Below are 57,671 nucleotides of genomic sequence, written 5' to 3'. Positions count from 1 at the left end.
GCGGAAACAGCCTCGGCTCGTACTGCGTCTGGCTCATCGCCAGACGTATATCGCACCAGTTTAACGCTCTCGGCCACGTTCCAATCCGCGATTGCATCCTCCTTAAGGCCCGATAGACGCGGGCGGACGATATCGGGCTCCAACCACGGTTTGGGGTTGGCCACCAACTCGCACTTGTGGATTGTGCAACGGACCGCCGTTATAAGGCTCCATATCAGCGGGGTCCAGTAAATGCCTCCTGACTGTTCGAGCATATACGGTATACAAAGAGGACAATACATGGATGTCTTGTTGATCATGCCCATGCAATTTGCGGCGAGAGCAGGACCGACCTTCAGCATGGTCATCTTTTTGGCGTCCCCCGACTTCATGCCGTAATCGATTCGCATAGCGAATCGCTTAGCAGCAGGCGAATAGCCCGCCAAACGGACCGGATAACGTTCGGGTATCGCAAAGTCGGGATCGTACCGTCCGGGTGTAGACCCGGACTCGGAAATGAATCGAAGCATTTGCCCCGCCGAGATCCCAAAAAGGCGGGACATGCGCATCACGTACGAGCATAGCGACTCGATGCCGTACTCTTCGTGATATAGCGGCGGCACGTACATCAAAGGAGTCATGAGCTCCTTCCTACACGATCACGCGGCCCATTTTTCCGCTTGCCTATCCTCCCAGTACGTTTCACTTTGGTCTTCAAAACTTCTTCTGGCGCACCACCGCCGCGACGCGCTAGCAAGCGAATGTCACTCGACCAGTCACCTTCAGCGAGCGCTTCACATGCCTCTTCCATCTCCTTAACGTATGCCTCATAAACGTTCTTGGAGGGCGCTCCAAAGCGGAGATGCGACGCGTCGAACGCTGGTTGCCCTAGGCGCCTTCGCCCTGAATTAGAATCATCGAGAATCTTTACCAGGATGCCGATATTTCCCAATGACATCTTGTAGAGCACATCGTTCCAGTCGCTCAGGTCATTCTTTCCCATCGGATAGCGGGCGTTTAGTGCCTTAAGGATAAAGTCCCATTGCTTCATATCAGCAAGCGAGCCCTTGTCGTAAACGCGCATGCGAACAGGAGTGACGCGTCGAGCCAACTGTCGGTTGGCCGTCAGCAGCTCGAGGAGGCTATAGTGCCCGATAAGAATGAGCACGACCGAACCGGGCATTGGCTTATCAGGCGAGCATCCAGCTAGCATCTTGATGCTCTCCAGTCTTGCATTCGCAGCTGCACGCTGCTTCGGATTCACGTGCTGGATTTCATCGATTATGACGTATCGTGTTCGCCTAGCTTGCACAAGGTAGCGGAAGCTATCGCGCATGCCGCCTTCGGTTGTTCGAGTTCGAATGGAGAAACTCGATGCCGCCGTGCCAGCTAACTCTGCAGGTGACATACAAATCGGATTGCCGAGTTGACGGTTGATCTCGATCACCATACTTTTTGTCATGGCCACACCCCGACTATCCACATCGATGGCAACATGAACTAGCGGAACAACCCCAGCTGGCCATGACGAGGGAGGTCCGACCAACAGATCCTTGAGATCTTCGGCCAGTCGAGACTTGCCGACACCGGTAGCCCCAGTAATGAGTATGATGTCGCCGCGTCTTGCTCTCGACGCTGCATCATGGGCTTCGTGCAATGCATTTGCATAGTTGCGATGGTTAATTTGCGGACACGCTTCGCAAGGGATTGCAAGCGGAATGTTCGGAGAAGCCTTATGCTTGTGAAGTTCTGGCATGGTTAGCCCTCCTAATCTGCGCAAAAATGTCTTCCTCTGCACTACTGGCGAGCGCCGCCTCTTGTCGCTCACAATCACTCCGTTCCTGCGCGCGAATGTGGTCTGCCTGACCTCGCGCAAGATCGAAATCAACAGCATTTTTCTTGGCCTTTTGCGCGCCGCCGGTATCAAATTGATAATACAGTTCCGCGTTTTTGGCTAACTGGTCAAGGTGCTGAACTCGCGTATGCGCGGCACTGTGAAGTGCGTACCACGAGCCGTGAATGCATGCGTAGATCGTTGTGGGGTCATATGGCTCGTAGCGAATCGGGACCTTTTGTCCGTCCAAGCGCGAGTCGTGAAGGGCGGTGCCGGTATAGTCGCGACGTTCAAAGCGAATGCCCTTGTTGTAGTGGATGACGCGTGGCTCTTCCACGGGAATCGCCGTCGCCGCCAATACTTCACCGGTGAGCTCAATCCTGCGAGCGAGGGTGGCAAACGTCTTGTTACCTGCTTCAAGCAGCTCGCCAGGCGAAGGCAGCTCGGTGCCGGTTGGTCGATCATTCAGGAGGTTAATCCCGTCTTCGGCAAGGCATAAGAACCTAAGTATCTCAAGCTTGGCGTGAGCATCGGAACGGGTCTGTTTGTTGCCGGACCGGCCCAGCCTGTCATTTTTCGTGTTTCCGGGAAGTTGATGAAAGATGCGCTGTTGTGATCGGTGATTAAACGCTTCTACGACACCGCCCCACCGTGACGCACTAGCGCCCCGCAGTTCGTAGTCGACCACGTGGATGGCCGTGACGCCCGTGTAGTACAAACCTATGTTCTCACCACCCTGGTCAACGGCCGTACTCCAAGGCAACCGGCCATGGCGTCGAATGCAGTCTCGTAGCAAGCATGCCAATGCATCACCGCCGCGGCGTCCGAAGCAAATCCAGTATGCAAGAATAAACTGCGTGGCTTCGTCGACCATTGCGTACATGGTAGGCCGGGCTAAAAAGCGATGTAGGCCAAGACTCATCCACAGTTTGTCATCGATAAGTGTGCTGTCGACATGGGTACGTTCCCACGGAAGGCTTGTTCGAACGGAGCGAAGTGAAGAGGTCGGCGCTTAACAAACGCACAGGTGGCTGGCGGCGGTGTCCAGTTTGTTTGGCGCTCGGTGCAATCTCGGCCTTCGCGCGCGTCAGGGGGTCTAGTGCCATGGCTACTTCTCACCACCACGTCCGGTGTAAAGTCACCTCGCGTGCGCCTGGTTGTGGCCGATTCCGGCCGGTGGCCTCACGCTGATCAGGATGCCGGTGCGCTGATCATGATCGATCGGCCCTACTGATCAACTTCATCGATGTGCGTAAGATCGGGCGCTCTGCTAAACCAATTAAGGGCCTAGTTCTTTGATTTTGCTACAAATGTCCGCTTCAACGGACAAATTATGGCGGACCCCTGCGGTCAATCATTGCTGGATCGCCCACCAGTGTTCTGGAAGCCATGGTCTGGCCGGAATGGCCAACTTATGATTCCCAGAAAGCTATAGTCGGACCGGGGCTTCGCTAGACAGCCACTTATGGCTCGAGCGCTCTCAGTTCGGATATTCCCACAGAGTGAGCGGTGGGAGGCCATAAACAGGCCCTAGACCCCAGCCTTCTCGACGAACTGCCGCGGCGTGCAGTTGAACTCGCGCCGGAACACTGCGTACATGTATTGCAGCGAGGTGAAGCCGCTACGCACCGCCACGTCGGCCAGCGGGATGGACGGATCGGCGAGCAGGCCGCGCGCGATCTCCAGCTTGTGCTCGAGGATGGTCTGGTGCACGGTCTTCTTCAGTTCGCGCTTGAAATGTTCTTCCAGCAGCGTGCGCGAGATGCCCACGTAGTCGGCCACCTGCTCGGTCTTGATGCCCAGGCAGGCGTACTGGCGGATGTAGTGCCTGGCACGCATCACGTGCGGGCTCCTGCTCGGCTGGTGCAGACTGCTGGACTGCACGTTGATGCCCACCGGAGGCACCACGATGCGCGTGCCGGCCGCCACGCCACCATGCATCATCTGGTGCAGCAGCTGTGCCGCCGCGCGGCCCATCTCCTCCGCGCCCTGGATCACCGAGGTGAGCGTGATGCGGCTGAACAATTGCGCCATCGGATCGTTGTCGATGCCGACCACGGCGATCTGGTCTGGGACCGGCACGTCCGCCACTACGCAGGCCTGCAGCAGCTGGCGCGCGCGCGCATCGGTGACGGCGATGATGCCGATCGGCTTGGGTAACGAGAGCACCCATGCCACCATGTCCTCCTGCGCGCGGCCCCAGCCGCCCGCGCTGGTGGGCGAGCCGCGGTAAACCAGCCCTTCCAGCTTGTCGGCGTCGATCATCCGGCGAAACGCGTTCTCGCGCTCCTGAGCCCAGCGGTTGCCGGGCATGGGGGGCAGGCCGTAGAAGGCGAAGCGCTCCAGGCCCTGCTCGATGAGGTGGTCGTACGCCAGGCGCACCAGCCGGATGTTGTCGGTCGCCACATAGGGCGTGCGCACGGGGTACTGGCCGGCATCGGCGTAGGAGCCGCCGACCGCTACCACGGGAATCGGCATGTCCGCCAGCGTTTCGGCCACGGCAGGATCATCGAAGTCGGCGATGATGCCGTCGCCGCGCCAGTGATGGATGCCCAGCGTGCGGCAGAGGAAGTCTTCCTCCATGAAGAGGTCCCACTCCACGCGAGTGGACTTCAGGTACTGGCCGATGCCCGCGATGACCTGCCGGTCGTAGACCTTGTTCGCGTTGAAAAGCAGGGCGATGCGGTGGGATGACGACATGGCGTATCGGAAGCCGGCTTGCTGCGGCAGCGCAGAGACTTGCGACACTACTCGTTCCGCCGCTGCCCGACATGACGCAATGCGACAGAGAAAAAGATCCACGGCGCTGGTGGATTTCACAATTGCGGCGCTGGCATGCCGGCTGCAGCATCCCGGCGGTAACGGGAGGCCTGCCATGCGTCACTTCCATCGGACAAGGCGCGCGACGACCGGCGCCAACGACACCGTCGTACGACCGGCGCAGGGCGCTGCCGGCCACGTCCGCGCCACGTGTGCAGCGATCCGGCCCGTGCCGGCCGCGCCGTGCGGGAGCGGTGACGACGCATGAGCCGCCTGGTGGTGGGACTCGATGTGGGAACCCAGGGCGTCAAGCTGATCGCCTACGACGGCGCAGCGCGGCGCACGCTCGCCACGCACGGCCATCCCCTCGAGCTCCAGGCCGGCGACGACGGCCGGCGCGAGCAGCGGGCCGAGGCATGGATCGACGCGATCGTGGCCTGCTTCGCCCAGCTGGACGCGGCCACGCGCGCGCGCGTCGTCGCCATCGGCGTGTCCGGCCAGCAGCACGGCTTCGTGCCGCTCGACGCCGCAGGCCGCGTGCTTGCGCCGGTCAAGCTGTGGTGCGACACCAGCAGCCAGCGCGAATGCGACGAGATCATGGCCGCCGCCGGCGGCGCGCGGCGTTGTGTGGAAATCGCGGGCAACCCGATCCTCGCCGGCTACACGGCATCGAAACTGCCATGGACGCGCAGGCATCGCCCCGAGGTCTACCGGCAGCTCGCCACCATTCTGCTGCCGCACGACTACGTGAACTTCTGGCTCACCGGCGAATACTGGATGGAATGCGGCGACGCCTCGGGCACCGGCTGGCTGGACGTGCGCACGCGCCGCTGGTCGATGGAGATGCTGGCGGCGACGGATCCGGAGCGCGACCTTTCCGCCTGCCTGCCGCCGCTGGTCGTCCCGGAGGCCAGCTTTCCCATCGCGCCCGCGATCGCCGGCCGGCTCGACCTGCCGAGATCGGTGCGCGTGTCGGCCGGGGGCGGCGACAACATGATGGCGGCGATCGGCACCGGCAACATCGCACCCAGGATGCTCGGCATGAGCCTGGGCACCTCGGGCACGCTGTTCACGCATGCCGATCGCCCGGTGGTGGACGATGCGGCGCGGTGGGCGGCCTTCTGCACGTCCGACGGCGGCTGGCTGCCGCTCGTCTGCACCATGAACTGCACCGTCGCCACCGAGAGCGTGGCGCGGACCTTCGGCTTCGACGCCCGCGACGGCGACGCATCGATGGCCGGCACCGCGCCGGGCGCCGGAGGCCTGGTGATGCTCCCGTTCCTCAACGGCGAGCGCACGCCAGACCTGCCGCACGCGCGCGGCAGCCTGCACGGCATGGACCTTGACAACCTGACGCGCGCCAACCTCTATCGCGCAGCGATGGAGGGCGCGACGTACGCGCTGCGCCACGGCTACGAAGCGCTAGGCACGGCCGGGCTGCGCTTCGATGCGATCCGCCTCACCGGCGGCGGCAGCCGTAGCGCGAACTGGCGGCAGATGGTGGCGGACGTGTTCGCGCTGCCGGTAGACGTACCGCTGCAGGCCGAAGGCGCCGCGTTCGGCGCCGCGCTGCAGGCGCTGCGGGCGCACGATCTCGCCGGCGGCGACCGGACGGAACTCGCCAGCGTCGTCCGCGAGCACGTCCAGGTCGACCCGCGGCTGTCGGTGCGCCCCGACCCTGAAAACATCGCGCGCTACCGAGAGCCCTACCACCGCTTCCTGCGCTACCTCGACGCGGCCCGGTCGCTCTACGCGAACCCGCAGGCGGTCGCGGCGACCTGACCCTCTCCGAGGCTGCATCCACCCACTTCCCGAACAGGACGCGACATCCCCATGGGCACCCCTTTCATAGGCAAGCGTGAATACTTCCCTGGCATCGGCCGCATTCCCTTCGAAGGGCCCGCGTCGGACAACCCGCTCGCCTTCAAGCACTACGATGCGAAACGGAAGATCGGCGACAGGACGATGGCCGAGCATCTCCGCTTCGCCGTGTGCTACTGGCACAGCTTCGGCAACGCGGGCCACGATCCGTTCGGGCCGGGCACGCGCGTGTACCCGTGGGACGCCGACGCCGCGCCGCTGGTGCGCGCCGAGGCCAGGATGGATGCCGCGTTCGAGTTCTTCACCAAGCTCGGCGTGCCGTACTACTGCTTCCACGACATCGACATGGCGCCGGACGACGACGACGTGGGCGAGTACGAGGCCAACCTCCGGCACATGGTCGCGCTGGCCAGGGAACGCCAGCAGGCCACCGGCGTCCGGCTGCTGTGGGGCACGGCCAACCTGTTCAGCCACCCGCGCTACATGAACGGCGCGGCGACCAACCCGGATTTCGCGGTGGTGGCGCGCGCGGCGGTGCAGGTCAAGGCGGCGCTGGACGCCACGGTCGAACTGGGCGGCAGCAACTACGTGTTCTGGGGCGGCCGCGAAGGCTACGCCTCGCTGCACAACACGCACATGAAGCGCGAGCTGGACCACTTCGCGCGCTTCCTCGCCATGGCGCGCGATTACGGCCGCAGCATCGGCTTCGAGGGCGTGTTCCTGATCGAGCCCAAGCCGATGGAGCCGATGAAGCACCAGTACGATTTCGACGCGGCCACGGTCGCCGGATTCCTTCACCGGCATGGGCTGGCGCAGGACTTCAAGCTCAACATCGAGGCCAACCACGCCACGCTGTCGGGCCATACCTTCGAGCACGACCTGCAGGTGGCCTCCGACCACGGCCTGCTCGGCAGCATCGATGCCAACCGCGGCAACGCGCAGAACGGCTGGGACACCGACCAGTTCCCCACCGACCTGTACGATGCGGTCGGTGCCATGCTGGTGGTGCTGCGGCAGGGCGGCATGGCGCCGGGCGGGCTGAACTTCGACGCCAAGGTGCGTCGCGAATCGACTGACGGCGAGGACCTCTTCCTCGCCCATATCGGCGGCATGGATGCCTTCGCGCGTGGGCTGGAAGTGGCGCATGCACTGCTCACGCGATCGCCGCTGGAAAAGTGGCGGGCCGAGCGCTACGCCAGCTTCGACGAAGGCGCCGGCCGCGATTTCGAACAGGGCAGGTTCAGCCTGGCGCAGTTGCGTGACTTCGCCGCCGGGCATGGCGAGCCGGCCAAGCGCAGCGGCCGGCAGGAGTGCTACGAAAACCTGCTCAACCAGTACCTGCTGCGCTGATGGACGGCCACAGCCTGCCGACCGGGCAGGAACCGGAACGACCATGGGATACCGACCAATGAAGAGCGTCCTGCTCGACGACGCGGTTGTCGCGAAGCAAGCGGAAAACACCCGGCTCATCGTCCAGATCAGTTGCATCGCCACCCTCGGCGGCTTCCTGTTCGGCTTCGACAGCGGCGTCATCAACGGCACCGTCGACGGGCTGAAACAGACCTTCCACTCCAGCGCGGCGCAGATCGGCTTCGAGGTCGCCTCGATGCTGCTCGGCTGCGCCCTTGGCGCGTTCTTCGCCGGGCGCGTCGCCGACTACGGGGGGCGACGCGCGGTGCTGATCGTCTCGGCGCTGCTGTTCTTGCTGTCGGCGCTCGGCGCAGGCTCGGCATGGAGCGCGACGTTCTTCGTGATCGCACGCATCACCGGCGGCTTCGCCGTCGGCGCGGCCAGCGTGATCGCGCCGGCCTATATCGCCGAGGTCGCGCCGGCACGCTACCGCGGCCGCCTCGCCACGGTGCAGCAGATCGCCATCATCAGCGGCCTGTTCAGCGCCTTCCTCAGCAACTACCTGCTGGCCAGGGCCGCCGGTGCTTCCACCGGCGTGCTGTGGCTGCACCAGGATGCGTGGCGCTGGATGTTCTGGATGCAGGTGCTGCCCTCGTCGCTGTTCCTGGTCTCGTTGCTGTTCATTCCCGAGAGCCCGCGCTTCCTGGTGGTGCGAAAGCGCGAGCGCGAGGCCGCGGCCGTGCTGACGCGGCTGTACGGCGAACCGGAAGCCCGCGCGAAACTCGCCGAGATCGGCGCGTCGCTGGCGCAGGACCGCCATCGCCCCCGTTTCTCGGACCTGCGGGACAAGGCGAGCGGCCGCATCCGCCCCATCGTGTGGACGGGCATTGGCCTGGCCACCTTCCAGCAGCTGGTGGGCATCAACGTGGTGTTCTACTACGGCGCAGTGCTGTGGCAGGCGGTCGGCTTTTCCGAGAGCGACGCGCTGCTGATCAACGTGCTGAGCGGCGCGTTGAGCATCAGCGCCTGCCTGGTTGCGGTTGCCCAGATCGACAGGCTCGGGCGCAAGCCGCTGCTGTGGATCGGCTCGGCCGGCATGACGGTCGCCCTGCTCCTGGTCGCCTGGGCCTTCGCGCGCGCCGGCATCGATGCCGGCGGCAAGCTCAGCCTGCCGCCGGCGATGGGCACGCTGGCGCTGGTCGCCGCCAACATCTACGTGGTCTTCTTCAACATGTCGTGGGGACCGGTGATGTGGGTGATGCTGGGCGAGATGTTCCCCAACCAGATCCGCGGCTCCAGCCTGGCCGTAGCGGGCGCGGCGCAGTGGATCTCGAACTTCGCCATCACCGTGAGCTTCCCGATCCTGCTGACTGGCATTGGGCTCGCCGGCACCTATGGCCTGTACGCCGCCGCGGCCGCCCTGTCGGTGGTGTTCGTGCTGCGCTGCGTCCGCGAGACGCGCGGCAAGGAGCTGGAGGAGATGGAAGGGTGAGGCGCCGCGCCGTATCCCCCGGGCGGACGACGTTTCCGCAACGCCAGCACGAGGACCCGCACGCATGGTGAACCATTCCCGCCGCGACGCTTTCAAGCTGGTGCTGGCCGGTGCCGCCGCCCCGTTTTCCCTGCGGGCGGCCGCGGCGATCCCGTGCGCGCGCCGCGACGAAACGCCCGTCCGCTGGCGAACGGGCATCGAAGGGCAACGCCAGGCCGACCTGGGCGACGGCACCTACCGCAACCCGATCGTCGCCGGCGACCACCCGGACCCGACCATCCTCAAGGATGGCGACGACTACTACATGACGTTCACGTCGTTCCAATCCTCTCCCGGCCTGGAGATCTGGCATTCCACCGACCTGGTGAACTGGGTGCCACTGAAGCCGGCGCTGACCCGGCCGCTGGGCAACGTATTCGCGGTGGACCTGTGCAGGCACGCCGGACGCTACTTCATCTACATCCCGGCCATGGTGGGCGACACCGGTTGGTCGATCCACGTGATCTGGGCCGACCATATCGAAGGTCCGTGGAGCGACCCCATCGACATGAAGATCGGCGGCTGCATCGATCCCGGCCACGTGGTGGGCGAGGACGGCCGGCGCTACCTGTTCGTCAACGGGATCCGCTACATCCGCCTCAGCGACAACGGCCTCGCCGCCGATGGCGCGCTGCAGCAGGCCTACAGTCCCTGGCGCTATCCCGACGACTGGGTAGTGGAGGACTTTGCGCCGGAAGGCCCCAAGCTGCTGCGGCATGGCGCATGGTTCTACCTGATCACCGCGGTCGGCGGCACCGCCGGTCCACCGACCGGGCACATGGTGATCACGGCGCGCTCGAAGTCCGTCCACGGCCCGTGGGAACACTGCCCGCACAACCCGTTGGTGCGCACGACGAGCGCCGCCGAACCGTGGTGGTCGCGCGGCCACGCCTCGCTGGTGGAAGGGCCGGCGGGTGACTGGTGGATGGTGTACCACGGCTACGAGAACGGTTTCCGCACGCTCGGGCGACAGACCCTGCTGGAACCGATCGAATGGACCGCCGACGGCTGGTTCAGGGCGCGCGGCGGTGATCTTTCAAGGCCCTTGCCCAAGCCGAAGGGCGGCCGCCGCGGTCGATCGGGCCAGGCCTTGTCGGACGCCTTCGCCACCGGCGCGCTCGGCGCGCAGTGGTCCTTCCACGATCCGCGGCCGGAAGACACCCGGCGGATCCGCCATGAAGCGGGCGGCCTGCGGATCGCCGCGCGCGGCAGCTCACCTTCAGACAGCCCGCCGCTGACGTGCCTGCCCGGCGACCGTGCCTACATGGCGGAGGTCACCCTCGATCTTGTCGGCGGGGCCGAAGGCGGCCTGCTACTGTTCTACAACCCGAAGGCGTTCGTCGGCATCGGCTTCTCGCCGCACACGATGAAGACATTCGAATATGCGCAGGAACAGCCCTGGATGCGCGCGCCGATGGCCACCACCCGCGTGCGCATGCGGCTGACCAACGACCATCACGTGGTGACCTTCCACTACTCGCACGATGGCGGAAAGACCTGGGTGAAGCACGACCTGCGCATGGAGGTTTCGGGCATCCACCACAACGTGTTCGGTGGTTTTCTCAGCCTGAGGATCGGCATCTACAGCGCCGGCGAAGGCAGCATCGTCGCGCGCGACTTCAGCTATCGCGCGATCGACGCGGGATAAGCGGCGGCCGATGTGGCGACCGCAAATGAAGAAACGTTACCCGGCCCCTTCAATTTCGTAATTGTCTGACCTCAGCCGGTCACATCAGCATCCGCACCAGCGAAGAGGACGTCCGACGTTTGCTCCGGACAGGCGGCGCCATGGCGCTGGCGCCACCCGATGCAGTCAGTGCGGCAGAAGTTAAGAAAGGCCACATCGAAGCCGGCGATCCACCCGGCCGACCACAAACATCTCCGGGGGGAGGGCTTTGACCATGATCGAGACAGTGCACGAGTCATTGGGACACAACACAGGCCGGCCGTTTCCGCTGGCGCGCTTGTCGGCCGCCATGGCGATGGGCCTGGCCTTGCTCCACGCGCCGCCGGCCGCCCACGCGCAGGAATCGGTCCAGAGCCAGGACCAGGGCCAGCCGAAAGCGCCCCCCAGCGACCAGCGCGGGAAGAAATCCGGCCAGGCCGGCGCCGCGCAAGCGAAGAATCTCGAGGCCGTGACGGTGACCGGCATCCGTGCATCCGTCGAGAAGGCGCAGGACATCAAGCGCGATGCCCCCACCTTCGTCGATTCGTTGTCCGCCACGGACATCGGCGCGCTGCCGGATCGCAGCGTCACTGAAACCCTGTCGCGCATTCCCGGCGTCACCATCGACCATTTTCTCTCCCAGGGCGATCCGGAACACTTCTCTGCCGAAGGCAATGGTGTGCAGGTGCGCGGCCTCACGCAGGTGCGTTCCGAATTGAATGGTGGCGACAGTTTCTCCGCCAATGGCGGGCGCGCCCTCAGCTTCCAGGACGTGCCCTCGGAATTGATGTCGGGCGTGGACGTCTACAAGAACCAGACGGCAGAGATGATCGAGGGCGGCCTGGGCGGTACGGTGAACCTGCGCACCTTCATGCCCTTCGACTTCCAGGGCCAGAAGATCGCCGCTTCAGCCAGCGAGAACTACGGCGATTTCGCCAAGAAGTACAAGCCGTCCGGCTCGGTGCTCTACAGCAATCGCTGGCAGACCAGCCTCGGGGAAATGGGTTTCCTCGTCGACGTCGCCGATTCCCAACTGTCCACGCGTACGGATGGCCTGTTCGTGCGTCCGTTCTTCAAGAACGCAGACGGCGTCTGGGTGCCGCGCGGCGCCGACTGGCGCACCTTGCTCTACGATCGCAAGCGCGATGGTGCCTACCTGGCCTTCCAGTGGCGTCCCAGCGACGATCTTGACCTTTACGCCACCGCGTTCCAGAGCAAATACCACGAAGTCTGGAACGAGGATGCGATCTTCGTGAGCAACGACCCAACGCAGGTGACGGTGGACGCCAGCCAGCCGAGCCAGGTCAATGGCGGGGTGTTCCAGTCCGGCCGCCTCACGCAGAGCGGCGGCATGCCGATGGGCACCGACATCCGCGCTTCCGACAGCCACTCCAAGACCACGGACTTCTCCACCGGGATGAAGTGGCGGCTGGGCACGGCCACTGAACTCACCAGCTCGGTGCAGTTCGTCAAGGCCACTACCAACAGTCTGGATTCCACGGTGGCGCTGGGTACCAACGTGCCCTACATCGACGTGGCCCTGAACGGTAGCAACCCGCCGCACATCGGCGTCGATTCAAACTTCACCGGGAATCCCGCCAATTACTACTGGGGATTCACCATGGATCACCAGGATCAAAACTATGCGAAGGAACTGGCCTGGCGTGCCGACATCTCGCACAGCTTCGTCGACGGGTTCGTGCAGGGGGTGAAGGCAGGCGTGCGCCTGACCAACCGCTATGCCAACAACATCGATACCGGCTACAACTGGCTGCCCGTATTCCAGACCTGGATGTCGGGATGGGCGGTGCCCGGCGGTGCCATGCCCGGCCTGGATTTGAACGGCACGGTCAATACCAGCCTGGTGCATCTGGACACGTTCAAGGATTTCTACCGGGGCGACGCCGGCATCCCAGGGGCGTTCTATGCACCGGTCCCGGCGACCGCGCTTGGCTACCCGGGCAGCTACGCGGATATTCACAACGCCGCCATTCCGTACTACATCGCCGGCAGCGGCTATGACGTCCCGTACAAGCCCACCTTGCTCGATGCCTCGCACACCAATCTTCAGCACGAAAAAACCTACGCGGCGTACGCCATGCTCGACTTCGGGGTGGACGATGCCAATCTGAGCGGCAACGTCGGCGTGCGTGCGGTGCGGACCAGGAATGCCGCCCAGGGTTTCCTGACGTATCCCGACCAGGCGTTTGCGCCCTATCTGGGTGCGGGCCAGTCTGCTCCCATCAGCGCCCGCAACGAGTACACCGACATCCTGCCCAGCTTGAACGTGAAGTGGGAGTTCGCTCCGGACGTGATCACGCGTTTTGCCTTTTCCAAGGCGATTGCGCGGCCGGACTTTAGCCAGATGCAGGCCTATCAGATTCTCAATGCCGCCGTGCTGTCAGGCTATACGCCGCCGCCCGGTACCACCACCCTGCCGATCGACAAGCTGACCCTGACGGGCACTGCCACCACCAGCAATCCGTACCTGACGCCGATGAAGGCTAACCAGTTCGATCTGTCGCTGGAGTGGTACTTCGATCAGGACCACGGCGGCATGGCCTGGGTCAGCCTGTTCCACAAGGGGATAAGCGACTATTTCCGCAACGAGTCGCAGTTCGTGACGTATCCAGGTATCGACGGCAACAACTATCAGTATCTGGTCACCCACCCCGTAAACGTTGGCAAGGCGACGATCGATGGCGCGGAACTCGGCTGGAATCAGTTCTTCGATTTCCTGCCGGTCAAGGGCTTCGGCATGTCGGCGAACTACACCTACATCCGGAGCAGGACCCACGTACCGAACGAAACTACTGCGGTGCCGGTGGATACCGATGGCTCCACATTCGGCAGCCTCCCGGCGGATGGCCTGTCGAGGAATTCCCTCAATGTCGCCGGCTTCTACGAGCACGGTCCGTGGCAAGTCCGGCTTGCCTACAACTGGCGCAGCCAGTATCTACTGTCGATCGGCCCGAACGGCTACAACGGTACCGATAACAACATTCCATGGAAGCTGCCGGTATTCGCCGATGCCTACGGACAGCTGGACGGTTCGATCTTCTACTCGTTCAACGAGCACGTGAAGCTCGGCGTGGAGATGAACAACCTCAATAACGCCGAACAGCGCACGATCATGTATCAGAACGCATCGGGCAAGCACATCACTTCCTGGTACGTGAACGATACCCGGTATGCACTGACGCTACGCGCGACGTTCTGATCGTGCAGTGCCTGAGCAGCCGACGGGGGTTCCGGCATGGGGCAACGCATCCAGCGTCAGGTGTCTTGCCTGGCGCTGGAAAAACCTCACTGCGTTCGGGCATGTTCGGAAACATCGCTGTCCTTGCCTGCTCCTTGTTCCTCGCGCCGGGTGTCCACGCCAGCCAAGCCGCCGCGCTTCCTTACCACTTCGCCAACGTGCGCATCGGCGGTGGCGGCTACGTCAGCGGCCTGGTCTTCCATCCGGCTGAGCGCGGGCTGGTCTATGCGCGCACCGACGTCGGCGGCGCCTACCGCTGGGACCAAGCGAGCGCGCAATGGGTGCCGTTGACCGACTGGATCGAGGCTAAGGACAACAACCTGCTCGGCATCGACAGCCTCGCGCTCGATCCTGCCGATCCCGGCTGGGTGTACCTTGCCGCGGGCACCTACACCGCCCCGCAGGCGGGCAATGCCGCGGTCCTGCGTTCGCACGACCGCGGCCGGCATTTCGAGCGCGCCGACCTGCCGTTCAAGCTGGGCGGCAACGAGCTGGGGCGCGGCAACGGCGAGCGGCTGGCGGTGGACCCGAACGACGGCCGCGTGCTCCTGCTCGGTTCGCGCGATGCCGGCCTGTGGCGCAGCGAGGATCACGGCGCGCACTGGTCGAGGCTCACCGGGTTTACCGACGTGGCAACCTCGCCCGCGTCGCGCGCGAGCAGCCACGGCCGCACGCAGCCGGTCGGCATCGTGTTCGTGGTGTTCGATCCGGCCAGCGGCAAGCGCGGCGAACCGACGCCGGTGATGTATGCGGGCGTGTCGACGCGCGCGACCAGCCTGTACCGCTCCAGCGACGGCGGCCGCAGCTGGCGCGCGGTGCCGGGGCAACCCGCCGGCCTGCGGCCCAGCCACATGCACCGCGCCGGCGACGGCAGCTACGTGCTGAGCTACGGCGACGAGCCGGGCCCGGACACGATGAGCGACGGCGCCCTGTGGCGCTGGCAACCGGCGAGCGGCCGCTGGACCGACATCACGCCGCTGCCGCGCAAGCGCACGCCGGCGGGCTTCGGCTGGGGCGACGTTGCGGTCGACCCCGCCGATCCGGACGTGCTGATCGCCAGCACCCATCATCGCTACACGCCGCACGACCTGCTGTTCCGCAGCACCGACGGCGGCAGGCACTGGGCCGAGATCTTTGCGCGTTCGTCGTTCGATCGCAGCGATGCGGCCTGGACCGTCGACCACACGCCGCACTGGATGACCACGGTGGCGATCGATCCGTTCGACCCGGACCACGTGATGTTCGTCACCGGCTACGGCGTGTGGTCGTCGCGCGACATGCGCGGGTTCGACCGGGGCGGCACGGTGCACTGGTGGTTTCAGGACCGCGGGCTGGAGGAAACCGTGCCGCTGGGCCTGATCAGCCCACCGCAGGGCGCGCACCTGTTGAGCGCACTGGGCGACCTCGACGGCTACCGCCATGACGACCTCGCCGTGGCGCCACTGCAGTTCCAGGCGCCGCCGCGCTACGCGAACGGCGAGAGCATCGACTACGCCGGGCAGCGGCCGGCGCTGATCGTGCGCAGCGGCTACCTGCGCGAGCCGTTCGAGGCGGCGATCCGTGCAGCGTGGTCCGGCGACGGCGGACGGCACTGGCAGGCCTTTGCCGGCGAGCCGCCGGAAGGCGAAGGCGCGGGAAGCATCGCTGTCGCCGCCGATGGCAGCGGCGTACTGTGGGCGCCCAGGCATGCCAACCATGTCTATCTCACGCGCGACCTTGGCCGGCACTGGCAGACGGCGCAGGGCCTCGGCGCGCGCCTGGAGGTGCTCGCCGATCGCGTCGACGCCGGACGCTTCTATGCGTTCGACCGCCGCGCCGGCACGCTCTTCGCCAGCCGCGATGGCGGCGCGAGCTTCGTGCCGATCGGCGGCGCCCTGGGCGATGCCGCGCGTGGACGCGACCAGGTGCAACTGCAGGCGGCGCCGGATGCCGCCGGCACGCTGTACCTGGGCGCGCGCGACCTGCCGCTGCTGCGCGGCGACGACCGGGGCCGCGTGCAGCAGCGCATGCCCGCGCTGACCGGCGTCGATGCGTTCGGTTTCGGCAAGCCGGCGGCCGGCCGCCACGCGCCCGTGCTGTTCGTCGCCGGGCGCCGCGGCGCGCTGCAGGGGATCTTCCGTTCCCTCGACGGCGGGCAGCACTGGCAGCGCATCGACGACGATGCGCACCGCTACGGCCGGGTTGGCCACCTGGTCGGCGATCCGCGGGTTTTCGGGCGTCTGTATTTCGCCCCCAGCGGGCGCGGCATCGTCTACGGCGAACCGATGGAGGCCGCGCCATGAAACATCCGCTCCTCATTGGCGCGCTGGCGCTGTGCCTTCTGCTGCCGGCGCCGCCGGGCGTGCTGCATGCGGGCAGCAACAGCCTCGCCATCCGCGTGGACGACCTGGACAACGGCGACGGCCTGCCCGCCGCTCCGTTCCGATCCACGCCCGCAGCGGCGGGCACCGCCGAACTGCCGCGCATCGTCAGCCAGGACGGACGCCACGCGCTGATGGTGGACGGCAAGCCCTACCTGCTGCTCGGCGCGCAGGTGAACAATTCCAGCAATTGGCCGGACATGCTGGGCCAGGTGTGGCCCGCCATCGAGCAGTTGCACGCCAATACCGTACAGGTGCCGATCGCGTGGGAGCAGATCGAGCCGAAGGAAGGGCAGTTCGACTTCGGCTTCCTCGACACGCTGGTGACGCAGGCGCGCCAGCACAGGCTGCGCCTGGTGCTGCTGTGGTTCGCCACCTGGAAGAACAACGGCCCCAGCTACGCGCCATCGTGGGTGAAGCTGGACGATCGCCGCTTTCCGCGCTTGTTCAATCGCGAAGGCCGCCGCCTGAATTCGCTCTCGCCACTGGCCACCGCCACGCTGGACGCCGACCGCAAGGCGTTCGTCCAGTTGATGACGCACCTGCGCCAGATCGATGGCGACCGGCACACGGTGATCATGGTGCAGGTGGAGAACGAGGCCGGTACCTACGGCACCGACCGCGACCACTCGCCGATGGCGGACAAGGTCTTCGCCGGCCCGGTGCCCGAGGCGCTGCTGCGCGCGACCGGCAAATCAGGCGGCAGCTGGAGCCAGGCTTTCGGCAACGACGCGGCGGAGTACTTCCACGCTTGGCATGTCGCGCATTTCATCGGCCAGGTCGCGGCGGCAGGCAAGGCGGTATATCCGCTGCCGATGTACGCCAACGCGGCGTTGCGCGATCCATTCAAGCCGGGACCGCCCGGCAGCTACGAGAGCGGTGGTCCCACCGACAACGTGCTGCCTGTGTGGAAGGCCGCCGCACCCGCGCTGGACGTGCTGGCGCCGGACATCTACAAGCCCGACTACGCGCACTATGCCACCTATCTCGAGCGTTACGCCCGCAAGGACAACCCGCTGTTCGTCGCCGAAACCGGCAACGACAAGGTCTATGCGCGCTACGTCTATGCCTCGCTCGGCGCGGGAGCCATCGGCTGGTCGCCGTTCGGCATGGACTTCACCGGCTACTCCAACTACCCGCTGGGCGCGCGCAAGCTGGACGAGGATACGGTCGAGCTGTTCGCCGCCAACTACCGCGTGCTGGCGCCGATGGCGGGCGAACTGGCCGCGGCGGCGTATGCGGGCAGGCTGTGGGGCGCATCCGAGCCGGACGCTACCCACGAGCAGACGCTCGACCTGGGCGACTGGCAGGTCCACCTGGGCTACGGACAACTGCAATTCGGAATCGAACCGCCCAAAGGCAATCCTGACCGCTCCGGCGGCGCGCTGGTCGCACAGCTGGCGCCGAACGAATACCTGCTGGTCGCCCGCGACGTGCGCGTGAACTTCCTGCCGGCGCGCGGACGCAAGGTCGACTTCCTTCTCGACCGTGTCGAGGAGGGCCATTACGACCACGGCCGCTGGATATTCCGTCGCCTGTGGAACGGCGATCAGACCGACTGGGGCTTGAATGTCATCGGCGAGCCGCGCGTACTGCGCGTGCGGCTGGCCACGTACTGAAGGAACGAGATGCGCATGTCTTCTATCGCTATCCGCCCGTGGATGCCGCTGTGCATGCTGACGCTGGCCGTCCTCGCTGGCTGCGGCAAGGCACCCGAGCCGGCCGATGCCGCGAAATCCGCCGGCCACGCACAAAAACTCGCCGACGGCGTGATCGTCCGCCTCGACCACTCCCCCCAGCAGGTACGCCTGCAGGCGGTGGACGAGCGCATCGTCCACGTCACCGCCGTGCCCGAGGGTGCGTTCGACCTGCCCGCCAGCCTGATGGCGGTGAAGAGCGGTGGCGACACGCTCTTCACGGTGGACGAAACGCCGGACACGGTGACGCTGAAGACGCCGCGGCTTTCCGCCCAGGTATCGCTGCACGACGGCGCGGTGCGCTTCCTCGACGCCGCCGGCAAACCGTTGCTGGCCGAGCGCGCGGGCGGGCGCTCGTTCCAGCCGGAGACGGTGGAAGGCAAGCCGTACTACACGGTGCGCCAGCGTTTCGACTCGCCCGCCGACGAGGCGTTCTACGGCCTGGGCCAGCACCAGGACGGGCAGATGAACTACAAGGGCGAGGACGTGGAACTGGCCCAGCACAACATGGACGTGGGCGTCCCGTTCGTGGTTTCCACGCGCAACTACGGTCTGCTGTGGGACAACAACTCGATCACCCGCTTCGGCGACCCGCGCGAGTACCAGCCGCTCAGCCAGACACTCAAGCTCTACGACGCCGACGGCAAAGCCGGCGGGCTCACCGCCAGCTATTACGACGCCGGCGGCACGCTGAAGCTCAAGCGCGTCGAGAAGCAGCCGGACTACCAGTACCTCAAGGACATCGCGCAATGGCCGGCCGCATCGCCCGCCAAGACCACCGCCAAGGTGGTGTGGGAAGGCAGCATCGAGCCCACAGTCCCCGGCGTGCACAAGCTGCGCCTGTACGCCAGCAGCTACGCCAAGGTGTGGCTGGACGGCAAGCTGGTCTACGACGACTGGCGGCAGAACTGGAACCCCTGGTACCACAACCTGCGCCTGACGATGGATGCCGGCAGCAAGCACCAGCTGCGCATCGAATGGCTGCCGAATGAGGGCTACCTCACCCTGCTGCACCTGGACCCACTGCCCGGCGACGAGCAGCAGGAGCTGTCGCTGTCCTCCGAGGTCGGCCATGCGGTGGACTACTACTTCATCGCCGGCGACAACCTCGACCAGGTGATCGCGGGTTATCGCGAAGTCACCGGCAAGGCCACCCTGCTGCCGCGCTGGGCGTATGGGCTCTGGCAGAGCCGCGAGCGCTACAAGACCCAGGCGGAGATCTTCGACACCGCCAGACGCTACCGCGCGCTCGGCCTGCCGATCGACAACCTGGTGGAGGACTGGAACTACTGGCCTGAGGACGCCTGGGGCTCGCACGAGTTCGACAAGGCACGCTTTCCCGATCCCAAGGGCATGCTCGACCAGCTGCACGCGATGCACCTGCAGCTGATGATCTCGGTGTGGCCGAAGTTCTACCCGGGCACGGCGAACTACAAGGAGCTGGACGCCAAGGGCTACATCTACCGCCGCAACGTGGAGAAGGGCGAACGCGACTGGATCGGCAACGGCTACCTCAGCTCGTTCTACGACCCGTACGCGAAGGAGGCGCGCGCGATCTACTGGCGCCAGATCCACGACCGGCTCGGCGTGCTCGGCATCGACGGCTGGTGGCTGGACGCGTCCGAGCCGGACATCCAGTCCAACCTCGACATTGCCGAACGCAAGCTGCGCATGGGGCCGACCGCGCTCGGGCCCGGCGCCGCGTTCTTCAATTCGTATCCGCTGATGCACACCACCGGCGTGTACCAGGGCGCACGGGCAAGCACGCCGGACAAGCGCGTGTTCATCCTCACCCGTTCAGCCTTCGCCGGCCAGCAGCGCAACGCCGCGGCGACATGGAGCGGCGATGTGGCCTCGCGCTGGAGCAACCTGCACGACCAGATCTCCGCCGGCGTGAACTTCTCCCTGGCCGGCATCCCCAACTGGACCACCGACATCGGCGGCTTCGCGCTGGAGCCGCGCTACGAGAAGCCGGACGCTGCCGACCTGGCCGAATGGCGCGAGCTCAACCTGCGCTGGTTCCAGTTCGGCGCGTTCACGCCCTTGTTCCGCTCGCACGGGCAGTTCCCGTACCGCGAGATCTACAACCTTGCCGCGCCGGGTACGTCGGTGTACGAGGCGCTGGCCTACTACGACCGCCTGCGCTACCGCCTGATGCCGTACATCTACACCCTGGCCGGCGACACCTGGTGGAAGGACGGCACCATCATGCGCGGACTGGTCATGGATTTCCCCGGCGATCCGAAGGTGCGGGACATCGACGACGAGTACCTGTTCGGTCCCGCCTTCCTGGTCGCGCCGGTCACCGCCTACCGCGCCACCGCGCGGCCGGTCTACCTGCCGGCCGGTACGCGCTGGTACGACTTCCACAGCGGCAAGTCCTACGAAGGCGGCAGCAGCATCGATGCCCCGGCGCCGCTGGAACGCATGCCGCTGTTCGTGCGCGCCGGCGCCATCGTGCCGACCGGTCCGGCCATCCAGTACACCGGCGAGCAGCCGGACGCGCCGATCGTCCTGCTGGTCTACGCCGGCGCCGACGGCCATTTCACGCTGTACGAGGACGAAGGCACCAGCTACGACTACGAGCATGGCCACTACTCACGTATCCCGCTGGCCTACGACGACGCCACCGGCGTGCTCACCCTCGGCAGGCGCGAGGGCGACGGGCGCGGCGCGCCGGCAAGGCGACAGTTCGTGATCCGCCGCATCGACGCCGGCCATCCGAACGCGGACGGCGCCGACGCCAGCCATGACGTGCGGGTCGGCTACAACGGCAGCGAGGTGAAGGTGCCGCGCTGACGGCGGCGCGGCGAACTCCCGGGCACTCCGGGCGGGGATGCGCGGCCAGGCCTGCGAAAGCGCGTGATCGAAGCCACGCCGGAGCACTTGGGCGACAAGGGCTACTTCGACTGAAGTCTGATCGCCGAGTTGGGGTGATGGTGCCGATCAACGGGTGCCCTGGCACGCGCCTGCATAAATAGCTTGCCGCGCGCCGACAGCGCAGTGCAGCCTCACCCTTAACATCGCACAAACCGCCTTGTGTCAATCACTTAGGCAGTCTTCGATCAGAATTTTGTAGTAGGTCATGCGCACGGCGGCAGAACTATGCTTTAGTGCTGCGGCAAACCTATGGTTCCCGCCACACATGTCGATCCCGCAGGCGCTCATTCGTCGCATAAGTGAAGGTGACCATACCGGCCACCCTTCAGGCCAAGGAGACAATCATGTCCTACATCGATGGTTTCGTGATCGCCGTACCCAACGCCAACCGCGAAAAGTTCATTGCGCACGCCCGTACCTTCGACGCCATTTTCCTCGAGTTCGGCGCCATCCGGGTGATGGAGTGCTGGGGCGACGACGTACCCGACGGCAAGCTCACCGATTTCCGCCGCGCCGTGCAGGCGGAACAGGATGAATCCGTGGTGTTCTCCTGGGTGGAATGGCCCGACAAGGCCACTCGCGATGCCGGCATGGCGAAATTCATGCAAGACCCGCGCATGGAAGCCGCCAGTGACTGTCCTTTCGATGGCAAGCGCATGATTTTTGGCGGCTTCAAGTCGGTGGTTAGTCTGCCGGACTAGGGGATAACGCAAAAAACCTGAACTCGGTCTACGAAAAGAATTTCAGCTTCCTTATAGGATCGGGGGCTTAGTCCGGACTGCTCCCTACCCTATCGAATCCAACCGGAGGTTTCAGCGCTCATGACGGATGAATCGAACATCGGGAAAGAGAAGCAGGGCCAATGCGCTGGGGAAACCTCCGGGGATACGGGTCCGAGCATCAAGATCACCCGCCGCGAATTCATCGCAGGCACGGCCATCGCCGCGACCGGCTTGATGATCGTGCCCCGCCATGTCCTGGGCGGGCCCGGCCATACGGCGCCCAGCGATCGATTGAACATTGCCGGCATCGGCGTCGGCGGCATGGGCGGAAACAACATCCGTGCCCTGGCCGGTGAGAACATCGTCGCCCTGTGCGACGTGGACTGGCACTACACGGAGAAGAGCTTCCGCGGGATGTTCGACGGTCAGGGGAAAGCCCATGCACGCCTGGACAAGGCCAAGACCGCCAAAGAGCGCCTGGAGCTGCAGGACCAGATCAAGCAGACGGATCTGCTTTCGCGCAAGTTCGATTCGATCAAGCGTTATACCGACTACCGCCGGATGCTAGAACAGCAGAAGGACATCGATGCGGTGGTCATCGCGACGCCAGACCATCTGCATGCGGTGATCGCCAGCGCCGCAATGAGCCTCGGCAAGCACGTGTACGTGCAGAAGCCACTCACCTGGTCGATAGACGAGGCCCGCGCGCTGGCAAGGAAGGCCAAGGACAACCCCAAGGTCGTCACGCAAATGGGCAACCAGGGCCACTCGACCGATGATGCCCGGTTGATCAACGAATACATCGCGGCCGGGGCGATCGGCAACGTCAGCGAGGTCCACGTCTGGACGAATCGCCCGCTTGCCTACTGGCCGCAGGGAATTCCACGCCCGCAGCCCAGGCCCAGGCCGGACGACGCAAGCTGGGACGAGGATGCGGTCATGGACCGGCTCGCCAATGCCATGGTCGGCAACTATCCAAAGCCCGAAGGCCTGGCATGGGATCTCTTCCTGGGCCCCGGTCCCGTCGTCGACTACCACCCTGTGTATCACCCGTTCAACTGGCGTGGCTGGGTGGACTGGGGCGTTGGCGCCATCGGCGACATGGGGGCGCACCTGATCGATTCCCCGTTCTGGTCGCTGGACCTGGGTTTTCCGACGGCCGTGGAGACTGTCTCGACGCCCTTCAACAACGCGTCGTACCCGATGGCAACGATGACGTACTACGAATTCCCGGCACGCGGCAGCAGGCCATCAGTGAAGCTCCACTGGTATGACGGCGCGTTGCTGCCTCCCGGGCTGCAAGCGTTGGGAGCCGGGCAGATGAGCAAGGACGGCGGCGTCCTCTACGTCGGCGACAAGGGCAAGCTGATCCACGAGACCTACGGTGCGAACCCGCGCCTGCTACCTCAGTCGCTGCACGACGCGGTGGGCACGCCGCCGCAGAAGTATGCCCGCATCAAGACGTCGCACGAGATGAACTGGGTGGACGCCTGCAAGGGGCGGGGGGAAGCGTCATCGCCGTTCTCATACGCCTCACGCCTGACGGAAGTCATGCTGCTGGGCGTCGTGTCCCTTCGCGCGGGCGGCAGGATCGAGTACGACGCGGAGAACATGCGCGTCACCAACTCGCCGGCAGCCAACGAGTTCCTGCGTCGCCAGTATCGCGAAGGTTGGGCCGTCTAGGCGACCGTGAGAAATGGCGAGAAATGGAGAAAACACGTGCGTGACCACCAAATGACGTTTGTCTAGTATCGCTGCTGCTTGCATCTTTGAAGTGCGGAGAACCTGAAGCGCCGGCAGCTTTATCGATAGCAGCGAATGAGGGCGGTGCTTGGCGCGAAAGCGACCCGCTCTTGCATTGGTTCAACGCTGGGGTTTAACGCCCTATTCGGGGAGACAACAACATGACGTTCTATCGATGTGGCGGCTTGCTCGCCACGGCTTTCCTGTTGCTTGGAATTGGCGTTCCACTGGGCGCCCATGCTGCTGCGGCACCAACCCATGCTTCACTGGCTTTTGCGCCGGATACCGCGCGAATTACCAACGCGGTCGACAACACGCGCCTGACCACCGTGCAAGGCAGCCACTCCTTCAAGGCGCTGACCGCCGCTGACCAGGGTCCGGTGGCAGACATCAAGCCGATTCGCAACATGACCCTGGTGCTCAAGCGCAGTACGCAGAAACAAAGCCGTTTCGACGCCTATGTCACCGAACTCAATAGCCCCAGTTCGGCGAAGTACCATAAGTGGCTGACCGCGAAACAGATCGGCACCATGTTCGGTCCGGCGCAATCGGATATTGATAAGGTCACCAGTTGGCTTCGCTCGCAAGGCCTGACCGTCAACGAAGTGCTGCCGACGGGCATGATGATCCGCTTCTCCGGCACCTCGGGCCAAGTGCGTACCGCCTTCCACACCCAGCTGCACAACTTCACCAGCAATGGTGAATCGCATTTCGCCAACGTCACCGATCAGCAGATTCCCGAGGCGCTGGCGCCGGTGGTGGAAGGCGTTGCATCGCTGAACAATTTCTTCCCGAAACCGCAGCACCACGATGTCGCTACAGTGAGCAAGGACAAGCATACCGGCCAGTGGAAGACGGTATCGACCAGCCCCGATTTCACCGTGCCGCCCGGTACACAGAATCCCAGCGTCACCTATGACGTGGTGCCGGCGGATTTCAACAAGATCTACAATGTCGAGCCCTTGTGGGGCCAGGCCACGCCGGTTCGCGGTGCCGGCCAGACCGTCGCCGTGCTGGAGCGCACCGATGTGCAGCCACAGGACGTCACGACCTTCCGCACCGCGTTTCTGCCGCCCGATGCCAAGGGCGTCATCAGTTATGTGCATCCACAGGGGAAATTCGGTCTCGACCTCATTGACCCGACCTGCAACGATCCGGGCACGAACGGCGACGAGGGCGAAGCGGCGCTCGACGTGGAATGGATCGGTGCGGCCGCGCCCGACGCCAATATCGTGTTCGCGTCCTGCGACGACACCAATAGCCCGCAGTTCGGCCCTTTCACGGCGGCCTTGAACCTGCTCGACAATCCCGATGTGCCCCCTCCTTCGGTATTCAGCCTGAGCTACGGCGAGTGCGAAGTTCTCAGCCTCAATAATGTCGTGAAGGACGTCGGGCTGCTCTGGGAACAGGCTGCCGCCGAGGGTGTCACCGTCTACGTGTCCTCGGGCGATGCAGGCTCCGCCGGCTGCGATCAGAACCAAGCGACTGCATCGTTCGGCGTCACCGTCAATGCCATGTCGTCGACACCGTGGAATGTGTCGGTGGGTGGCACGGATTTCGACGACGTGGGCAAGACCCAGAACTACTGGACCTCGACCAACCTGCCCGGCGGCCTCTCGGCTGTGAGCTATATCCCCGAGCAGACCTGGAACGACTCCTGCGCAAGCAGCAAGCTCGACGCCGAGTTGAAGATCAAGAACGGTGTCAAGGCGTGCAACAGCGCCGCGGGACAGCAGTTCATGAACACCACCGGTGGTAGCGGCGGCCCTAGCGCGTTCTGGCTTCAGCCGCCGTGGCAGACCGACATCTACGGTGCGCCGACCAATCAGGTTCGCATGCAGCCTGATATTTCCCTGTTCGCTGCCAATGGCATCTATGGCCACGCGCTGGTGTTCTGCATGTCCGATGCGAGCGTCGGTGGCACCGCGTGCGACTACAGCAATCCTGACAATGTGCTCTTCAACAGTGCCGGTGGCACATCGTTCGCGGCGCCGGCGATGGCCGGCATCCAGGCACTGATCAACCAGGCAACGCAGGAGAGCCACGGCAACGTCGCACCGGCGCTGTACGCGATTGCCACCAAGGAGTACGGCACCAACGCCTCGCCGAACACCGCCATGGTCAATGCCTGTAATTCGTCCAACGGCACTTCGATCGACAGTGCCTGCGTGTTCAACGACGTGACCCAGGGCGATATCGACGTGCCCTGCTTTGCAGGCGCGGCCGATTGCTACTCCGGTGCAAAGGGCAATACTTTCGGGGTTCTCAGCGAAGGTGGCGATATCGCGCTGGCGCCGGCATGGAAAACCAACGCTGGGTATGACTATGCCACGGGCCTTGGAAGCGCCAACGTGACCAACCTGGTCAATGCGATGATCAAGTACGACCAGACCTCCCGCGGGCTGGGCAACGCGGCACCCGGCGATTTCCTGAATCCGTTCTCCGTGGGCGCCGACAACTACAGCGACATCGCGCTGGTCGATCCGGTTGCGGGCATCTTCACCGACATGGCCATGAAGGGCAGCGTCATGCTGCGTACGGGGACACAGTCGGTCACCCCGGGCTTTACCATTGGTGCGAATGCAGGTTTGTTCGTACACAACAGTGGTGCTACAACGACGCAGAGCGCCATTGGCTTCAGCTATGCCAGTCTTGCCTGGACCGGCCCGGATCACCAGCTTCATGTGTGGTTGTCCGATGGCTTCGGTGGTCCGAACCAGTACCTTCCCTACGTATTGGGCGAACCGTATTCGCCGGATTGGACGCTGGTAGGTTCCGGCGACTTCAACGGTCCGGACCAATGTGGCGACCGTCAAGCCGATCTGCTGTGGCACAACGACAGCACCGGCGAAATCAGCTGGTGGGATCTGAGCCTGGGCTTCCTCATCGGCAGGAACGGGCCCGAACGTCGCGTCAACGCCAACGTCGGTCCAACGCTCGCCGCTCCATCAGGCTCCGTGCCAACCATCGCGGACGTCGACGGCGACGGCTACGCCGACATCGTTTGGACCCGTCCGGATGACAACAGCGTCACGGTGTGGATAAACAACCACGCTGGTAATTTCGTCTCGCATCGGATCGCCGATCACCAGCCTGGCTTCGTCCTGTACGGTGCCGGCGATGTCAATGGCGATGGCAAGACCGACCTGATCTGGACCAAGCCCGACGCCAACAAGATGTCGTGGTGGATCATGAATGGCTTCACCGTCGTGGATCAGCAAACCCTCAAGGTGAAGGCCGGTTACACCATGTCGAGCATCGCCGACTACGATGGTGACGGCCTGGCCGACATTCTGTGGGTGGATACCACCGGTCATGCTTTTGAGTGGCAGGGCACCGGCGGCGCCTTCCAGTCCTTCCGTGTCACTGACAGCACCGGCAAGCCGGTGGTGATTCCGGCCGGCATGAAGGTGCAGCCGGTTCGTCTGCAGGGCACGGCGGCAGCCGGCGGCGTGGATGTTATCGCCTCCTTGAACCAGAGCGAAGCCTGCAAGGCCCCCCCTGCCGACTGAGCCACGATGCTCATGAGGTGTTGTAAGAACAGGCCGGGCTCTCATGCCCGGCCTGTTCGTATCAGTCCATGTGGCTTCAATCGCAAGTTCTTTCGCTCGTAGAAGACGTAGCATTGTGCGGCCGAGTGCGTCCGCCCTAGCCATGCACGCTATCAACGAGAATCACGATGTGGCATCGCCTGCAAGCCTGGTTGAATCGTTTGCCGATCACCGATCCCGTTGATCGCCGCAACGCTGTTTTCCTGCAACTCTTCCTGGCCTATCAAGGCTGCCGCACACCGCTGATAAAGATCTACCTGCTGACGTCGGAGTGGGATTACATGACGTCGACCTTCTTCAGCAGGACAGTTGTGTCCAGGGACTTGTCCATCGCCGTGGATCTTGGCACGGACCTGGCGATCACGATGGCCGCGTGGTTTGGTTTCTATCTGATCCGCGTGGGCAAATTCAGACAAGCTGTCACGCAGTTTCTCGCCACCCAGCTGATATCGGGCCTGTTTGCCTATGCGGCATTTGGTTACAAAGTGACCCCGGGCGATACCTTGCTGCTCATATCGCTGGCGCTTGGCGGACTGATGCTTGGGCGTCGGGCGTTGTGGACGATCTATGTGTCCATCCTGGTGATCTGCGCCACGGGGATGACCACCGACTACCTGCATGACCCGAGCCAGCACGCGAGCTTCTTCGCCGCCTATAACGGCCTGCTGTTCAGGCTTTTCAGCTACGCGTTGATCACCATCATCCTGGATCGAAGCATCGGCGCGTTGCGCGAAGCGCTGGCCGAATCCAACAGGCACCGGCAGCAGTTGCAACATGAAATGCTCGAGCGCGAGCGCGCGCAGGAGCAACTCCTGCACGCTCAGAAGATAAAAGCCATCGGCCAGTTGGCCCAGGGTATCGCGCATGATTTCAACAACGTGCTTGGCATCGTGCTCGGCTTCGCCAGGGAGCGTCATCGCCTGGATGAACCTGGCGCGGAACTGGGCACCGATGCGCAGGCCTTGGGCCAGGCCCTGCTGGGCGTGGAGATGGCCGCGCGGCGAGCCGATGCGATCAACCGCAAGCTGTTGAACTTCAGTCGTCGCGACACGACCCGGATCGAGATCTTCGATGCGGTAGAGGCGGTTCTGGATCTGAAGCCGATGCTTCGCCAACTGTTTCCGTCAGCGGTGCGGCTGCATTTCCAGGCGCCGGATCGCCCTTTCCGGATTTCGTTCGACCGCAGTCAGTTTGAGCTCGCGATATTGAACATCGCTTCCAACGCGCGCGACGCGATGCCTCACGAGGGAACGTTCGAAGTTGCTATCGCCGCGGATGGTCCCAAGGCGATCGAACTGAAACTGAGCGACAACGGTATCGGTATGTCCGAAGAGATGAAGTTGCGGATTTTCGAGCCATTCTTCACCACCAAACCGGTGGGCAGCGGCACGGGCGTGGGCCTTACCGTGGTCCACAACCTCGTTCACAACGCGAACGGAAGCATCCAGGTAGAAAGCGAACCGGGAAAGGGCACGACCTTTCGCATCCGTCTTCCCGCCGTGGAGGTAGACCCGGCCGGATCAGGTCGAACAAGATCAGGACAGCACGAAGACATAGCCCTCTCCATGCACGGCATTGAGCGGCAACGGCATGCCGAGCACACGTTGCACCTTCTTGCGCAAGCGGTGGACCAGTGAATCAAGCCGGTGCGGATCGAAGTCGTAGGCGTTGTCGGTCAATGTCCTGATCAGATCAGTGCGCGAAATCGCCTGATTCGGACTCTCGAAGAACTTTGCCAGTAGTCGACCTTCCGTCTTGGTCAGCGCGACCACATCGCTGCCGGGCGAAAGCAGACACCAGCCATCGGCATCCAGGTGCCAACGACCAGCGCCAGGTGTTGGCGTCGTGCGCAAACGGCGCGCGAGGCTGTAGATCGTCGCCACCAGCAAGTCGACGTCCACGGGTTTGGACAAATAGGCGTCCGCACCCTCGACCAAGCCGCGCACATGGTCGATCTTGCCGCTGCGTCCGGTCAACATGACGATGCCGACATCGTTCATCTGTGCATGCAGGCGGCGGGCAACCTCGAATCCGTCGGCATCGGGCAAGCCCACATCGAGTATGAGGATGTCCGGCCATGCAGTGGCTGTGTACACGTCGAGCTCAGCCGCCGTCCCTATCGCGGCCACTTCGAATCCAAAGCTGCGCAATTGCGGCACCAGCACGCGATCACGCAGCAATTCATCGTCTTCGAGCAGGAGCACTCGCAGTGGAGCTGCGACCACAGGTTTGGGCAGATTCGTCGGCGTCATGAGTTAGTCCAGCCAGCAGCATCGTTTCTACCCGATTGAACTCTTGAAAGCTCCATTGGAAATGTGACGGATGCCAAGTATCCAGTGATCGGCTTGATCGGTGATCGCGATCCGATCTGGTGGCTAGCCGCTCAATGGCGGTCAAACTATGTGAGATCGGGCACCGGTCGCACGGGGCGCCGTTGATCCTCGCACTACCAGGTCAGCCGACAGCACCCGCTTACGCGCTGGCACCTCTGGGTCGTTCAGCAGTTCGATCATCATGGTCATCGCTTCCCGCCCCAGCGCATGCTTAGGCTGCGCGACGGTGGTCAACGATGGGGAGGTGTAGCGCGCAAATCGGATATCGTCGAAGCCAACGACGGAGACATCCTCCGGTACGCGCAGGCCGTGCGAGATCAAGGCGCGCATCGCGCCGATCGCCATTTCATCGTTGGAGCAGAACACCGCGCTGAACGATTGCCCTTGCGAAAGGAACAGCTCGATGGCGCGCTCGCCCGCTTCGATCGAAAAGTCGCCCACGACGGTCAGCGCGGGGTTGGCAGGAATCTTCGCCCTGTGCAGGGCCAGACGGTAGCCCTGTTCGCGGTCCACGCATATCGGGCTCGACGAAGGACCGGCGATGAAGGCAATATCGCGGTGCCCTAGCGTAACCAGATAATCGACCGCGGCGCCTGCCGCGGTGACGTTATCGATATAGACGCTGGAAATCTTGTTGTCCTTGACGTACTCGCAAGCATTGACCACGGGCAGGCGGCCGTCGATGGGAATTGCCGGCACGCGATGGGACATGGTGATGATGCCGTCGGCCTGACGCCCCGCGACCATGTCGGCGTAGGCCTGCTCGCGGACCAGGCTGCTCTGCGTCTCGCCCAGTAGCACCGAATAGCCGTTCTCATACGCGACCTGTTCGATGCCGCGGATGACCTCCGAGAAAAACGGGTTGGCGATGTCGGGGAGCAAGGCGATGACCAGTCGCGTCCGCGCCGTGCGCAGATTGCGCGCCAACGCATTGGGCGTGTAGCCCAGGCGCTTGACGACTTCGTGAATACGCAGGCGAGTCGCTTCGCTGACGAGCTCAGGTCGCTGCAAGGCGCGCGACACGGTTGCCACCGAAACCTTGGCGATGGCGGCGATTTCCTTGACCGTCCGGACACGCCCAGGCTGCGGCGCAGCATTTGTAAGCTCGCCCTCGGCGCTCTGCCGCTTACGCTTGGATCCCTCCGCACTCACCCGTTCCAGCCCCCTTTATCGCCACTTTACCCTGGACAATACCAGCCGGCAGCGCCCTGGAACGAAATGTCCAAAGAGGTCATCCCGGCCGATATTTGTGCAGTGCAATGTAATGGATTACATGAAATCGTTGCACCACCATCTTCACATCTGCTACATAAGTTGCCACATTTATAGCGCTTCAACGAGAAGGGGCCTGACGCGCGAGTCCACCCCCATCCAAGAAGAACAGCAAAAGCTAGTGTTTATGCGGATGTAATCGAATACATTCGAAGGACAGCAGTATCTCGGAGGGGAAATGGCACGCCAGTCCATATCGACCAGCGCCAGGGCAGTAACCCAATGAAGAAACTCGGCATGGGGCTCGTCGGCCCCGGCTTCATCGCCGCGCATCACCTGGATGCCGTGCGTCGCCTGGGTAACGTCCAGATCATCGGTATTGCTGGCTCCAGCCCCGAATCGGCAAAAAAGCGGGCGCGCGAACTGAATGCCGGGCGAGGCTACGCCAGCTATCAGGAACTGCTGGCCGACCCTTCCGTGCAGGTGGTTCACAACACCACGCCCAATCACTTGCATAGGGAGGTCTCACTGGCCGCGCTGCATGCCGGCAAGCACGTGATCTCCGACAAGCCACTGGCCAGCAGTACGTCCGAAGCGCGGGAACTGTACGAAGCCGCGCGCAAAGCCCAGGTGGCCCACGTCGTCACCTTCAACTATCGCGGCTACCCGCTTGTCCAGCAGGCGCGCGCGATGATCGCCAAGGGCAAGGTCGGCCCGGCGGTGTTCGTACACGGGTGCTACTTGCAGGATTGGCTGACCGACGAGCGCGCTTATTCCTGGCGCCTGGATCCCAAGCTGGGCGGCGCCAGTTCCGCGCTCGGCGACATCGGCTCGCACTGGTGCGACCTGGCCGAGCACGTGACCGGCGCGCGCATCACTTCGGTGCTTGCCGATCTGCACACGGCCGTACCGGTCCGCGAGGCGCCGGCTGCTTCGCCGAAGGCTTTCGCAGGCTCCGCCAAATCGGCGCCACGGCGCAAGGTCAAGATCACCAGCGAAGATATCGCCAGCGTGCTGCTGCGTTTCGACAACGGCGCGCGCGGCTGCGTCACCGTGGGCCAAGTGCTCCCCGGCCACAAGAACGACCTGCGCCTGGAGGTTAACGGGCGCCTGGCCTCGCTGGCGTGGCGGCAAGAGCAGCCCAATGAACTGTGGATCGGCCACCACGCGCAGGCAAATACGCTGCTGACGCGAGACCCCGCGCTGCTTGATCCGGTCGCGCGCGGCTACGCGCATCTACCCGCGGGCCACCCGGAAGCCTGGGCGGATGCCTTCCGCAACCTGATGGCCGACGCCTATGCGTGGATTGGACGCGGTGGTACACCCGAAACCAAGCCCGCCGCGCTACCCACGTTCGCCGACGGCTATCGCAACAGCCTGCTGGTCGAGGCGATGCTCAACAGCCACGCCGCGGGCGGGGTATGGCAGCACGTCGAAGATCCACTCGAAGCACGACGCACAAAGGGGAAACGGGGATGAAGTGGCGCCTTAGGGTAATGATGCTGTTCGAGTTCGCGATCTGGGGCGCCTGGTACGTCACGGTCGGCACCTGGCTTGGCCAGACACTGCATTTCAGCGGCAAGGAAATCGGCGCCATAGCCGGCACCACGGCCATTGGTGCGATGATCTCGCCGCTGTTCGTGGGACTGCTTGCCGACCGCTTGTTCGATACGCGCCGTGTGCTCGTCATATTGCACATCGTCGGCGCCGTCCTGCTGGTGGTCGCCGCCCAACAGACCTCGTTCGGCGTGCTGTATGCCGCACTGCTCGCCTACAGCCTCTGCTACATGCCGACGCTGGCGCTCACCACCTCCCTCGCCATGCGGCACATCAATGATCCGCAGGAGGAATTTGGCGCGATCCGCGTGTTCGGCACCATCGGCTGGATCATCATGGGCCTGATCGTCGGCGCCTGGGGCGTGGAAGCCACCGCGTCACCCCTGCACCTGGCCGCCGGACTTTCCCTCGCCATGGCAGGCTACTGCTTCACCCTGCCCCCCACGCCGCCGCTCGCCCGCGACCAGCGCTTCAGTATCCGCACGGTGCTTCCGCTTGAGTCCCTGCACCTGCTGCGCGACCGCTCGATGGCGGTGTTCGCGCTCGCCTCGTTCCTGATCTGCATTCCGCTGCAGTTCTACTACGCGTTCACCAACCTGTTCCTCAACGAGATTGGCGTGGTCAACGCCGCCGGCAAGATGACTGGCGGGCAGATGTCGGAAATTCTCTGCATGCTGCTGATCCCCTGGTTCTTCCGGCGCCTGGGCGTCAAGTACATGCTCGCCGTGGGCATGCTGGCCTGGGTGGTGCGCTATGCCATGTTTGCCTTCGGCGGCACCGGCGAGCTGATGTGGATGCTCTGGCTCGGCATCATCCTTCACGGCATTTGCTTCGACTTCTTCTTTGTCGTCGGCCAGATCTATATCGATCGCGAAGCGCCGACCGCTTTGCGTGCGGCAACGCAGGGGCTGATCACCTTCCTGACGTACGGCCTTGGCATGTTCGTCGGCTCGTGGCTGTCCGGGGTGGCGGTAGACACCTATGCGCGGACCAACGCCCAGGGCGTGGTTACGCACGACTGGCACGGCATCTGGATGCTCGCCGGTGGCTGCGCCGCCGTCGTGCTCGTTTTGTTCGTATTGCTGTTCAAGGATCGCAAGGTGAAGGCAGGCAACCCCGCCGCCGTCGCCACCTGACCCAACCCCTCCATCCCCATCGGCGGAGAACCGTACATGATGAATCGCAGGCAGTTCCTGGCTCGTTCCGCGCTGTTCGGCTCGGCGGCGTGGCTTACCCTTGGCGCACCCGGCAAGCTCCTTGCCGCAGCCTCGCAGGGCAAGCCGCTCGGCATCCAGCTCTACATGGTGCTGAAGGCCTACCAGGACGATCCCCTGGGTGCGCTCAAGACGCTCAAGGCGATTGGCTACACGGAAATCGAAGCCATCGTCACCAGCACGGCCAAGACCCTGCGCGATCAGTTGAACGAAACCGGCTTGCGGTCTCCTAGCATGCACTTCGACAGCCTCGGCTTCGAATCCGGTATCGACGCGGCACACACGCTTGGCTCGCAGTTCATCGTCAGCAGCATGCTGCCGGCGATCATGCAGAAGGAACAGGCCGCGAAGGGAAAGAGCGCGCCGGAGCCGACCTACTCACTGGACGAGGCCAAGCGGGCGGCGGAGTACGCCAACCGCCTCGGCGAAAAGGCCAAGCAGGCGGGACTGCAATACGCCTATCACAACCACCATCTGGAATTTACCGACGTGGGCGGCGGGCAGACGTTCTACGACGTGCTGTTGAAGGAAACCGACCACAAGCTCGTCCAGTTCGAGCTCGACTGCGGCTGGGTCCACGCGGGCGGCAAGAACCCGGCGGATATCTTCAAGGCCAACCCCGGCCGCATCCCGTTGATGCATGCCAAGGATTTCCTGCCCGGCGCCAACGACAAGAATAACTATCCAGGCGCGGAACTTGGCCGCGGCACGCTCGACTACAAACCGATCATGGCGGCGGCGGACACCTCCGGACTGAAGCATTGCTTCGTCGAACAGGAAGGCCCCTTCGACCGCATGAGCCAGCTCGACGCCGCGCGCGTCGATTTCGCCTACCTGCGCCCGATGCGCTGAACCGGATCAAGGCAGACACATGGAAAAGAACACATTCGACGCCATCGTCGTCGGTACCGGCGTCAGTGGCGGCTGGGCCGCCAAGGAACTGACCGAGAAGGGTCTGAAGACCCTGGTGCTCGATCGCGGACCCATGGTCAAGCACGGCGATTACCCCACCGCCATGAAAGCACCGTGGGAGCTGCCCTACGCCGACGAGCCCACCCAGGAAGACATCAAGCGCCACCCGAAACACACGCGCCCGTCGTTCTATGGCATCACGCAGTCGACCAAGCACTGGTTCGTCGACGACCTGGACAACCCGTACGAGGAAACCAAGCCCTTCGACTGGTTCCGCGGCTACCACGTGGGTGGACGCTCCCTGATGTGGGGCCGGCAAAGCTACCGCTTCAGCGAAATGGATTTCGAGGCGAACGGCAAGGACGGCGTGGGCGTGGACTGGCCCATCCGCTACAAGGACCTCGCCCCCTGGTACGACTACGTCGAGCACTTCATCGGCGTCAGCGGCTCGACTGAGAACATGGCGCAGCTTCCCGATGGCCAGTTCCTCAAGCCGATGGAACTGAATTGCGTGGAGAAGGATTTCCAGGGCAAGCTGGGCGAGAAGTTCAGCCGCAAGCTGATCATCGGCCGCACGGCGAACCTGTCCGAGCCGCTCAAGCACGACCAGAGCCCGCAGCGTGGTACGTGCCAGTATCGCAACCTGTGCATGCGCGGCTGTCCTTTCGGCGGTTATTTCAGCAGCAACTCGTCAACGCTGCCCTCCGCCGAGAGAACCGGCAACATGACGATCGTCACCAACGCCATCGTCTACGAGCTGATCTACGACAACGCCAAGGGCAAGGCGACCGGCGTGCGCGTGCTCGATGCCGAAACCGGCCACCAGACCGAATACTTCGCGCGGGTGATATTCCTTAACGCATCCACCTTCGGCACCACGCACATCCTGCTCAATTCCGTATCCAGCCGCTTCCCCAACGGCTTCGGCAACGACAGCGGCGAAGTGGGCCACAACATCATGGACCACATCTTCGGCAATGGCGCGCACGCGCTGGTGGAAGGCCATGAAGACCGCTATTACTCCGGGCGCCGGCCCAATGGCTTCTACATCCCGCGCTACCGTAATGTCGGTGCCGACAAGCGAAAATACCTGCGCGGCTTCGGTTACCAGGGTGGCGCAAGTCGCAGCGACTGGACGCGCCTGGTCGACCAGGCAGTGCTGGGCGCGGACCTCAAGAAAGCCGCGGAAAATCCCGGCCCGTGGGGCGTGTCGATGATGGGCTTCGGCGAAATGCTGCCGAACCACAAGAACATGGTTACCCTCGATCGCAGGATCAAGGACAAGTACGGCTTGCCCGTACTCAACTTCGACGCCGTGCACCGGGAAAACGAACACCTGATGACCAAGGAAATGATCGACGACGCGCTGGAGATGTTCAACGCCGCCGGTTACAAGAACGCGCAAGCCTTCACCATGGAGGCCAACGTCGGCGCCGGCATCCACGAAATGGGTACCGCGCGCATGGGCCGCGACCCGAAGACCTCGGTACTGAACGCGTGGAACCAAATGCACGCCTGCAACAACGTGTTCATTACCGATGGCTCGGCCATGGCGTCGTCCGCCTGCCAGAACCCGTCGTTGACCTACATGGCGCTGACCGCACGCGCGGCCAGCCATGCGGTGGATGAACTCAAGCGCGGCAACATCTGAGGATATAAGCCATGAACCGTCGTGAATGGTTGAAAAGCATGTCCACGCTTGCGGTCGGTGCGGTCGCTGCACCTTCGTTGCTGGCCGTATTCGATGCCTTTGCCGCTTCGCAAAAGCCGGGGGCGGCTCCCGGGTTCTTTAGTCCGGCGCAAAGCAGCCTGATCGGCGCAGTGGCCGACATCGTGATCCCGCGCACCGATACCCCGGGGGCCGTCGATGCAGGCGTGCCTGCCTTCATCGATTCGATGTTCAAGGATGTCTATACCAAGAACGAGAAGGAGCGGTACCTCACCGCGCTGGCTGCGTTCGACCAGGCCGGCGGCAAACCGTTCCTGCAGCTGGACGAATCCCAGCGCAAGGCGCTGGTAAACAAGCTCCACGCGGAAGCCGTTGCCGTACCGCCCAATGCCAAGGTGCCGCCCGCGGCCGACTTCGTGCTGATGACCAAGAAGCTGACCATGCTGGGCTTCTTCATGTCCGAGCCTGGCTGCACGCAGGTGTTGCAGTACGTCGCAGTTCCCGGTGGTTTCAAGGCCGACATTCCGCTGTCCCAGGCGGGCAATGGCAAGGCATGGGCCGTTGAAACGGAACTGAAGATATGAAAACGCTCAAGGGTCCGGGCATCTTCCTTGCCCAGTATTCGCAGGATGTAGCGCCATTCAACACGCTTCCCGACATCGCCAAGTGGGCGGCGTCATTGGGCTTCGTCGGCGTGCAGATTCCCAGCAACGATCACCGCCTGTTCGATCTTGAGCAGGCGGCGGCAAGCAAGACGTATTGCGATGACATCACCGGCATGCTGGCCGAGCACGGGCTGGCGGTGACCGAGTTGTCGACACACTTGCAGGGGCAGCTGGTGGCCTCGCATCCTGCCTACGACCGCCTGTTCGATGGTTTCGCGCCGGTTGCACTGCGCGGACATACGGAGGAACGCCAGGCCTGGGCGGTGCAACAACTGAAGCTTGCGGCGAAGGCGAGCAAGCATCTCGGCCTGACTTCGCATGCAACCTTCTCCGGCGCGCTGGCATGGCATCTGTTCTACCCGTGGCCGCAGCGCCCTGCCGGGCTGGTCGAGGAAGCCTTTGCGGAACTGGCCAAGCGTTGGCGGCCCATCCTTGATGCCTTCGACGACGCCGGCGTCGATGTCTGCTATGAGCTTCACCCAGGCGAGGACCTGCACGATGGTGCTACTTTCGAGCGCTTCCTCGAAGCGGTGGGGAATCACCCACGCGCCAACATCCTCTACGACCCCAGCCACATGGTCCTGCAGCAGATGGACTATCTGGAATTCATCGACTTCTATCACGAGCGTATCCGCGCGTTCCACGTGAAGGATGCCGAGTTCCGCCCCAACGGGCGCGCGGGCGTCTACGGTGGCTACCAGAGCTGGATCGATCGTCCCGGGCGTTTCCGCTCGCTGGGCGACGGGCAGATCGATTTCAGGGCGATCTTCAGCAAAATGGCGCAGTACGGTTATCCAGGCTGGGCCGTGCTCGAGTGGGAGTGCTGCATCAAGGATGCCCAGCAAGGCGCGAAGGAAGGCGCGATCTTTATCCGCGACCACATCATCAAGGTCACCGAGCGCGCGTTCGACGATTTCGCCGCGACCGGTAACGACCGCGCGTTCAACCGCGACATCCTGGGACTCCAATAACCATGACCACACCGTCTACCGGCATCAGCCGCCGCGCCGCACTTGGTCGCCTCGCCGCCGGCGCGGCTGCTTTCGGCGCCATGCCGCTGCTCGCCTCCGCCGAAACCGCTCCCGGCAAGAAGGCCACGGGCAAGGCACCGCCCGGGCGCCTGAAGCAGTCGCTGAGCCGCTGGACGTCCAAGGCGCCGTTGCCCGAACTCTGCAAGCGCCTGAAGGCCCTGGGCTTCGCCGGCGTCGACCTGCTGTATGCGGATGAATGGGCGCAGGTGCTCGACAGCGGCCTGGCCGTGTCGATGGGTTACCCGACCAAGCGCGAGGATTTCATCACCTTCGGCTTCAACAACCCAGCCAACCATGCCACGCTGCTGAAGGAACTGGAAACGAGCATTCCGCTGGCCAAGAAGGCCGGGCTGACCAACGTGATCACCATGTTCGGTAACCGAACGGCGGGCATCGATGACCACCAGGCCCTCGACAACTGCGTGGCGGGCCTTTCCAAGATCGCACCCCTCGCGGCCGAGAACGGCATCACCCTGTGCGTGGAACTGCTGAACAGCAAGGTCGATCACCACGGCTACCAGGGCGACAGCACCGCGTTCGGCGTGGCGGTGATGAAAGGCATTGGCTCGCCCAACGTCAAGCTGCTCTACGACATCTATCACATGCAGATCATGGAAGGCGACGTGATCCGCACCATCCGCGACAACATCCAGTACATCGGGCATTTCCACACCGGCGGCGTGCCGGGTCGCCATGAGATCGACGGCACCCAGGAGCTCAACTACCACGCCATCGCAAAGGCGATCGCGGATCTGGATTACAAGGGCTTCATCGCGCACGAATTCATGCCGGCCCGCTCCGACCCATTCGACTCGTTTGCCGAAGCCTTCAAGATTTGCACGGTATGAACTTTCATCGAAGGATGACCATGAACCAGCGACGCGCGCTTTTCCTTGCTTTCTCCGTTGCAGCCGCATCGACATCCGCCTGGGCGCAGACCGACCCCAAGGCGACCGAGCAGTGGGAACCTGTACCCAAAGTAGTATCGCCGGGCAAGCAAAACAGTGCGCCGCCCTCCGACGCCATCGTCCTGTTCGACGGCCACGACCTTTCGAAATGGGAGGCATCGAAGGATCATTCCCCGGCGAACTGGAAGGTGCACGACGGCGTGGTAACCGTCGACAAGGCCACCGGCAACATCCAGACCAAGCAGAAGTTCACGAACTACCAGATTCACCTGGAGTGGCAGGTGCCCAAGGACATCACCGGCGACGGCCAGGCACGCGGCAACAGTGGCATGTACGTCGCATCCACAGGCCCTGGCGACGAAGGCTACGAGATCCAGATCCTGGACTCGTACAACAACAAGACCTACGTCAATGGACAGGCGGGCAGCGTCTACAAGCAGACACCACCGCTGGCCAACGCCATGCGCCCCCCTGGCGAATGGCAAACCTACGACGCCATCTGGACGGCGCCGGTGTTTGCCGCCGACGGCTCGCTGAAGTCACCGGCCTACATCACGCTGTTCCACAACGGCGTGCTGGTACAGAACCACGCCCAGCTTGCCGGCGAGACCCTCTATATCGGGAAGCCTAAATACAATGCGTACACCGAAGCACCCATCAAGCTCCAGGCGCACGGCGATCACTCGCAACCCATCAGCTTTCGCAATATCTGGGTGAGGCCGCTGGATTAAGCGGCTTTTGTTCGGAATCGGGCGCGCGGCTGTCTGGCAGGCCGCGACGCCCGTGCTTCAGACCGCTCCGTACAAGCCGCGTGCGTATTCGTATTCCGCCAGCATTTCCTCGAGGCTCAGCGCACGCGTCCAGACGGCGGCATAGCGAGTGAGGATGGCGCCCTGCTGGGTTGCATCGCCGCCGTCCTTCCATGCATTGATCAGCACCTTGCCGTTGAGCGGCCGGTTGGCGAGGCCGGCGTAAGTCTCCTCGCGCGGTGCTTCTTCGTAGCTTGGGCAGAGGAAGCGCACCGTGCCAGTGGCTGCATCAATCGAGACGATGGCGAAGCGGGGCTTGTAGCGTGTAGCCACTGCCTGGAAGGGACCGTTGGTTACAGCTTTTTCGCCACTGGCGAGGGCCAGGCGGAAGCTTGTCAGCTCCGAGTTGGCCACCGCCGTATCGTAGGAATGTTGTAGCGCCAGGCCGGCCTCATGAGGACTGAAGCCCTGGTAGGTACTCAGCGCACGCCCCGCGTTGCTTGACGGACCGACACCATATGGGCTGCAGAAGACGGCCGCGAAGGTGATGCTGGCAGTCTCGTCGATATCGGTCTGGAAGCCCTGGGTGTTGTTGGCCGACTGCACGCCCGAAGCTGTGAAGCTGGGCTTGCCGATCAGCTTGAGTGCCGCTCGGCCGCTGCCGGATCGATCGATGATGTCACTGCGCGCGTTGCCATTGAAATGCCATTCGCCTGCGGGCTGCACCCGGCCGACCCAGCCCAGGGCGACATCGGCAACCAGCGCGTAGTTGTGCATCGGTCGCACGGAGCCGTTGCTGGCCTTGTAGAAGTCCGCCTCGCCAGCGCTGTCGCGGATGTTGCTGCGCGGACCTGCATTGCGTCCAGCAAGGGAGGCGGGCTCAGCGGGGTCGCCCCAACCCAGCGTGATCTTCGCCGCGGTGCTCGGCAGGGCGATCTTGAGGGCTATCTGCAAGGTATCGCGAGCGATCACCCTTACCCCGGCGATGATGTTGTTGTCGCCAGGGCTGGCCGGCACGAGCTTGTTGTTGGCGTCGCGCACGTCCAGGCCATAGTTGCGCGTCGATGCGACCCAACTGGTGTCGATGGTCAGCACGCCGGCGGGCACGTTGAAGACCAGGTTGATCGTGCTGGCATTGACCCTGACCGCCGTCAGCATGTCCAGCGCCGGGTTGTTCAATGCTACGCCCGCCGAGCGGTCCTGGATCAATTGATAGAGAGCCCGTGCGAAATAGCGCCCCTGCCAGCGATGGCTTTCGTTATCGAGGTGAAGCATCGGCTGATCGCGCGCCGACTCGTCGACGTAATCGAACATGTACTGCGGATTGACCATGCGCAAGTAAGGGCTGGCAAGGCACGCGTCGCGCTGGGCCAATGCGATGAACGGATTGCAGAAGGCCAGGCTGGTGGCGCCATAGCTGTTGTGGCTGCAAACCTGCGCAATTAGCCAAAGCGGCCGCCAGCTCTGCTCGGGCAGGTAGACCTGGCTGAGCTTGAGCCAGTGCGCGCGTTCAAGCGCGGCAAGCTTGGTCTTGTAGCTGGCGCGTGTCTCGGAAAGGCCGGTGGAGTCGGCCTCGCCCTGCTGCCAGGTGGTTGCCAGCCAGCCGATATTGCTGGCGTCCTTCTTACCTTCGGCACGCATCAGCGCCAGCATCGAGGTAAGGCGAAGCTTGCTGTCGTCCCAACCCTGGTAGCCGCCGGGATTGTCGTCGTCAAGGAAGGTGGCAAAGTAACCGATCGGCCTGCCGCCCTCGCCGCTGGTGAAGGCGCTGTAGCGGCTGTACTGCGCCGATGCAGGCACGCCGCTGAGCGTAGCGGTGTACTCCACAAGGCCATCGGCGCAGGCATTGGTGCCTACTTCGCCGCCCGTGCCATGTCCACCGTCGTATTCCACCAGTGGGACCAGGCTGGTCATTGCGCTGGCATCGGTGCCGGGCCGCACGCCGCCATTGAAGGTGACGTTGGCATAGATCTGCTGCAACGTAAGCGCCGGGCGGCCACCCGTCCCTATTGCATTGGATTGACCGTGGAACATGATCAACTCTCGCCGCGAACGAATGATCGTTTCGTCCGCACTGATGACGAGATCGCCCGTTGGCATGACCGTAGCTGCCGAGGCAGACCGTTCAAATAGCCAGGACAACCCGAATGTACCTGTCATGCCGGCCAAGCCCAGGCCACCGGCAGTAAAGGCGCTGTGTCTAAGGAACTCGCGTCGTGGGAAATCCGGTCCCGCCGGTTCCGCAGCATCGGAGTTGCTACGCCATGGACGAAGGTCCAGGCCGCCATCCTCGCGATGCAGGCGCAGGGAGATACGCTTGAAGATCCAGGACTTTTTCATTGGGACGCAACTCCCCTTCGCCCGCGAAACGCGGTCGGGTTATGAAGGCGTGGATGACGTGTAACTCATCGACTTGTGCGTCGATGAAACAGCGGCCCTTGGATGAGCCGCTCATACGATGTAGCACGTGGATCGATCAAAGTATCTATCCGAACGCGTCAAAGACGACGTTCAGCGTACTTTTGCGAACTGCTAAGCAATCCGATGTGACGACCTCTTCGCAGTTCCCAGCGTTGGTGAGACAGCGACCGCAGCTATCGCTGCAGTTTATATTCAGTCGCACGGTGAGGCTTGCGACCCTATCGGTTCTCCGCCTTCCGTCGGGATGTACTCAGTTCGCAACCTGCAGCGCTTTTTCCAGGACGACGTCGCGGCCCGCCCGTATATCCTCCAACCCAGGACTAACTGCCACATCCGGCGTCACTCCACGCAGATGGTAGGGCGCGACGCCATCATGCCGCGTCACGCGCAAGCCGGTGAAGACCACGTTGTAGCCGGATGGCGTGGTGAACATCTGGATGTCGCCATTCGTACCGGCGCTGGGGGCGCCGACAATGGTGGCAAGATGCAGATCGTTCAGGTAGCCCAGTACGGATTCGGCGTAGCTGATTGCCGAGCCGTTGGTCAGCACGATGATCTTTCCCGTGATCCGCGGCGCCACGGGCGCCAGGCCCCAGCCTGAATCGATGTAACCGATCGGTTTGTCGAACGGCGAGTCGTACTTGGGCAAATGCATCCACTGCGTGTGCTCGGGCTGGGCGACCAGATGCTGCAGCAAAGTCAGACCAATCTTGCCCTTCGGATAGCCTCGAAGATCGACGACCACGACACGGGCGTGGCTAAGCTGATCCATATGGGAATTGAATGCCTGCTCAGACGCCCGCGTGATATCCAGATACCAGATGCCGTCTTTGAGCTCGGAAATCGCCTCGGGCCGCGGGGGCTCAGGCTGCGAGGCCTGCTTCTCATAAGCAAAGGTTACATCATGCCTGCTGCCGTCGCGCTCTAGTCCCAACGAGATTGAAGTACCGACCGGGCCACCCCCGATGGCATGCGCCAACTGCCAGCGTTGGTACTGCGGCGATCCAGACACCTGCGTCAGCTCCTTCGCCGCCCACACCTTGAGGTCAACGCCATCGACGGACACGATCCGATCGCCAATCGACGCCAACGGATTTGCACTTGCCGTCACGACCAAGCCGTCGTCGATGGGCTCAACCTGCACCGCAATATGACCGATCGTAAGATGCGAATCGTAGACCGCACCGTGACCGTCCCGTACAAGGGAAACCAGGTGGCGAAGGCTGTTGCGTTGCCGCTCCCGCGTGGCCGCACCATCGATAGAAGCCAGCAGCGGCTCCAGCTGGGCGTCCCAGTCAACGCCCACCTCTTGCCAATAGGGATAGAAGTTCCGGTAGACATTCCAGGCCACGACCATATCGGCCAGGCGCTCGTCGAGCGTGAGCGGGTTGTCGTTAAAACTCGACGGATTGGCCGAAAGCGCCATCGCCGCCTGCTGTTGTGCTGGCGTTGCCTTGGCGTCGTCGTCGGTCAGGACGATCGGCACACGCGCCTTAAGGCCGGCACCCAGAGGAAACTCCACGAAGGGCTCAGCTGGCGGCTTGGCATCAAAAAGCTTGGTCTCCTCCTGCAGGAGGTGCGCACTTTCGTCACGCTGGCGGTCAATACTAATGCCCGGTTCGGGGATCTTCTTGACGAATACTCCCGGCCGCCCTACCCGCTTGGCCTGGTAGAGCGCCGCGCCGTTGACGCCTTGCGCATACCCTATCCGCTGCCAGTAAACCTGCGCCTGGCCACTAGCTAACGGCCTCGAAGCCGGGAACGACGCGTTCATCGGCAGAATGACAATACCCTTGGTCACCGGATCGAACAGGGTACGCAAACCCGCGGCCAAGGCGTTGCTGTCATGGGCATCGCGAACCCGCGCCACACCCTGCACCACAAACTGGTTCCATGCCAGCCCCTGCACTGCATCGCCGGGATAGAAATACCGGACCACGCCATACAGCCGAGAGAACGCAGCGACGTCGGCACTGCTAGTGGTTGGCTGGGAAGATCGCGTTGGGGCACAGCCGGACAGGTATCCCAACGCAACGATCACTAGACAGAGGCGAAATCGCTGCACGGCATATATTCCTTCCCTGGGGCACCAAGTGTACAAAAAAGTCGCAGGCCAAAATCTGGCAACTTCTTACGATAAAGCGTAGACATTGCCGGAGAGACCGTCAGCCGGCATGCTCAGGCCGACCTCGTCGTTTCGCGACAAAAGATCAGATGAATCAAAGCGCGAAGATCACCCTAGTCCTCCTGCCAGGGATGGATGGAACAGGCGACCTGTTCCAGCCTTTCATGGTGGCGCTGGAGGACAAATTCCTCGTTAAAGTCGTTACATATCCCTGCTCCGAACCCTTGGGCTATTCGGATCTCGAGTCAATCGTCAGATCAGCCCTTCCGGCGGATGGCCCTTTCGTAATTCTCGGAGAGTCGTTCTCTGGGCCGATCGCCATCTCTGTCGCCGCATCCCATCCGCAAGGTTTGATGGGGCTGATTCTGTGCTGCACGTTCGCGCGTAACCCGCGCCCCAGGCTTCGCTCATTGGGTTTTCTCATTGGTGTACTGCCTGCCGGGGCGTTCTTTATCCGCAGTGTCAGCGGCGCCTTGCTCGGCCGGTTTTCCACACGAGCCTTGCGTGAAATGTTCCTAGAGGCCGTTATCAAGGTAACGCCGGAAACGCTACGAGCACGATTAAAATCTGTGCTCAGCGTGGACGCCACAGAAGAACTAGCCGCCATAGACGTACCCGTTCTTTACTTGCGCGCAGGCGAAGACGCCGTGGTCCCGACTGCAGCAGTCAACTTGGTCAAAAGCATCCAATCCGGAATGAAAGTCGTCGAAGTCGACGCGCCGCATCTCTTGCTGCAGGCGGCACCAGGGAAGGCGGCTCAGGTGATAAGCGAATTTGTCGATGCCATCGCCCACACACAACCGATCACCTGAAGCGATTTCTAGCGGTTGCAGCCGCGCTCGTCCGATATCGAATCGGACGAGCACTTCCATCGTTCCTTACGGCCCGAACTTCTTCTCGATCCCCAGCAAAATCGACTGGTTATCCCGGCTCGTATTGTCCAGGTAGTTCTGATACTCGAAGCGCAGCATCCAGCCATGCAGTGTCTGCAAGGCCACGCCTGCACCCAGCATGGTGTGGTTGCGTGACTGGCTCTGCAGGGTGGCCTGGTAGGACGGGCCATTAAGCAGATCCGCGTAACGCATCGACGCCTGGCTGGAGCCTTGCAGGTCGTGGCCGAACTCGGCGCGAAGCTGCGGTGCCCAGGTGCCGTAGTCGCGCTTGGCCGTCCACTGCGCCAGCACGCCTACCGTAGCCGTGGACGTGTTCACGTCCTGGCCCTGGTACTTCAGCGAATAGATCGCGTCGCCCGTTTCGGTGTAGCCCTCAAGGTTCGCCCGGGCAATGTCCAGGCGTCCATACGGGGTGAGCATCGTGCCTTCGGTGCTGTGCTGGTAGCCCATCGAGAACGAGGCGAACCACTGCTTGCCGTCACGGCTGCCGTGCACGGTATTGCCATTGTCGGTGACGTACCGGCGGGCATCGAACGACAGCCACTGGTAGCCGACCAGGGCATCGGCATATACCGACTCCGTTGGGCGGTAGCTTCCGTACATCGCTACGTTGTAGCTATCCACCGTGCTGCGGCTGGTGTGCTGGCCGATGTCGGACACGTCGTGGCCGTAGCCCAGGCCCGCACCCAGCGCCAGCTTCTCCGTCACCTGCTTGTCCGCGCCCATGCTCAGGCCCGACGTGGTGAAGTCGATGCCGTCGTCGCTGCTACCGGGCTGCATCTTGCCGAAGTTCACCGCACCGCCGGTCCACACCGACAAGCCTCCTGGGGAAGCATTACCCGTGGCTGCGCTCTTGCCGGCAATGGCATTACCCGTGTTGTCGTCTGAACCCGGCCTTGCAGGCGAACCGAACAATGAACTTCCCTGGTCGTCGCCAGCGTAAGGACCATTGATCCGGTGTTCAAACGCCGTGTCGCTGGTGGACATGCCGTTGGCGGACATCCCATTGGTGGGCCTGCCATTGACGGTCATGCTGCTGGCGGAACTGAAAGTCACGCCGTTACTGAACCCGCCGATGCTTCCGCTATGCAGGGCTTCCAGGCGATGCTGGAAGTTGTTGATCTGCCCAAGCGCCATGCGACGCGTCGAATCAGCCTGTGCATCGAGCACGCCAAGTACTTCGGCGTTCTTCGATGGATCGCTGCGTGCCGTCACGGTGATCGCTATGCTGCCCGGATCGGAGGTAGCGAAGGCGTTGCTCAGCGTGTAGCTGACCTGCGCCACGCCGCCGAAGGTCGGCGCAGCGGTGAATGACAGCGTGTAGCCGCCATTGGCCGAGGACTGCACGGTTGCCGAACCGGCATTGGCGGGGCTGATCGACATCAGCTTGGCCGCGGTGAATGGGCCACCACGCGCAGTGGTGGTCAGGTCCACCTGCACCGACAAACCTGCCATCACGCTGGCCGTCAGATTGGCCGCCACCGGGCGGGCATTGACGGTCACGGTGACGTGCGCCGGCGCAGACGCGCCGAAGGCGTTGCTCAGCGTGAAGTCGAAGCCAACCGTGCCTGACGCATTCGGATCGGCGGTGTAGACGATATCGGTACCCTGCACCGAGGCCGTGCCTGTAGCCGGTGTACCGACCAGGGTCACCGCAGTGAACGGACCGTTCGCGGCACCCGCCGCAGCGTGAATGGTGACCGACTTGCCAGCCAGCACGGTCGCGCCCTGCGCCGTTGGCACCGGCACCGCGCCGGCGGCCACAGTGATAACTACCGTGGCCGGCGCCGAGGTGCCGCCCGGACCAGTCGCGGTGTACTTCAGCGTATCGCTGCCGAAGTAATCGTGGGTAGGCGTGTAGATGATGTTCAGACCGCTGACGGTGGCGGTGCCATGCGCGGGCTGCTGGGTGATCGTCAGGCTGGTGATCGGGCCGGTATCGGCTGGGATCACGCCCGGGATCGTCAACGGACTATTCGCACCGGTGCTCGCGGTCTGGTTGACGACGATCGGCGTGGGCTGGTCAACGGCAATCGTGTACGCCTGTGTGCCCTGGAAGTTGAACTTGTCGGTTGCCGTCACCGTGATATTGAACGGACCCGCCGCCGTTGGCGTACCGGAGATCACACCCGCCGGACTGAGCGTCAGGCCGGCCGGCAATGCACCTGCCGTCACCGCGTAGCTATACGGCGCCGAACCACCCGAAGCCGTTAGCGTGGTCGACGCATAGGCTACGGCGACCTTGCCCTGCGGCAAGGTCGCCGGTGCCAGCGCTATACCGGGTGCATTGATCGTCAGCTGGAAAGTTTGCTGCGCGGTCTGTGTCGCCGCGTCGGTCACCTTTACCGTAATCGGATAAGTACCCGCGCTGGTCGGCGTACCGGAAATCGTGCCCGCCGATGTCATGGTCAAGCCTGTCGGCAGCGCGCCGGTTTCCGTAAACGTATAGGGCGTGGCACCGCCGGTCGCGGTGAAGGTCGCCGAATAGGGCGTGCCACCGGTACCCACGGGCAGCGGGGTTGTGTTCAATGTCACTGCGCCACCCGGCACGACGACGGCGAACGTCCGCTGGACCTGCGGCGCGGCCAGCCACGCGGCATCGCCGGCCTGGTTTGCGTCGATCGTGCAATTGCCCGGCGACGCCGTCGTCAAGGCACCTGTCGAGGTAACGGTACAGACGCTGGGCGTGATCGAGGTGTAGGACACCTGCAAGCCGGCGTTCGTCGTGGCGCCCAACTGCGTCGCCGCGCCAAAGTTTACAGGGGGTTGATTGAAGGTGATCGTCTGCACGCCCTTCGGCGTGACACTGGCGGACGCCGCCGAGGGTGAACCCGTGCCCGCCGTATTGGTCGCCGTCACGGTGAACGTATACGCCGTACCGTTGGTCAGGTTGGCGACCGTGATGGAACCTGCAGAAGTACTTGTACCTGTATTGCCGCCGGGGCTGGAGGTCGCCGTATAGGTGATCGTGCCCGTGTCGCCGCCAAGGCTGGCGGGTGCCGAAAAGTTTACCTGGACCTGCCTGTCGCCGGCCACGACCGTACCGATGCCCGGCGCACCAGGCACCACTGCATTGACCTGGAATGATTGCTGCACTGTCGGCGCGGGAGTGAACTGGCCATTGCCGGCCTGGTCGGCTTTTATGGTGCAGGTACCGGCCGCGCCGAAGGTCAATGTGCCGCCGCTGGTGATCGAGCATACGCCGGCCGTCGTCGAACTGAATGTCACCGGCAGGCTCGAGGTGGCTGTCGCGGTCAGCGTCGGCGAGGTACCGAAGTTCTGCGTGCCCGGATTGGCGAACGTGATCGTCTGACCACCTTGCGGCGTCACGCTGTTCGATGGCGCGGATGCCGGACCCGGGCCGGCGATATTGGCCGCGACCACGGTGAAGGTGTAGGCCGTACCGTTGGTCAGGCCGGTCACGACGATCGGACTGCCGGCACCGGTACCGGTCTTGTTACCAGGACTGGAAGTTACCGTATAGCCGGTGATCGGTGCGCCGCCGGTATCCGTAGGCGCGGCGAAGGCCACCGAAGCTTGTGCATCTCCCGCAGTCGCATTGGCGCTAGTGGGCGCACCAGGCGCGATGGCGGCGACATGTACCGTGTAGCTCCTGCTGCCGGTGAACGACTGCGCGTCGGTTGCGATCACGGAGAAAGTGTAATCACCCGCCGTCGTGGGTGTACCCGACAACGTGCCGGACGCACCCAGAGACAAACCGGCCGGCAGATTGGCCGAGGGGTTGGAGAAGGTGTACGGCGCGGTACCGCCGGACGCCGACAGGGTCTGGTTATAACCCGTGCCCACCGTGCCATTGGGCAGGCTGGCCGGTGCTATCGCGATGGTCGGGCCGGCGATGGTCAGCGTGTAGGACCGGGAGTTACTGAATGGCCCCGTTCCGGTAGTGGAATCGGTTGCAGTGACCGTGATGGGGAATGAGCCCGCCTGTGTCGTTGTTCCACTCAGTACGCCGGCACTCGATAGCGTAATACCCGTTGGCAGCGTGCCGGTGGTCACTGCATAGGTGTATGGCGAATTACCACCCGACGCAGTAACCGTTTGGCTATACGCTGCGTTGACAGTGCCGCCCGGCAGCGTTGCCGGCACAAGGGTAATAGTCGGCGCCGCGATCGTCAGCGACAGATTCGCCGTCGTCTTGGAGAACGGAGCCGCGGGACCGGTCGAACTGTCGGCGGCTTTCACCTGGAAGGTGAAAGTACCGGCGGCCGACGGTGTACCGCTCAGCGTGCCGTCGGCCGCCAAGGCCAGTCCGGCAGGCAGGGCGCCCGATGCGATGGTGTAGGAATAAGGCGCAGTGCCACCGCTGGCGCTCGCCATCGACTGGCTGTAGGCCACCCCAGCCGTGCCATTGGGCGGATTGGTTGGCGCGTACGCAATGGTTGGCGGGCTCACCGTAATAGTCGCGGTGCCCGGCGATGAGGTGCCTGCACCATTGGTTGCGGTGTAGGTGAACGTATCCGGACCTGCGTAGCCGGTCGTGGGCGTATAGGTAATCGAGGTGCCGCTAGCGGTGGCCGTGCCATGCGAGGCCGCCGTGGCTACTGCAACTGACGCCGCCGTTGCGCCGGTGATGTTCAGCGTGATTGGGTTGGCGGAGCTTCCGTAGGCAACAGTCGCTGACACCGGGCCGGCTGTCGGCGGTGCGTTCGTCACCTGGATCGAAAGATTGTTCAGGGTGAAATACGGGCCTCCGGGACCTGCGCTGCTGTCAGTCGCGCGGACGATGAAATTCGTCGTACCCAATGCCGTGGGCGTGCCACTGATCAAGCCAGTGGAACTGAGGTTCAGGCCCGCGGGAAGTACGGTGCCATCGTCCAGGGAATAGGTATACGGCGCGGTCCCGCCAGAGGCAGCTAGCGTGAAGCTATAGGGGGAGTTCAACGCCGCGTTCGGCGGATTCGGGACCGTGATCGTGGGTGCCGCGATGGTAAACGTGTAGCTCTTGGCGGTCGTGTTAGCCGTGGGTGTCGCGCTGTCGGTTACCTGGAAGGCGACGGTAAAGCTGCCCGCCTGCGTCGGGGTTCCGCTAATGGTGGTGCCGCTAAAGCTCATGCCAGCCGGCAAGGCGCCACTGGTCTGTACAAATGAATAAGTTGGCGAACCGCCGGTGGCGCTGAGCGACTGGCTATAAGGCACCGCGAACTGCGGTGTCGGCAAGCTAGCCGGCGATACGGTAATCGGCGACGTGTCCGCGCCAATACTGACAGTCACGTTGATGTGATTGTTCTGAGAGTCGGTAAAGACAAAGTGGTCCGTGGTGAAGCCGCCACCGGTATTGGTGTACGTGACGGTATCGGCTGAATTGTCGACCGATGCGTGTCCATGCGCGGGCGCTGTAAAAACAGCCCCCAGACCGAAACCGTCGCTATCGCAAGCAGTGGCGTCGATCACGATGGTGCCATTGGGCGCCATCGGCGAAGTCGACGGCGTCGTATGTGCATCAGGAACGTTGAAGTCGAGGCAACTGGCGGCGGCATGGGCGCCTGTCGGCAAAGCCAACATGGCGCAAATCAGTAAAGCCCAGGTGCGCGGCGCGCGGAAAGTTATGACCAGACGCGAAAGCACGCGCTGCATCAACGGGAAGTACTGCATGGTCCATGTCCCCTGTTACACGTCCATCCGGTCACGGATTGCTGCCCTTGATGGGCAGCGCAAGTAACCTGATGACCTACGGCCTTCCTCAGCCGTCCCCTTGAATGTCCACGGCGCGTCTGGTGATTCCTGGCGCGCGGCAGCCCCCTTTTAAAACAACATCCCTGACGATCATTAACCGGTCCGCGTGGACAGTGTATTGTGACGCGTCGCACAGATTCCTTGTCAAGTATCCTGCAATTAGGCGACAGTAGTTAAGCGCGATGGCCGGATGGCCGTCGGTCACCAGGGGGAATTATGTCAACACCATTTATGGGGCAAGTCATGCTCGTGGGATTCAATTTCGTCCCCCGGGGCTTCGCCGCCTGCAACGGCCAACTCATGGCAATCAGCCAGAATCAAGCGCTTTTTTCCTTGCTTGGAACGACTTACGGCGGCGATGGCGTCACCACGTTCGCTTTGCCCAACATGCAAAGTCGCACTCCGTATGGCATGGGTTCGAACAATCCGTGGGGTGCGATCGGGGGTCAGGAGAACGTCACTCTTTCGGTGTCGCAGATTCCAAGTCATATGCACGTTTTCGGCTATAGCAGTCAGACCGGCAACCAGCGTGCCCCGACCAATGGCCTTTTGGGCAGCACCGGCAGCACGTCCATTTACGCTCCCGGAAGCGGGACACAAGTTCCCACGAACCCAACTACCATTTCGATGCAAGGCCAGAGTCAGCCGCATAGCAACATTCAGCCGTACACCACGCTTAACTTCATTATCGCCCTTCAGGGCATGTTTCCCTCCCGCAGCTGACTCGGAGACCGACGATCATGTCTCAACCTTACGTCGGCGAGATCCGACTCTTTCCCTACAACTTCGCTCCGAACGGCTGGTTCGATTGCGACGGCAGCCTGAAATCGATCGCCGAGTATGAGGTGCTTTACACCTTGATTGGCACGACCTACGGCGGCGATGGCCAGGTGACGTTTGCGGTACCGGATATGCGCGGCCGCGTGCCGATCCACCAGGGCCGGGGCATTGGATTGTCGCCCTATGTCATCGGCCAGATGGCCGGCTCGGAAACCGTCACCCTGCTGCCTGGGGACATGCCCGCGCACAATCACACGCTCATGGTGACTACCGGCGGGGCCAATACGGGGACACCTTCGGCCACCGTCGAGCTTGGCGCGATCAGCGGCGACTCGCTCTACAGCAATGATGTAGCCGGCACGAATCCCGCGCCGTTGGCAGCCACCGCCGTTAGCATTGCCGGTGGTAGCCAGCCCCACGACAATCTGATGCCGACATTGACCGTGCGGTTTTGCATCGCCTGGGCCGGCGTGTTTCCGTCGCAGGGCTGAGTTTCGCTCGCACAGCAATCATATTCAGGGGAAACATCATGAGTGATCCGTTCATGGGCGAGATTCAGCTCTACGCCTTCCAATTCGCGCCCGCCAGCTGGGCCTTCTGCGCGGGGCAGATCATGCCCATTCAACAGAACTCCGCGCTGTTCTCCTTGCTTGGCACCACCTACGGTGGCGATGGCAGAGTTAGCTATGGATTGCCCAATTTCCAAAGTTCCGCCGCTTGCGCGCAAGGGTCGGGACCGAACCTCACCCCGCGAGAAATTGGCGAGACGTTTGGGTCGGAGTCCGTCACGCTGTTGACGAACGAGATGCCCGCGCACTCTCACGCCGCCAATTTCTACGGCCAGCGGGACAACACGAAGCGGCAAGGTATTCCCGCCAGTGGATCGGCCCTGGTGTCGCCCAACAACACGATGATTTTCGCCCAGACCACCACGGTATCAGGCAATTTCCCGGTCACCGAATTGACTCCCACGCCGGGGGGCCAGCCGCATCCCAACCAACAGCCCTATCTGGCGATGAATTTCTGCATTGCATTGTCCGGTGTGTTTCCCACGCGGCCTTGAGCGGCGCGACGCCATCGTTCCCTCCCGCCTCGCGGGAGTTGCTGGACAACCATCCCGGGCCACGTGCGCCCGGGATGTCCTTGCGGTACGCCCAAGACACGGACCTGGATTTTTTTCGCGACCTTTATGCGCAATCCAGGGCAAACGAGGTCGCCGCCATGCCGTGGTCGGCAGAGGCCAGGCGGGCTTTCTGCGATAGCCAGTTCGACTTGCAGCACCGTCACTATGTCACCCAATACGCGCATGGCCACTTCCTTGTCGTGCAGCACGAAGGCGTCGCGATCGGAAGGCTTTATCTCAACCTTCAGGCAAATGAGCTGTGGCTGATCGACGTGCTGCTTGACCAGGCGTGGCGCGGGCATGGGCGCGGCACGGCACTGGTGGCCTGGATGCAAGTGCTGGTCGCAAGCCTTCGCCTGGATGCCTTACGCCTGCATGTCTTGCAGTACAACCATGACGCCCGCCGCCTGTACGAGCGGCATGGCTTTGTGCCGGAAGCAAGCGAGGGAGTGCATCTGCGCATGGTTTGGCATCAGTTGAATATGGCTTGATAAATGAATCCATCCCGGTCGCGAGCGATCGGCACCAGGAAAATGCCGAATTCGCCCATACCAGCATTGCTCATGCTGTAGGTCCGCTGCGGGAACACCACGGCCGCCTCGTTCCGGAATAAAAGCGAAAACGGTTCCCGTACGGCACCCGCCATGGCGTGCCCCGACGGCCTGGCCTCGACCAACACGAACGGCGCGCGCATCTGATCAATCTCGACCATAAAGGTCTCGTTGAGATGCCCGGCGAAATGGTCCAGCTGAAAAAACTGCATGATGTCCCCCCTGTAGCGGGGGAGCATGCCCAAGGTTGGGCATGCTTTCAACCCCGAGCTTCACCGATTGCCGGGTCCGCTACCTGGCCGCTATGGAGGGGTTCGTGCCTTACTTACTCGACAGAGAATACGGCTTCGCCCACCCGCACCGACGTACCGCTACGACACCTTCTTCACTTCGGTCTGGTCGGCGGACAACGCACCGCCCTTCTCGTTACGAAGCGTCATAAAGGGCACGGGTTTCCGCGTCCGTTTGTCGATCAGCAGGGAGTGCTCCTCACTACGCGTAAACAGGTGCCGCTCCCCCCACTGTCTTAATGCGACAACGATGGGAAAGAGGTTGTTGCCTGTCTCGGTGAGCACGTATTCCTGATAGGCACTGCCGTCCGATGCGGGCTGGACCTGCAGGATGTCTGCCTCGACCAGCCGTCGCAGGCGGTCGGAAAGGATATTGCGTGCTACGCCAAGGCTGCGCTGGAAATCGCCGAAGCGTTGCACGCCGTCGAAGGCATCGCGCACCACCAAAAGCATCCACCGATCCCCGATCAGATCGAGGCTGCGTGCCACGGGGCATGTTTGGGCGCTGGATGTCTTGTGCTGGGGCATGGCACTTCCGGTATCGGGCATTCGCCGAAGTAGTTGCATTTTAAAACCGATTGGCTACGATGCAAACTAGTTTTGTTTTGAAACTAGATTGGTGACTCATGAGTATTCCCGGAGCCGTGCTGGCGCCGCAGGTGAGTCGTGGCCTGATGTTGCTGTTTGCCGTGGCCGCGGGCCTGAGCGTGGCCAACGTGTACTACGCGCAACCGCTGTTGGACATGCTTGCCCGGGATTTCGCCATCAGCCGCGCAGCTATCGGCGTGGTCGTCACGGCGACGCAGGTCGGTTGCGGCCTTGCCCTGGTATTCCTCGTGCCTTTGGGCGACATCGTGGATCGCCGGCGCCTGATGACGATGCAACTAGGGTTGCTCGTCATTGCATTGGCCGTGGTGGGGACAGCACGTTCGCCAACGGCACTGCTGGCAGGCATGCTAGGTGTGGGCCTGATGGGCACGGCGATGACGCAAGGGCTGATCTCATACGCGGCCAGCGCCGCCGCGCCGCATGAGCGCGGACACGTGGTTGGCGCCACGCAAGGCGGCGTGTTCCTGGGCGTGCTGCTGGCACGCGTGTTCGCCGGCGGCATCAGCGATCTGGCTGGATGGCGCGGTGTCTACGTCTGTTCCACTCTATTGATGTTGGGTCTTGCCCTTCCGCTGCGAAAGGGACTGCCCATGCTTGCTTCAAGGCGGGGCCACACCAGCTACATGCAGCTGCTCGTCTCCATGTTCACGTTGTTGCGGGACGAACACGTGTTGAGAATCCGGGGCGCCCTGGCGCTTTTCATGTGGGCGGCCTTCAACATCTTCTGGAGTGCCCTGGTACTTCCGCTGGGCTCTCCTCCTTACAACTTCTCGCACACGGCCATCGGCGCATTCGGCCTGGTGGGTGCTGTCGGGGCGCTGGCTGCCGCGCGAGCAGGGCGTTTGGCAGACCGCGGCTTTGGCGAACGCACCAGCGCCGCCGCGCTGCTGCTTCTGCTATTGGCATGGTGGCCGTTGTCACTTATGCCGTGGTCCCTCTGGATGCTGGTCATCGGCATCCTGCTGCTGGACATGGGCGGCCAGGCATTGCATGTCACCAACCAGAGCTTGATCCTCCGTAGCAAGCCAGAGGCACACAGCCGCCTGATCGGTCTTTATATGCTCTTCTACGCCGCCGGGAGTGGCCTGGGCGCCATCGGCACGACGGCCATCTACGCTTATGCCGGCTGGAACGGCGTATGCCTGTTGGGTGCGGCGGTGAGCCTGCTGGCGCTGCTGTTCTGGCTCGCCACCTTCAGGATCTCCTTTTCTTCACGGCATACCGCTGCCACAGATAAATAGGCAATCCGGCAAGCAGCAGCACCGCGCCCCACAGCAATGTCTCGGCGCCGGTGCCAATCAATGCCCACACGCTGAAAGCAAGTGCGCCTATGGCGACAAGTCGCCGCCATGTCCTGGCTGTGCTGTCGATTCGCCACCATGCGAGCACGGTCACCAGATAAGGAATAAGCGTGGCCGCAGTCGATAACAAAATGGTGAAGGTGAAGAGCGCCACCAGAGTGCGGCTGTAGTTGGAGGCAATCAGCGCACTGGCAAGAACGCTGCTCACCAGCAGGCCGATCCACGGCGTGCCGCGTTTGTCCAGGCGAGCGAAACATGCCGGAAACAAGTCATCCTCCGCCGCCGCCAGCGTTGTCTGCGCTTGCAGGAGCACCCATCCGTTGAGCGCCCCAAAACATGAAACGGTGGCAACCACGCCAATCGCCATGCCCGCCCAGGCGCCCCATGTCCGCCTTGCCGCCTCGGCCATCGGCGCCGCCGAGGTGTGCAGTACATCGGCGGGAAGCATGCCGATCACCACGGTGCAGGCGAGCATCGTGGCAAGCCCCGCTATCGTCACGCCAATGATGGTGGCTCGCGGGACGGTGCGTTGTGGATCGATCACCACATCGGTCGGCACGGTAGCGCTTTCCAGCCCAAGAAACGCCCACAATGTCAGTGCTGCGACGGAGGAGGCAACGCTTACCAGGGGCAGGCCGCTGGAATTGAAGGGTTCAAAAGCACTCGCATGCACCCAGCCCAATCCCAACAGGCCAAATACCACCAGCGGCACCAGCTTGAGCAGAGTCAATACGATGGCCGTGCGGCCGGCTTCGCGCACGCCGGCCAAGCTGATGGCCGTGCAGATCCACAACGCTCCCAATGCACATAAAGCACTACGCAAGGGCGTGGCCGTGGCCGCCGGCCATACCGAGCCCAGGCTACCGGCGAAAGCCACCGCAATGGCAGCGTTCGCCGACCAAACGCATACCCAGTAACTCCACGCCACGATGAAACCGACGCGGTCACCGAAGGCGCGCCGCGCGTAGGCGTAGGCACCTCCGTGATTGGGGATCATTTGCGACAGCCACGCATAGACCATGGCCAGCATCAGCGCACCGCCCAGGCTGATGCCCCAACCAAGCAGGCTCGCTGCGCCAAAAGGCGCCAACGCCGCCGGCAGTACAAACACGCCCGATCCAATGATGTTGCCGATCACCAATGCGATCAGCATCCATAACCCGAGCGCCCGTCGGCTGCGGCTCATGCGCTAGGTCAGCGAATCGCGATAAGCGCGACGCACCATTTCATGGAAATGGTGCACGGCGTTCTCGCGCAGTGGATTCAATCGGCCAGCCTCGTAGGAACCCGAAGCAAGCCCGCGCTGTACGTCCTCGCACATGGTGACGTCTTCGTCCTGTACCTCATCGCTGAAGGCGATGTCTTTCGCGCGCCGCGCCTGTGCCTCGGGGTTATCTGCTGGCGCGTAGTAGAAGTCAAACTCCACCCGGCACCGATCCACGCCCAGCGGCAGCACGCGATTGGTCTGCAAGCGCCCAGGCAGGATGTTTAGCATGGCATTGGGATACAGGAAGTAGTACAGCGCCTCGCCGCTTCCGTAGAGATCGTCCGCACTCTCCAGCGGGCTGAATTGGAACGAATACCACTGCGCGGTTTCAGTGATGTAGCTGCGATAGTCCAACAGGCTATTCAGGCCCGGATGAATATGGGGTACGTGGTAACCCTCCAGGTAGTTGTCCACGTAAACCTTCCAGTTGCAGGCAACGTCGTAGCTGGCGCGGTGATGGAACTCATAGTCATGCAACGCCCGATACGCCCCAAGGCGTTCGTCGATCCCCGCGACAAATTCATCGAACGGCGGTGCCTCGCCGATGGCGACGAACACCAGGCCCTGCCACAGATGCACGCGCACCTCGGGAAGACGGATGTCCGCCGGGTTGAAGTCCGGCGTTCGACCCATTTCCGGCGCACCTCGCAGCACGCCGTCCAGGCCGTAGGTCCAGCCGTGATAACGGCAGCGCAGATGTTTTGCGCCCTGCCCGTCGCAGCTGGCGATCGGCCCTGCACGGTGCCGGCACACATTATGGAAAGCGCGAATGCTTGATGCGTCGCTGCGCACAATCAGCAATGGCAGCCCGGCAATCTCGGTGACGACGTGATCGCCAATACCTGTCAGCTGCGATTGATGGCATACCAGCTGCCAGCTCCGTGCGAAGATGGCCGGGCCGTCTAGCGCCGGCATGCGCGCATCGGTATAGAAGCGGGCAGGTAGTGTCAGCGCGTAGTCGAGCTGCTGTGGGGCGAGCGCATCGGGGGAAAGTAGCTCGGTCATGGCCTTGTGCGGCAGCGGGTGGCAATGACCGAGTATTCATCGAACCGCACTGCAGCATCAATCGGCTTCGCGCCAGCCCCGCCGGAACGCTCAGGCAAGCGCCGTTGCCGATGGCGCCCTGCGGAATTTCGCCGATGCCAGCACCACGATAGTGGCGCAAACCAGCTCCAACAGGGCGAAAGCGATGAAGCCCAGCTGATTTCCCTGGC

The 57,671-nt window shown here is 63.2% G+C and carries 40 protein-coding genes (2 of these 40 only partly in view); 26 read left to right on the top strand and 14 right to left on the bottom strand.

All coding sequences use genetic code 11. From position 1 onward, the window contains the following. The 4 genes from NDK18_RS16310 to NDK18_RS16295 all read right to left on the bottom strand — a co-directional run. Window positions 1-620, bottom strand: partial view of a TniQ family protein gene (locus tag NDK18_RS16310; RefSeq protein WP_250628381.1) — the 5' portion only. It extends 676 nt beyond the left edge of the window; 620 of the gene's 1,296 nt are visible here — the first part of the coding sequence; it begins with the start codon at window positions 618-620; its stop codon lies off the left edge, out of view. After that, the gene (locus tag NDK18_RS16305) at window positions 617-1,735 is read right to left on the bottom strand and encodes an ATP-binding protein (protein ID WP_250628380.1); all 1,119 of its coding nucleotides are present in this window, start codon (window positions 1,733-1,735) and stop codon (window positions 617-619) included. The genes NDK18_RS16310 and NDK18_RS16305 overlap by 4 nt, the downstream gene beginning before the upstream one ends. Then, the gene (locus NDK18_RS16300; RefSeq protein WP_250628379.1) at window positions 1,713-2,696 is read right to left on the bottom strand and encodes a Mu transposase C-terminal domain-containing protein; all 984 of its coding nucleotides are present in this window, start codon (window positions 2,694-2,696) and stop codon (window positions 1,713-1,715) included. The genes NDK18_RS16305 and NDK18_RS16300 overlap by 23 nt, the downstream gene beginning before the upstream one ends. 647 nt (window positions 2,697-3,343) lie before the next feature. Continuing rightward, window positions 3,344-4,513, bottom strand: a complete 1,170-nt coding sequence (locus NDK18_RS16295) for a XylR family transcriptional regulator (protein ID WP_250626479.1) — start codon at window positions 4,511-4,513, stop codon at window positions 3,344-3,346. Window positions 4,514-4,837: 324 nt separating this feature from the next. Between NDK18_RS16295 and xylB the strand changes: the two genes are divergently transcribed. From xylB to NDK18_RS16235, 12 genes are all read left to right on the top strand, one after another. Further along, window positions 4,838-6,355 (top strand): xylulokinase, encoded by a 1,518-nt coding sequence (gene xylB / locus NDK18_RS16290; RefSeq protein WP_250628378.1) that lies wholly within the window; start codon window positions 4,838-4,840, stop codon window positions 6,353-6,355. Window positions 6,356-6,406: 51 nt separating this feature from the next. Beyond that, window positions 6,407-7,744 carry a xylose isomerase gene (gene xylA / locus NDK18_RS16285; RefSeq protein ID WP_250626477.1) on the top strand — a complete coding sequence of 446 codons (1,338 nt, stop codon included), beginning with the start codon at window positions 6,407-6,409 and terminating at the stop codon, window positions 7,742-7,744. A 58-nt stretch (window positions 7,745-7,802) separates the two neighbouring features. Next, a complete protein-coding gene (locus tag NDK18_RS16280; RefSeq protein ID WP_250626476.1) occupies window positions 7,803-9,236 on the top strand; it encodes a sugar porter family MFS transporter in 1,434 nt (477 codons plus the stop codon). Window positions 9,237-9,300: 64 nt separating this feature from the next. Continuing rightward, entirely contained in the window at window positions 9,301-10,923 is a 1,623-nt protein-coding gene (locus NDK18_RS16275; protein WP_250628377.1) for a family 43 glycosylhydrolase, read from the top strand. 328 nt (window positions 10,924-11,251) lie between these two features. Continuing rightward, complete coding sequence (locus tag NDK18_RS16270; protein WP_425600651.1) at window positions 11,252-14,161, top strand: TonB-dependent receptor; 2,910 nt, start codon at window positions 11,252-11,254, stop codon at window positions 14,159-14,161. Window positions 14,162-14,262: 101 nt separating this feature from the next. Next, window positions 14,263-16,482, top strand: a complete 2,220-nt coding sequence (locus tag NDK18_RS16265) for a WD40/YVTN/BNR-like repeat-containing protein (protein WP_425600650.1) — start codon at window positions 14,263-14,265, stop codon at window positions 16,480-16,482. Beyond that, entirely contained in the window at window positions 16,479-18,179 is a 1,701-nt protein-coding gene (locus tag NDK18_RS16260) for a DUF5597 domain-containing protein (RefSeq protein WP_250628374.1), read from the top strand. Before NDK18_RS16265 ends, NDK18_RS16260 begins: the two co-directional genes overlap by 4 nt. A 15-nt stretch (window positions 18,180-18,194) precedes the next feature. Beyond that, on the top strand, window positions 18,195-21,056 hold the full coding sequence (locus tag NDK18_RS16255) for a TIM-barrel domain-containing protein (protein ID WP_425502751.1): 2,862 nt from the start codon (window positions 18,195-18,197) through the stop codon (window positions 21,054-21,056). A 425-nt stretch (window positions 21,057-21,481) separates the two neighbouring features. Beyond that, window positions 21,482-21,838, top strand: a complete 357-nt coding sequence (locus tag NDK18_RS16250; protein ID WP_250626471.1) for a DUF1428 domain-containing protein — start codon at window positions 21,482-21,484, stop codon at window positions 21,836-21,838. Between the two features lie 120 nt (window positions 21,839-21,958). Further along, window positions 21,959-23,542: a Gfo/Idh/MocA family protein gene (locus NDK18_RS16245; RefSeq protein ID WP_250628373.1), complete on the top strand. Its 1,584-nt coding sequence runs from the start codon at window positions 21,959-21,961 to the stop codon at window positions 23,540-23,542. Between the two features lie 221 nt (window positions 23,543-23,763). Further along, entirely contained in the window at window positions 23,764-27,114 is a 3,351-nt protein-coding gene (locus tag NDK18_RS16240; RefSeq protein WP_250628372.1) for a protease pro-enzyme activation domain-containing protein, read from the top strand. Window positions 27,115-27,281: 167 nt separating this feature from the next. After that, complete coding sequence (locus NDK18_RS16235; protein WP_250628371.1) at window positions 27,282-28,790, top strand: sensor histidine kinase; 1,509 nt, start codon at window positions 27,282-27,284, stop codon at window positions 28,788-28,790. Here the strand turns inward: NDK18_RS16235 and NDK18_RS16230 are convergent. Next, on the bottom strand, window positions 28,689-29,405 hold the full coding sequence (locus tag NDK18_RS16230; protein WP_250626467.1) for a response regulator transcription factor: 717 nt from the start codon (window positions 29,403-29,405) through the stop codon (window positions 28,689-28,691). The two genes, NDK18_RS16235 and NDK18_RS16230, sit on opposite strands and share 102 nt — an antisense overlap. 141 nt (window positions 29,406-29,546) lie before the next feature. Then, the gene (locus NDK18_RS16225) at window positions 29,547-30,638 is read right to left on the bottom strand and encodes a LacI family DNA-binding transcriptional regulator (RefSeq protein WP_250626466.1); all 1,092 of its coding nucleotides are present in this window, start codon (window positions 30,636-30,638) and stop codon (window positions 29,547-29,549) included. Window positions 30,639-30,980: 342 nt separating this feature from the next. Here NDK18_RS16225 and NDK18_RS16220 point away from each other — a divergent pair, with 342 nt between their 5' ends. The 8 genes from NDK18_RS16220 to NDK18_RS16185 are packed head-to-tail and all read left to right on the top strand — an operon-like array spanning window position 30,981 to window position 39,385. Beyond that, window positions 30,981-32,177, top strand: coding sequence for a Gfo/Idh/MocA family protein (locus NDK18_RS16220; RefSeq protein WP_250628370.1), 1,197 nt, complete (start codon window positions 30,981-30,983; stop codon window positions 32,175-32,177). Continuing rightward, complete coding sequence (locus tag NDK18_RS16215) at window positions 32,174-33,391, top strand: nucleoside permease (RefSeq protein WP_250626464.1); 1,218 nt, start codon at window positions 32,174-32,176, stop codon at window positions 33,389-33,391. The genes NDK18_RS16220 and NDK18_RS16215 overlap by 4 nt, the downstream gene beginning before the upstream one ends. A gap of 36 nt (window positions 33,392-33,427) precedes the next feature. Beyond that, window positions 33,428-34,321 (top strand): sugar phosphate isomerase/epimerase family protein, encoded by an 894-nt coding sequence (locus NDK18_RS16210; RefSeq protein WP_250626463.1) that lies wholly within the window; start codon window positions 33,428-33,430, stop codon window positions 34,319-34,321. Window positions 34,322-34,340: 19 nt separating this feature from the next. Then, complete coding sequence (locus tag NDK18_RS16205; RefSeq protein ID WP_250626462.1) at window positions 34,341-36,032, top strand: GMC oxidoreductase; 1,692 nt, start codon at window positions 34,341-34,343, stop codon at window positions 36,030-36,032. An 11-nt stretch (window positions 36,033-36,043) separates the two neighbouring features. Then, window positions 36,044-36,634 carry a gluconate 2-dehydrogenase subunit 3 family protein gene (locus NDK18_RS16200; RefSeq protein WP_250628369.1) on the top strand — a complete coding sequence of 197 codons (591 nt, stop codon included), beginning with the start codon at window positions 36,044-36,046 and terminating at the stop codon, window positions 36,632-36,634. Next, a complete protein-coding gene (locus NDK18_RS16195) occupies window positions 36,631-37,686 on the top strand; it encodes a sugar phosphate isomerase/epimerase family protein (RefSeq protein ID WP_250626460.1) in 1,056 nt (351 codons plus the stop codon). Before NDK18_RS16200 ends, NDK18_RS16195 begins: the two co-directional genes overlap by 4 nt. A 2-nt stretch (window positions 37,687-37,688) precedes the next feature. Then, on the top strand, window positions 37,689-38,594 hold the full coding sequence (locus NDK18_RS16190; protein WP_250626459.1) for a hydroxypyruvate isomerase family protein: 906 nt from the start codon (window positions 37,689-37,691) through the stop codon (window positions 38,592-38,594). 20 nt (window positions 38,595-38,614) lie between these two features. Beyond that, the gene (locus NDK18_RS16185; protein WP_250626458.1) at window positions 38,615-39,385 is read left to right on the top strand and encodes a 3-keto-disaccharide hydrolase; all 771 of its coding nucleotides are present in this window, start codon (window positions 38,615-38,617) and stop codon (window positions 39,383-39,385) included. 57 nt (window positions 39,386-39,442) lie between these two features. Here NDK18_RS16185 and NDK18_RS16180 read toward each other — a convergent pair whose 3' ends face one another. Both NDK18_RS16180 and NDK18_RS19430 read right to left on the bottom strand, forming a co-directional pair. Further along, window positions 39,443-41,743, bottom strand: a complete 2,301-nt coding sequence (locus tag NDK18_RS16180) for a hypothetical protein (RefSeq protein WP_250628368.1) — start codon at window positions 41,741-41,743, stop codon at window positions 39,443-39,445. A 331-nt stretch (window positions 41,744-42,074) separates the two neighbouring features. Continuing rightward, window positions 42,075-43,889, bottom strand: a complete 1,815-nt coding sequence (locus NDK18_RS19430; protein ID WP_250626456.1) for a S41 family peptidase — start codon at window positions 43,887-43,889, stop codon at window positions 42,075-42,077. A gap of 149 nt (window positions 43,890-44,038) precedes the next feature. On the opposite strand from NDK18_RS19430, the gene NDK18_RS16170 reads away from it, so the two are divergent. Beyond that, complete coding sequence (locus NDK18_RS16170; protein ID WP_250626455.1) at window positions 44,039-44,761, top strand: alpha/beta fold hydrolase; 723 nt, start codon at window positions 44,039-44,041, stop codon at window positions 44,759-44,761. 66 nt (window positions 44,762-44,827) lie between these two features. Here the strand turns inward: NDK18_RS16170 and NDK18_RS16165 are convergent, their stop codons facing one another. Then, window positions 44,828-50,455 carry a putative Ig domain-containing protein gene (locus NDK18_RS16165; protein WP_250628367.1) on the bottom strand — a complete coding sequence of 1,876 codons (5,628 nt, stop codon included), beginning with the start codon at window positions 50,453-50,455 and terminating at the stop codon, window positions 44,828-44,830. A 324-nt stretch (window positions 50,456-50,779) separates the two neighbouring features. Between NDK18_RS16165 and NDK18_RS16160 the strand changes: the two genes are divergently transcribed. Genes NDK18_RS16160 through NDK18_RS16145 form a run of 4 tightly spaced genes read left to right on the top strand, consistent with a single transcriptional unit; the run spans window position 50,780 to window position 52,930 of the window. Continuing rightward, complete coding sequence (locus NDK18_RS16160) at window positions 50,780-51,259, top strand: phage tail protein (RefSeq protein WP_425502842.1); 480 nt, start codon at window positions 50,780-50,782, stop codon at window positions 51,257-51,259. A gap of 17 nt (window positions 51,260-51,276) precedes the next feature. Further along, the gene (locus tag NDK18_RS16155; protein WP_250628366.1) at window positions 51,277-51,807 is read left to right on the top strand and encodes a phage tail protein; all 531 of its coding nucleotides are present in this window, start codon (window positions 51,277-51,279) and stop codon (window positions 51,805-51,807) included. A gap of 38 nt (window positions 51,808-51,845) precedes the next feature. Next, window positions 51,846-52,379, top strand: coding sequence for a phage tail protein (locus tag NDK18_RS16150; protein ID WP_250626451.1), 534 nt, complete (start codon window positions 51,846-51,848; stop codon window positions 52,377-52,379). Then, the gene (locus NDK18_RS16145; RefSeq protein WP_250626450.1) at window positions 52,376-52,930 is read left to right on the top strand and encodes a GNAT family N-acetyltransferase; all 555 of its coding nucleotides are present in this window, start codon (window positions 52,376-52,378) and stop codon (window positions 52,928-52,930) included. The genes NDK18_RS16150 and NDK18_RS16145 overlap by 4 nt, the downstream gene beginning before the upstream one ends. Here NDK18_RS16145 and NDK18_RS16140 read toward each other — a convergent pair. Next, entirely contained in the window at window positions 52,912-53,202 is a 291-nt protein-coding gene (locus NDK18_RS16140; RefSeq protein ID WP_250626449.1) for a DUF6916 family protein, read from the bottom strand. The two genes, NDK18_RS16145 and NDK18_RS16140, sit on opposite strands and share 19 nt — an antisense overlap. A 159-nt stretch (window positions 53,203-53,361) precedes the next feature. Then, window positions 53,362-53,808, bottom strand: coding sequence for a winged helix-turn-helix transcriptional regulator (locus NDK18_RS16135; protein ID WP_250626448.1), 447 nt, complete (start codon window positions 53,806-53,808; stop codon window positions 53,362-53,364). A 98-nt stretch (window positions 53,809-53,906) separates the two neighbouring features. Here NDK18_RS16135 and NDK18_RS16130 point away from each other — a divergent pair, with 98 nt between their 5' ends. After that, on the top strand, window positions 53,907-55,130 hold the full coding sequence (locus NDK18_RS16130) for an MFS transporter (protein ID WP_250628365.1): 1,224 nt from the start codon (window positions 53,907-53,909) through the stop codon (window positions 55,128-55,130). Here NDK18_RS16130 and NDK18_RS16125 read toward each other — a convergent pair. The 3 genes from NDK18_RS16125 to NDK18_RS16115 form a co-directional block, all read right to left on the bottom strand. Then, window positions 55,084-56,376 (bottom strand): amino acid permease, encoded by a 1,293-nt coding sequence (locus NDK18_RS16125; RefSeq protein WP_250628364.1) that lies wholly within the window; start codon window positions 56,374-56,376, stop codon window positions 55,084-55,086. The two genes, NDK18_RS16130 and NDK18_RS16125, sit on opposite strands and share 47 nt — an antisense overlap. Window positions 56,377-56,379: 3 nt before the next feature. Beyond that, complete coding sequence (locus NDK18_RS16120; protein ID WP_250628363.1) at window positions 56,380-57,462, bottom strand: aromatic ring-hydroxylating oxygenase subunit alpha; 1,083 nt, start codon at window positions 57,460-57,462, stop codon at window positions 56,380-56,382. 90 nt (window positions 57,463-57,552) lie between these two features. Next, window positions 57,553-57,671 carry the 3' end of a CPBP family glutamic-type intramembrane protease gene (locus NDK18_RS16115; protein WP_250628362.1) on the bottom strand. It continues 715 nt past the right edge of the window, so the window shows 119 of its 834 coding nt (coding positions 716-834); the start codon falls outside the window, past its right edge; its stop codon occupies window positions 57,553-57,555.

The organism is Pinirhizobacter soli (assembly GCF_015905305.1).
Taxonomy (GTDB): Bacteria; Pseudomonadota; Gammaproteobacteria; order Xanthomonadales; family Rhodanobacteraceae; genus Pinirhizobacter; species Pinirhizobacter soli.
This window is presented reverse-complemented; position numbering and strand designations above follow the sequence as displayed.

What these genes read in the sequence shown, in the direction of transcription:
- NDK18_RS16220 (WP_250628370.1), top strand. Translation starts at nt 30,981, where the DNA reads ATGAAGAAACTCGGCATGGGGCTCGTCGGCCCCGGCTTCATCGCCGCG.
- NDK18_RS16160 (WP_425502842.1), top strand. Translation starts at nt 50,780, where the DNA reads ATGCTCGTGGGATTCAATTTCGTCCCCCGGGGCTTCGCCGCCTGCAAC.
- NDK18_RS16200 (WP_250628369.1), top strand. Translation starts at nt 36,044, where the DNA reads ATGAACCGTCGTGAATGGTTGAAAAGCATGTCCACGCTTGCGGTCGGT.
- NDK18_RS16185 (WP_250626458.1), top strand. Translation starts at nt 38,615, where the DNA reads ATGAACCAGCGACGCGCGCTTTTCCTTGCTTTCTCCGTTGCAGCCGCA.
- NDK18_RS16205 (WP_250626462.1), top strand. Translation starts at nt 34,341, where the DNA reads ATGGAAAAGAACACATTCGACGCCATCGTCGTCGGTACCGGCGTCAGT.
- NDK18_RS16165 (WP_250628367.1), bottom strand. Translation starts at nt 50,455, where the DNA reads ATGCAGTACTTCCCGTTGATGCAGCGCGTGCTTTCGCGTCTGGTCATA.
- NDK18_RS16190 (WP_250626459.1), top strand. Translation starts at nt 37,689, where the DNA reads ATGACCACACCGTCTACCGGCATCAGCCGCCGCGCCGCACTTGGTCGC.
- NDK18_RS16130 (WP_250628365.1), top strand. Translation starts at nt 53,907, where the DNA reads ATGAGTATTCCCGGAGCCGTGCTGGCGCCGCAGGTGAGTCGTGGCCTG.
- NDK18_RS16295 (WP_250626479.1), bottom strand. Translation starts at nt 4,513, where the DNA reads ATGTCGTCATCCCACCGCATCGCCCTGCTTTTCAACGCGAACAAGGTC.
- NDK18_RS16275 (WP_250628377.1), top strand. Translation starts at nt 9,301, where the DNA reads ATGGTGAACCATTCCCGCCGCGACGCTTTCAAGCTGGTGCTGGCCGGT.
- NDK18_RS16125 (WP_250628364.1), bottom strand. Translation starts at nt 56,376, where the DNA reads ATGAGCCGCAGCCGACGGGCGCTCGGGTTATGGATGCTGATCGCATTG.
- NDK18_RS16305 (WP_250628380.1), bottom strand. Translation starts at nt 1,735, where the DNA reads ATGCCAGAACTTCACAAGCATAAGGCTTCTCCGAACATTCCGCTTGCA.
- NDK18_RS16280 (WP_250626476.1), top strand. Translation starts at nt 7,803, where the DNA reads ATGAAGAGCGTCCTGCTCGACGACGCGGTTGTCGCGAAGCAAGCGGAA.
- NDK18_RS16230 (WP_250626467.1), bottom strand. Translation starts at nt 29,405, where the DNA reads ATGACGCCGACGAATCTGCCCAAACCTGTGGTCGCAGCTCCACTGCGA.
- NDK18_RS16150 (WP_250626451.1), top strand. Translation starts at nt 51,846, where the DNA reads ATGAGTGATCCGTTCATGGGCGAGATTCAGCTCTACGCCTTCCAATTC.
- NDK18_RS16265 (WP_425600650.1), top strand. Translation starts at nt 14,263, where the DNA reads ATGTTCGGAAACATCGCTGTCCTTGCCTGCTCCTTGTTCCTCGCGCCG.
- NDK18_RS16235 (WP_250628371.1), top strand. Translation starts at nt 27,282, where the DNA reads ATGTGGCATCGCCTGCAAGCCTGGTTGAATCGTTTGCCGATCACCGAT.
- NDK18_RS16140 (WP_250626449.1), bottom strand. Translation starts at nt 53,202, where the DNA reads ATGCAGTTTTTTCAGCTGGACCATTTCGCCGGGCATCTCAACGAGACC.
- NDK18_RS16260 (WP_250628374.1), top strand. Translation starts at nt 16,479, where the DNA reads ATGAAACATCCGCTCCTCATTGGCGCGCTGGCGCTGTGCCTTCTGCTG.
- NDK18_RS16240 (WP_250628372.1), top strand. Translation starts at nt 23,764, where the DNA reads ATGACGTTCTATCGATGTGGCGGCTTGCTCGCCACGGCTTTCCTGTTG.
- NDK18_RS16135 (WP_250626448.1), bottom strand. Translation starts at nt 53,808, where the DNA reads ATGCCCCAGCACAAGACATCCAGCGCCCAAACATGCCCCGTGGCACGC.
- NDK18_RS16270 (WP_425600651.1), top strand. Translation starts at nt 11,252, where the DNA reads ATGGCGATGGGCCTGGCCTTGCTCCACGCGCCGCCGGCCGCCCACGCG.
- NDK18_RS16250 (WP_250626471.1), top strand. Translation starts at nt 21,482, where the DNA reads ATGTCCTACATCGATGGTTTCGTGATCGCCGTACCCAACGCCAACCGC.
- NDK18_RS16155 (WP_250628366.1), top strand. Translation starts at nt 51,277, where the DNA reads ATGTCTCAACCTTACGTCGGCGAGATCCGACTCTTTCCCTACAACTTC.
- xylB (WP_250628378.1), top strand. Translation starts at nt 4,838, where the DNA reads ATGAGCCGCCTGGTGGTGGGACTCGATGTGGGAACCCAGGGCGTCAAG.
- NDK18_RS16210 (WP_250626463.1), top strand. Translation starts at nt 33,428, where the DNA reads ATGATGAATCGCAGGCAGTTCCTGGCTCGTTCCGCGCTGTTCGGCTCG.
- NDK18_RS16120 (WP_250628363.1), bottom strand. Translation starts at nt 57,462, where the DNA reads ATGACCGAGCTACTTTCCCCCGATGCGCTCGCCCCACAGCAGCTCGAC.
- NDK18_RS16180 (WP_250628368.1), bottom strand. Translation starts at nt 41,743, where the DNA reads ATGAAAAAGTCCTGGATCTTCAAGCGTATCTCCCTGCGCCTGCATCGC.
- NDK18_RS16215 (WP_250626464.1), top strand. Translation starts at nt 32,174, where the DNA reads ATGAAGTGGCGCCTTAGGGTAATGATGCTGTTCGAGTTCGCGATCTGG.
- NDK18_RS16245 (WP_250628373.1), top strand. Translation starts at nt 21,959, where the DNA reads ATGACGGATGAATCGAACATCGGGAAAGAGAAGCAGGGCCAATGCGCT.
- NDK18_RS16255 (WP_425502751.1), top strand. Translation starts at nt 18,195, where the DNA reads ATGTCTTCTATCGCTATCCGCCCGTGGATGCCGCTGTGCATGCTGACG.
- xylA (WP_250626477.1), top strand. Translation starts at nt 6,407, where the DNA reads ATGGGCACCCCTTTCATAGGCAAGCGTGAATACTTCCCTGGCATCGGC.
- NDK18_RS16300 (WP_250628379.1), bottom strand. Translation starts at nt 2,696, where the DNA reads ATGTACGCAATGGTCGACGAAGCCACGCAGTTTATTCTTGCATACTGG.
- NDK18_RS16170 (WP_250626455.1), top strand. Translation starts at nt 44,039, where the DNA reads ATGAATCAAAGCGCGAAGATCACCCTAGTCCTCCTGCCAGGGATGGAT.
- NDK18_RS16195 (WP_250626460.1), top strand. Translation starts at nt 36,631, where the DNA reads ATGAAAACGCTCAAGGGTCCGGGCATCTTCCTTGCCCAGTATTCGCAG.